50 protein-coding genes and 1 riboswitch (1 of these 51 running past the window's edge) are annotated in these 56,857 nt (G+C 73.5%); of the genes, 31 read left to right on the plus strand and 19 right to left on the minus strand.

The genetic code is table 11. From position 1 onward, the window contains the following. Window positions 1-4: 4 nt before the first annotated feature. Entirely contained in the window at window positions 5-706 is a 702-nt protein-coding gene (locus IE274_RS16705) for a class II aldolase/adducin family protein (RefSeq protein WP_190116577.1), read from the minus strand. A 438-nt stretch (window positions 707-1,144) separates the two neighbouring features. On the opposite strand from IE274_RS16705, the gene IE274_RS16710 reads away from it, so the two are divergent. The 4 genes from IE274_RS16710 to IE274_RS16725 all read left to right on the plus strand — a co-directional run bounded on the left by IE274_RS16710 (window position 1,145) and on the right by IE274_RS16725 (window position 4,520). Beyond that, window positions 1,145-2,431: an inorganic phosphate transporter gene (locus IE274_RS16710; RefSeq protein ID WP_190116578.1), complete on the plus strand. Its 1,287-nt coding sequence runs from the start codon at window positions 1,145-1,147 to the stop codon at window positions 2,429-2,431. A 12-nt stretch (window positions 2,432-2,443) separates the two neighbouring features. Then, a complete protein-coding gene (locus tag IE274_RS16715) occupies window positions 2,444-2,671 on the plus strand; it encodes a hypothetical protein (RefSeq protein WP_190116579.1) in 228 nt (75 codons plus the stop codon). 354 nt (window positions 2,672-3,025) lie between these two features. Further along, window positions 3,026-3,886, plus strand: a complete 861-nt coding sequence (locus tag IE274_RS16720; RefSeq protein ID WP_190116580.1) for a helix-turn-helix domain-containing protein — start codon at window positions 3,026-3,028, stop codon at window positions 3,884-3,886. Window positions 3,887-3,929: 43 nt separating this feature from the next. Then, on the plus strand, window positions 3,930-4,520 hold the full coding sequence (locus tag IE274_RS16725) for a hypothetical protein (protein ID WP_190116581.1): 591 nt from the start codon (window positions 3,930-3,932) through the stop codon (window positions 4,518-4,520). A gap of 257 nt (window positions 4,521-4,777) precedes the next feature. Here IE274_RS16725 and IE274_RS40215 read toward each other — a convergent pair whose 3' ends face one another. Further along, on the minus strand, window positions 4,778-4,987 hold the full coding sequence (locus IE274_RS40215) for a DUF397 domain-containing protein (RefSeq protein ID WP_190116582.1): 210 nt from the start codon (window positions 4,985-4,987) through the stop codon (window positions 4,778-4,780). A 210-nt stretch (window positions 4,988-5,197) separates the two neighbouring features. Continuing rightward, a riboswitch (cobalamin riboswitch) is annotated at window positions 5,198-5,349 on the plus strand. A gap of 122 nt (window positions 5,350-5,471) precedes the next feature. Between IE274_RS40215 and IE274_RS16735 the strand changes: the two genes are divergently transcribed. The 7 genes from IE274_RS16735 (at window position 5,472) to cobI (ending at window position 16,726) form a co-directional block, all read left to right on the plus strand. Beyond that, the gene (locus IE274_RS16735; RefSeq protein WP_190116583.1) at window positions 5,472-6,422 is read left to right on the plus strand and encodes a cobalamin biosynthesis protein; all 951 of its coding nucleotides are present in this window, start codon (window positions 5,472-5,474) and stop codon (window positions 6,420-6,422) included. After that, window positions 6,419-7,927: a cobyric acid synthase gene (locus tag IE274_RS16740; RefSeq protein WP_190116584.1), complete on the plus strand. Its 1,509-nt coding sequence runs from the start codon at window positions 6,419-6,421 to the stop codon at window positions 7,925-7,927. The genes IE274_RS16735 and IE274_RS16740 overlap by 4 nt, the downstream gene beginning before the upstream one ends. After that, window positions 7,924-11,628 carry a cobaltochelatase subunit CobN gene (gene cobN / locus IE274_RS16745; RefSeq protein WP_190116585.1) on the plus strand — a complete coding sequence of 1,235 codons (3,705 nt, stop codon included), beginning with the start codon at window positions 7,924-7,926 and terminating at the stop codon, window positions 11,626-11,628. The genes IE274_RS16740 and cobN overlap by 4 nt, the downstream gene beginning before the upstream one ends. A gap of 127 nt (window positions 11,629-11,755) precedes the next feature. Continuing rightward, a complete protein-coding gene (locus IE274_RS16750) occupies window positions 11,756-13,843 on the plus strand; it encodes a putative cobaltochelatase (RefSeq protein WP_229909599.1) in 2,088 nt (695 codons plus the stop codon). After that, window positions 13,843-14,451 (plus strand): cob(I)yrinic acid a,c-diamide adenosyltransferase, encoded by a 609-nt coding sequence (gene cobO / locus IE274_RS16755; protein WP_190116586.1) that lies wholly within the window; start codon window positions 13,843-13,845, stop codon window positions 14,449-14,451. Before IE274_RS16750 ends, cobO begins: the two co-directional genes overlap by 1 nt. After that, window positions 14,445-15,974, plus strand: a complete 1,530-nt coding sequence (locus tag IE274_RS16760; protein ID WP_190116587.1) for a cobyrinic acid a,c-diamide synthase CobB — start codon at window positions 14,445-14,447, stop codon at window positions 15,972-15,974. Before cobO ends, IE274_RS16760 begins: the two co-directional genes overlap by 7 nt. Further along, the gene (gene cobI, locus IE274_RS16765; protein WP_190116588.1) at window positions 15,971-16,726 is read left to right on the plus strand and encodes a precorrin-2 C(20)-methyltransferase; all 756 of its coding nucleotides are present in this window, start codon (window positions 15,971-15,973) and stop codon (window positions 16,724-16,726) included. Before IE274_RS16760 ends, cobI begins: the two co-directional genes overlap by 4 nt. Before the next feature lie 26 nt (window positions 16,727-16,752). Here cobI and IE274_RS16770 read toward each other — a convergent pair whose 3' ends face one another. Then, window positions 16,753-17,484, minus strand: a complete 732-nt coding sequence (locus tag IE274_RS16770; protein ID WP_190116589.1) for a ZIP family metal transporter — start codon at window positions 17,482-17,484, stop codon at window positions 16,753-16,755. Window positions 17,485-17,651: 167 nt separating this feature from the next. Between IE274_RS16770 and cobM the strand changes: the two genes are divergently transcribed. The 6 genes from cobM to cobC are packed head-to-tail and all read left to right on the plus strand — an operon-like array spanning window position 17,652 to window position 24,269. Beyond that, complete coding sequence (gene cobM / locus IE274_RS16775; protein WP_190116590.1) at window positions 17,652-18,473, plus strand: precorrin-4 C(11)-methyltransferase; 822 nt, start codon at window positions 17,652-17,654, stop codon at window positions 18,471-18,473. Further along, window positions 18,470-19,912, plus strand: coding sequence for a precorrin-6y C5,15-methyltransferase (decarboxylating) subunit CbiE (gene cbiE, locus IE274_RS16780; RefSeq protein WP_190116591.1), 1,443 nt, complete (start codon window positions 18,470-18,472; stop codon window positions 19,910-19,912). Before cobM ends, cbiE begins: the two co-directional genes overlap by 4 nt. Continuing rightward, on the plus strand, window positions 19,909-21,624 hold the full coding sequence (gene cobJ / locus IE274_RS16785; protein WP_190116592.1) for a precorrin-3B C(17)-methyltransferase: 1,716 nt from the start codon (window positions 19,909-19,911) through the stop codon (window positions 21,622-21,624). Before cbiE ends, cobJ begins: the two co-directional genes overlap by 4 nt. 5 nt (window positions 21,625-21,629) lie before the next feature. Beyond that, window positions 21,630-22,250 (plus strand): precorrin-8X methylmutase, encoded by a 621-nt coding sequence (locus IE274_RS16790; protein WP_190116593.1) that lies wholly within the window; start codon window positions 21,630-21,632, stop codon window positions 22,248-22,250. Continuing rightward, window positions 22,247-23,188, plus strand: coding sequence for a sirohydrochlorin chelatase (locus tag IE274_RS16795; protein WP_190116594.1), 942 nt, complete (start codon window positions 22,247-22,249; stop codon window positions 23,186-23,188). The genes IE274_RS16790 and IE274_RS16795 overlap by 4 nt, the downstream gene beginning before the upstream one ends. Further along, the gene (cobC, locus tag IE274_RS16800) at window positions 23,172-24,269 is read left to right on the plus strand and encodes an Rv2231c family histidinol phosphate aminotransferase CobC (protein ID WP_190116595.1); all 1,098 of its coding nucleotides are present in this window, start codon (window positions 23,172-23,174) and stop codon (window positions 24,267-24,269) included. Before IE274_RS16795 ends, cobC begins: the two co-directional genes overlap by 17 nt. Before the next feature lie 193 nt (window positions 24,270-24,462). On the opposite strand, the gene IE274_RS16805 is transcribed toward cobC, so the two are convergent. Further along, complete coding sequence (locus IE274_RS16805) at window positions 24,463-25,404, minus strand: SCO1860 family LAETG-anchored protein (protein WP_229909600.1); 942 nt, start codon at window positions 25,402-25,404, stop codon at window positions 24,463-24,465. 348 nt (window positions 25,405-25,752) lie between these two features. Between IE274_RS16805 and IE274_RS16810 the strand changes: the two genes are divergently transcribed. Continuing rightward, window positions 25,753-27,225: an arylsulfatase gene (locus tag IE274_RS16810; RefSeq protein WP_190116597.1), complete on the plus strand. Its 1,473-nt coding sequence runs from the start codon at window positions 25,753-25,755 to the stop codon at window positions 27,223-27,225. A 99-nt stretch (window positions 27,226-27,324) separates the two neighbouring features. Here the strand turns inward: IE274_RS16810 and IE274_RS16815 are convergent, their stop codons facing one another. Continuing rightward, on the minus strand, window positions 27,325-28,413 hold the full coding sequence (locus tag IE274_RS16815) for an amidohydrolase family protein (protein ID WP_190116598.1): 1,089 nt from the start codon (window positions 28,411-28,413) through the stop codon (window positions 27,325-27,327). A 143-nt stretch (window positions 28,414-28,556) separates the two neighbouring features. On the opposite strand from IE274_RS16815, the gene IE274_RS16820 reads away from it, so the two are divergent. The 5 genes from IE274_RS16820 to thpD all read left to right on the plus strand — a co-directional run bounded on the left by IE274_RS16820 (window position 28,557) and on the right by thpD (window position 33,511). Further along, entirely contained in the window at window positions 28,557-29,657 is a 1,101-nt protein-coding gene (locus IE274_RS16820) for a pyridoxal-phosphate-dependent aminotransferase family protein (RefSeq protein WP_190116599.1), read from the plus strand. Window positions 29,658-30,111: 454 nt separating this feature from the next. After that, window positions 30,112-30,669, plus strand: a complete 558-nt coding sequence (gene ectA / locus IE274_RS16825; RefSeq protein ID WP_190116600.1) for a diaminobutyrate acetyltransferase — start codon at window positions 30,112-30,114, stop codon at window positions 30,667-30,669. A 108-nt stretch (window positions 30,670-30,777) separates the two neighbouring features. Then, complete coding sequence (ectB, locus tag IE274_RS16830) at window positions 30,778-32,049, plus strand: diaminobutyrate--2-oxoglutarate transaminase (RefSeq protein WP_190116601.1); 1,272 nt, start codon at window positions 30,778-30,780, stop codon at window positions 32,047-32,049. Window positions 32,050-32,145: 96 nt separating this feature from the next. Next, window positions 32,146-32,547: an ectoine synthase gene (locus IE274_RS16835; RefSeq protein WP_190116602.1), complete on the plus strand. Its 402-nt coding sequence runs from the start codon at window positions 32,146-32,148 to the stop codon at window positions 32,545-32,547. Window positions 32,548-32,611: 64 nt separating this feature from the next. Continuing rightward, a complete protein-coding gene (thpD, locus tag IE274_RS16840) occupies window positions 32,612-33,511 on the plus strand; it encodes an ectoine hydroxylase (protein ID WP_190116603.1) in 900 nt (299 codons plus the stop codon). Between the two features lie 99 nt (window positions 33,512-33,610). On the opposite strand, the gene IE274_RS16845 is transcribed toward thpD, so the two are convergent. Next, window positions 33,611-34,681: an alkene reductase gene (locus IE274_RS16845; RefSeq protein WP_190116604.1), complete on the minus strand. Its 1,071-nt coding sequence runs from the start codon at window positions 34,679-34,681 to the stop codon at window positions 33,611-33,613. 165 nt (window positions 34,682-34,846) lie between these two features. Here IE274_RS16845 and IE274_RS16850 point away from each other — a divergent pair, with 165 nt between their 5' ends. Further along, entirely contained in the window at window positions 34,847-35,386 is a 540-nt protein-coding gene (locus IE274_RS16850) for a MarR family winged helix-turn-helix transcriptional regulator (RefSeq protein ID WP_190116605.1), read from the plus strand. Between the two features lie 68 nt (window positions 35,387-35,454). Here IE274_RS16850 and IE274_RS16855 read toward each other — a convergent pair whose 3' ends face one another. The 3 genes from IE274_RS16855 to IE274_RS16865 all read right to left on the minus strand — a co-directional run bounded on the left by IE274_RS16855 (window position 35,455) and on the right by IE274_RS16865 (window position 37,911). Next, window positions 35,455-36,594, minus strand: a complete 1,140-nt coding sequence (locus IE274_RS16855) for an aminotransferase class V-fold PLP-dependent enzyme (protein WP_229909601.1) — start codon at window positions 36,592-36,594, stop codon at window positions 35,455-35,457. Window positions 36,595-36,706: 112 nt separating this feature from the next. Further along, window positions 36,707-37,438, minus strand: coding sequence for a DsbA family oxidoreductase (locus IE274_RS16860; protein WP_190116607.1), 732 nt, complete (start codon window positions 37,436-37,438; stop codon window positions 36,707-36,709). A gap of 89 nt (window positions 37,439-37,527) precedes the next feature. Next, window positions 37,528-37,911, minus strand: a complete 384-nt coding sequence (locus IE274_RS16865) for a winged helix-turn-helix transcriptional regulator (RefSeq protein ID WP_190116608.1) — start codon at window positions 37,909-37,911, stop codon at window positions 37,528-37,530. A gap of 62 nt (window positions 37,912-37,973) precedes the next feature. On the opposite strand from IE274_RS16865, the gene IE274_RS16870 reads away from it, so the two are divergent. Next, the gene (locus IE274_RS16870; RefSeq protein ID WP_190116609.1) at window positions 37,974-39,122 is read left to right on the plus strand and encodes a Gfo/Idh/MocA family protein; all 1,149 of its coding nucleotides are present in this window, start codon (window positions 37,974-37,976) and stop codon (window positions 39,120-39,122) included. Between the two features lie 18 nt (window positions 39,123-39,140). Here IE274_RS16870 and IE274_RS16875 read toward each other — a convergent pair whose 3' ends face one another. Beyond that, the gene (locus IE274_RS16875) at window positions 39,141-39,767 is read right to left on the minus strand and encodes a DUF1349 domain-containing protein (protein WP_190116610.1); all 627 of its coding nucleotides are present in this window, start codon (window positions 39,765-39,767) and stop codon (window positions 39,141-39,143) included. A 4-nt stretch (window positions 39,768-39,771) separates the two neighbouring features. Beyond that, window positions 39,772-41,313, minus strand: a complete 1,542-nt coding sequence (locus IE274_RS16880; protein WP_190116611.1) for an aldehyde dehydrogenase (NADP(+)) — start codon at window positions 41,311-41,313, stop codon at window positions 39,772-39,774. A gap of 185 nt (window positions 41,314-41,498) precedes the next feature. Here IE274_RS16880 and IE274_RS16885 point away from each other — a divergent pair, with 185 nt between their 5' ends. From IE274_RS16885 to IE274_RS16905, 5 genes are all read left to right on the plus strand, one after another. Further along, on the plus strand, window positions 41,499-42,272 hold the full coding sequence (locus IE274_RS16885; RefSeq protein WP_190116612.1) for an IclR family transcriptional regulator: 774 nt from the start codon (window positions 41,499-41,501) through the stop codon (window positions 42,270-42,272). 284 nt (window positions 42,273-42,556) lie between these two features. Continuing rightward, window positions 42,557-44,095 (plus strand): hypothetical protein, encoded by a 1,539-nt coding sequence (locus tag IE274_RS40220; RefSeq protein WP_307822090.1) that lies wholly within the window; start codon window positions 42,557-42,559, stop codon window positions 44,093-44,095. Further along, the gene (locus tag IE274_RS16895) at window positions 44,092-45,435 is read left to right on the plus strand and encodes a sensor histidine kinase (RefSeq protein ID WP_307822089.1); all 1,344 of its coding nucleotides are present in this window, start codon (window positions 44,092-44,094) and stop codon (window positions 45,433-45,435) included. The genes IE274_RS40220 and IE274_RS16895 overlap by 4 nt, the downstream gene beginning before the upstream one ends. Window positions 45,436-45,499: 64 nt before the next feature. Next, window positions 45,500-46,165 carry a response regulator transcription factor gene (locus tag IE274_RS16900; protein ID WP_190116613.1) on the plus strand — a complete coding sequence of 222 codons (666 nt, stop codon included), beginning with the start codon at window positions 45,500-45,502 and terminating at the stop codon, window positions 46,163-46,165. A gap of 93 nt (window positions 46,166-46,258) precedes the next feature. Beyond that, a complete protein-coding gene (locus tag IE274_RS16905; RefSeq protein WP_190116614.1) occupies window positions 46,259-47,704 on the plus strand; it encodes a peptidoglycan D,D-transpeptidase FtsI family protein in 1,446 nt (481 codons plus the stop codon). A gap of 57 nt (window positions 47,705-47,761) precedes the next feature. Here IE274_RS16905 and IE274_RS16910 read toward each other — a convergent pair whose 3' ends face one another. The 6 genes from IE274_RS16910 to IE274_RS16935 all read right to left on the minus strand — a co-directional run bounded on the left by IE274_RS16910 (window position 47,762) and on the right by IE274_RS16935 (window position 53,359). After that, on the minus strand, window positions 47,762-48,520 hold the full coding sequence (locus tag IE274_RS16910; RefSeq protein WP_190116615.1) for a hypothetical protein: 759 nt from the start codon (window positions 48,518-48,520) through the stop codon (window positions 47,762-47,764). Next, window positions 48,517-48,855, minus strand: a complete 339-nt coding sequence (locus tag IE274_RS16915; protein ID WP_190116616.1) for a PadR family transcriptional regulator — start codon at window positions 48,853-48,855, stop codon at window positions 48,517-48,519. The genes IE274_RS16910 and IE274_RS16915 overlap by 4 nt, the downstream gene beginning before the upstream one ends. Then, a complete protein-coding gene (locus tag IE274_RS16920) occupies window positions 48,852-49,652 on the minus strand; it encodes a CPBP family glutamic-type intramembrane protease (protein WP_190116617.1) in 801 nt (266 codons plus the stop codon). Before IE274_RS16920 ends, IE274_RS16915 begins: the two co-directional genes overlap by 4 nt. A gap of 72 nt (window positions 49,653-49,724) precedes the next feature. After that, a complete protein-coding gene (araD, locus tag IE274_RS16925) occupies window positions 49,725-51,509 on the minus strand; it encodes an L-arabinonate dehydratase (protein ID WP_233102956.1) in 1,785 nt (594 codons plus the stop codon). Window positions 51,510-51,574: 65 nt separating this feature from the next. Next, the gene (locus tag IE274_RS16930) at window positions 51,575-52,585 is read right to left on the minus strand and encodes a dihydrodipicolinate synthase family protein (protein WP_190116618.1); all 1,011 of its coding nucleotides are present in this window, start codon (window positions 52,583-52,585) and stop codon (window positions 51,575-51,577) included. 171 nt (window positions 52,586-52,756) lie between these two features. After that, on the minus strand, window positions 52,757-53,359 hold the full coding sequence (locus IE274_RS16935) for a TIGR03086 family metal-binding protein (protein ID WP_190116619.1): 603 nt from the start codon (window positions 53,357-53,359) through the stop codon (window positions 52,757-52,759). Between the two features lie 174 nt (window positions 53,360-53,533). Between IE274_RS16935 and IE274_RS16940 the strand changes: the two genes are divergently transcribed. Next, window positions 53,534-54,742, plus strand: coding sequence for an MFS transporter (locus tag IE274_RS16940; protein WP_190116620.1), 1,209 nt, complete (start codon window positions 53,534-53,536; stop codon window positions 54,740-54,742). On the opposite strand, the gene IE274_RS16945 is transcribed toward IE274_RS16940, so the two are convergent. Next, window positions 54,717-56,069: a S28 family serine protease gene (locus IE274_RS16945; RefSeq protein ID WP_190116621.1), complete on the minus strand. Its 1,353-nt coding sequence runs from the start codon at window positions 56,067-56,069 to the stop codon at window positions 54,717-54,719. The genes IE274_RS16940 and IE274_RS16945 overlap by 26 nt on opposite strands. Before the next feature lie 102 nt (window positions 56,070-56,171). Beyond that, window positions 56,172-56,857, minus strand: partial view of a hypothetical protein gene (locus tag IE274_RS16950; protein WP_190116622.1) — the 3' portion only. Its footprint extends 481 nt past the window's final position; only the last 686 of its 1,167 coding nucleotides appear in the window; the start codon falls outside the window, past its right edge; the stop codon is at window positions 56,172-56,174.

The raw sequence follows: 56,857 nt of genomic DNA on the forward strand, positions 1-56,857 counted from the left end.
CCCCTCAGCCCGTACTCTCCCCGGCCCGCCGCTGCCCGTACCCCTGCAACTTCCGCCCCGCCTCGCTGACCCGGTCCGGGGACAGGATGCTCGGCGTGTGCCCCGGCACCGAGGTCGCGGTGAGCCACAGGCGGCACATCCACTCCAGTTGGGCGGTGCGGTCGAAGGCCTGGGAGAGGGAGTCCCCGTAGGCGACCGTGCCGTGGTTCTGGAGGAGGCAGGCCGTGCGGTCGCGCAGGGCGTGGAGCATGTGCTCGGCCAACTCGTCGGTGCCGTACAGGGCGTAGGGGGCGACCCGGACGGGGCCGCCGAGGGCGCCGGTCATGTAGTGGATGGGCGGGAGTTCCGGGACGAGGGTGGAGACGGCGGTGGCGTGCACGGCGTGGGTGTGGACGACGGCACCGGCGCCGGTGGCGCGGTAGATCGCCAGGTGCATGGGCAGCTCGCTGGTGGGGCCGAGGGCGCCGAAGCGCCGCTCGCCGTCCAGGCCGACGCCGAGGACGTCCGCGGGCGTCAGCTCGTCGTACGGGACGCCGCTCGGGGTGACCAGGACGGTGTCGCCGACCCGCACGGAGACGTTGCCGGAGGTGCCGACGACCAGGCCGTCCGTCACGGTCCTGCGGGCGGTCGCGACCAGCTCGTCCCAGGCCCGCGCGACCGCCTCGCGCCCCGGGCCCACCGTGGTGTCGTGCCGCTGCTCAGTCATGCGGTGATCCTCCCAGAGGGCCCGGCCGAGGGGGCCCGGAAGCCGCGGAGTCGAGGCGTCTACGCGCGCCATGGAATGGAATGGGGGGAGTCCGTGGAGCCTTGGAACACGGCACCGCCACACGCCTGGAGGTTTGAGACCTTCGGGCCGGGTGCCGGAGCCGATGGCGCGGCCGGGTGATCAGGATCTCTTCTACGGGCCGACAGCCCAGCTCAACGGTTCGAACAGGGGTCACCCGAAAGGGCCACGGACGGCCTAATTCCGGGCCCGCGAAGGGCCCTCGCCATCACCTTGCCGCCCGACCGGGTGTATGCCGGAAGGACGCGGAGGGACAGCGACCCGGATCGAGTCACCATGCGGCCCAGCCCAGTTCACTTTCCGTTCATCCAGGTTGCCTACGTTCCACGAGCCACTGACGTCCAACAGAAGCCTGGGTAAATGGAACACATCACGCTTCTCCTCGGGATCGTGATCGTTACCGCTCTCGTGTTCGATTTCACGAACGGTTTCCACGACACAGCCAACGCGATGGCGACCACCATCTCGACCGGCGCTCTCAAGCCCAAGACGGCGGTGGCCATGTCCGCCGTGCTGAACCTCGTCGGAGCGTTCCTCTCCGTCGAAGTCGCCAAGACGATCTCCGGCGGCATCATCAATGAAGGCGGCCTGAAGACCGAAGTGATCTTCGCGGCCCTGGTGGGCGCGATCCTCTGGAACCTGCTGACCTGGCTGCTCGGCCTGCCGTCCAGTTCCTCCCACGCCCTGTTCGGCGGCCTGATCGGCGCCGCCGTGATGTCGATGGGCTGGTCGTCGGTGAACGGCGGCACGGTCGTCACGAAGGTGCTGCTCCCCGCGGTCGCCGCCCCGCTCGTCGCGGGCATCGCGGCGACGCTCGCCACCCGGCTGACGTACAAGATCAGCAGCCGTACGGACGAGAAGGCGACCTCGAAGGGCTACCGCGCCGGGCAGATCGCCTCGGCCGGGCTCGTCTCGCTCGCCCACGGCACGAACGACGCGCAGAAGACGATGGGCATCATCACGCTGGCGCTGATCACCGGCGGCGTGCTGAACCCGGGCGCCAACCCCCCGATGTGGGTCATCGTCTCGGCCGGACTCGCCATCGCGATGGGCACGTACCTGGGCGGCTGGCGCATCATCCGCACCATGGGCAAGGGCCTCACCGAGCTGGCGCCGCCGCAGGGCTTCGCGGCGCAGACGTCGGCGGCGACCGCGATCCTCGCCTCCTCGCACATCGGCTTCTCGCTCTCCACCACCCAGGTCTGCTCCGGCGCCGTGATGGGCGCGGGCCTCGGCCGCAAGGGCGGCGTGGTCCGCTGGTCCACGGCGACGCGGATGTTCGTGGCATGGGGCCTGACCCTGCCGGCCGCGGGCCTGGTCGGCGCGGGCGCCGAACTCCTCACCAAGCAGGGCACCTGGGGCATCGCCACCACGGCCGCGCTCCTGATCGGCGGCTCCGCCGTCATCTGGTCGCTGTCGCGCCGCCAGCCGGTCGACCACACGAACGTGACGGCGGACGAGATCGGCACGACCGGGACCGCCGAGCCCGCGGGCGTCGTGACCACCGCCATCGCCGCCGTCACCCCGCCCCCGGCGGGCCCGGTGGCCGCGAGCACGGCGACTCCTTCGGCCCCCACGACCACCACGACGGGTGACGTAGCGCCCGCCCCCTCCGTGGCGGACTCCGCCCGGCCCGCCACGGTGTAAGGAAGCAGCAGCATGAAGATCGACTGGGCAGCTCTCGGCTCCGTCTTCGGAGTCAGCCTCGTGGTGACCGTCGCCCTCGTGGGCCTGTTCACCCTCGGCATCGTCGGCCTCTCCAAGCAGGAGCAGGCGCGGACCGCCGGGGGCGGCACGGCCGCGATACCGGCACGCGTGGGGGCGTACGCCTGCTTCGCGCTCTGCGCCGCGGCGGTCGCGTACGGGATCTATCTGATCGTCGTCTGACCGCACGGGTGCCGCGCGGCGCCCCGTCCACAGAGCCCTGCGGGGCGGCCGAACCGGCCGCCCCGCAGGGCTTTTCGGCGTTCCGGCGCCTGGCCGGAAGGCCCGCGGGCGGCGCGGGAGGCACGCGCTATCGATCATCCACGATCAGGCCACGCAGCGACTCGCTCACGTTCGATTAGACATGTGGCATACTGGGTAGCAGCACTCTGCTAGGGTCGGGCGCACATATGTCAGACAGAGCGGCTGCGCTGCGCTGCACGGCGGAGGGCCAGCCTGCGTTAGGCATACCTTCGTATCGCTGCCCTTCGTACGGCTTCATGGCGAGCTGACTCCTGGTCGTAGTGAAGGAGCATCATGCCCAGCGAACTGGACCCGAGCCTGAACCGCCGTAAGCTCCGCATCGCCCTGCGCAAGGCCCGTGAGGATGCCCGACAGACCCAGGGCGAAGCGGCGAACGAACTCGAATGGTCGCTGTCGAAGCTGAACCGCATCGAGAAGGGCACGGTCAGTGTCTCGGTGACGGACCTGCGGGCGCTGCTGCGTCAGTACGGCGTGGACGACGAGGAGCAGGTGACCGAACTCGTCAACGCCGCGCGGGGCTCGAAGGGCCAGTCGTGGTGGACGCAGTGGTCGGACGTCGCCAACCCCCGGTTCTCCGAATACCTGGGGTTCGAGGCGGCGGCGGTCTCGCTGCGCACTTACCAGCCCATCGTCGTCCCCGGCCTGCTGCACACCGAGGAGTACGCCGACGCCCTGGCCGCCCCCGAGGTCAGCGACACGAACACGCGCCGCCGCCTGGTGGAGTTCCGCACCGCGCGCCAGGAGCGGGTCTTCGACCCGGACAACGGGATCGAGACCCTGCACTTCGTCGTGGACGAGGCGGCGCTGCGCCGCCGGATCGGCACCCCGGCGGTGATGCGCGGCCAATTGCAGCGGCTCCTGGAGGTGGCGGAGCACCCGAACGCCACCCTCCAGGTGCTGCCGTTCACCGCCGGGGCGCTGCTGAGCACCCAGACCCCGTTCGCCCTCCTCGGCTTCAAGGACGACGACGACCTGATCTACGTGGAGTTCTCGCAAGCCGTCATCGCGACCCGGGAGAACTACGAGCTGGTCGCCAACTTCCAGGACTGCTTCGAACAGTTGCAGGAGATCGCGTACAGCGGAAGCCAGGCCATCGACCTGATCAGCGAGGTCAGGGAAGGCTTCGCAGGCTGATTCTCGGAGCCGTCCGTTCCGGGACGAGGGGAGGTCTCGCGCCATGTCGGTCGTCATGTTGGCACGGTGGCTGTGGCACCACCTGACGGCCCCGCAAGCCGCCGCCCCGGACGGCTCCCCCGGCTCCCCCGGCGCCCCTGGGGTCCCCGCCCCCGCGGGCGCCGACGGAGCGGGCGATGCGGACCCGCCGCCGGGCCAGGACCCCGCGGCACCCGCCACCCCCACCCACGTCAACGACCTCATCCGGGAAGGGATGAAGGACCCCGAGTTCGCCCGCGAGCTGGACCGGCTCCTCGACCACGAGCACCGGCGCAGCCTGCACTCCCAGGAACTGCAGACGCTCAGCTTCCTCGCCAAGACGGGCTGCGTCTCGCTGTGCCTGGCCGTCGTGGTGGTGGCGATCGCACCCGCCGTGATCATCGGCCGGAGCGTCGTCGCGCACTACGACATCAGCCCCTGGCACTTCGCCGTCGCGCTCACCGGCGTCTGCGGGCTGCTCACCGCCGCCGTGGGCTGGGTCGTACGGGCCCTGCGTCACGGCCGTCGGCAGCGCACCGACGCTACGCCCGAGCCCCGCCCCCCGGCCGACGGGGCGGCCGCGGACGGTCCCGCCCCGCGGGCGGGCGCGGGATGAGCGGCGCCCGGCCCCACACGACCCCGGCGGCGACCGCCACGGCGGCGGACGTCGTCAGCCACACCGCGAGCCGGAGCGGGACGCCCTCGACGAGAAGGGAGGCGAGCGCGCCCGCCAGCGTGGCGGCGCAGCCGCAGACCACGCAGTACGCCACCAGGACCAGCCGCCTGCCGGACGGCGGGGCATGCCTGCTCAGTGGAAGCTGCTTGCTCTCAACCCCCATGGTCTCCAGCCTTCCGTGCGCACGCTGGGACAGGTCACTCCACCCCGACTCTCCCCGAGGCCACCGCCCTCACAAACGCACGCCACGCCGGTGGCGTCACGGCCAGGTGCCCTCCGTGACGGTGGTTGGAGTCACGCACCCACACCCGATCGCCGGGATGGGCCACTTCCACACATTCACCACTCGCCGTGGCGGTGTAACTGCTCTTGAACCATTGCGCTGCCGGTAAGTACGCGTCGGCCACACCGCCCCCTTGCCCAGTGCGCTCGCGAGAGCCGGCGTCGCCCGAGCGGGTCCGCAGGCTGTGCCGCTCTCCGCTGTGCCGCTGTGCCGCTCTCCGCTGTCATGTTCAAGTTTACGAGCGGGTGTTGCTCCCGCCTAGCCGTAAACCGGCCCCCGGAACCGTCCGTGTGGACCTCCGCACACTCTCCCGTCGCAGGTCAACAGCGAGTTGACGGGCGTCGCGGGCCATGGTGGACTGCCGGAGCCATTTACGGCGGCAGGAGAGGAAGCCGGTGCGAATCCGGCGCGGTCCCGCCACTGTCACCGGGTGATCCGAAGCGATCCCCGGGAGCCAGGAACTCTCGCCGCCGGTCTCGTCGAACCAGGGCGCGGAAACCCTGAGTGAGGACATATCGCCATGCGCGGCCGCCCGTTGCCGTCCCCTGTTCCGTCGAGGGCCCCGTCGCGTCCCGGAACCGCCCGCCGCGTGTCGGCGGGCTGAGCCCATGCGTGCCGATCGCGACTTCGCGTACGGCGCCGCCGCCGGACTCCTCGGTGACCTGCTGCTCGGCGATCCTCGCCGGGGGCATCCGGTCGCCGCGTTCGGGCGTGCGGCGGGAGCCGTCGAGCGGGTGCTGTGGCGTGACCACCGGGGGTGGGGGGCGCTGCACGCCCTGGTGTGCGCCGGGGGTGCCGTCGGCGCCGGTGCGCTCGCCTCTTGCGCGGTACGCCGCTCGCGTGCCGCTTCCGTCGGGCTGACCGCCGCCGCCACCTGGGCCGTCGTCGGGGGGACCTCCCTCGGGCGGGAGGCCCGGGCCATCGGGGGCGCGCTCGCCGCGGGGGACGTGGACGTCGCCCGGGAGCGGTTGCCTCATCTGTGCGGGCGGGATCCCGCCGCCCTCGACGCCGACGGGATCGCCCGGGCCGTCGTGGAGTCCGTCGCCGAGAACACGTCCGACGCCGTCGTGGGGGCCCTGGTGTGGGGTGCCGTCGGGGGTGTGCCGGGGCTGCTCGGGTTCCGGGCCGTCAACACGCTCGACGCGATGGTCGGGCACAGGTCCCCGCGCCATCTGCGGTACGGGTGGGCGTCCGCCCGGTTGGACGACGTCCTCGGGTGGCCGGGGGCGCGGCTCACCGCCGCGCTCGCCGTGGCCGCGGGAGGTTCCCCTCGGGGGGCCGTGCGGGCCTGGCGCGGCGACGCCGCGAAGCACCCGAGCCCCAACGCGGGCGTTGTCGAGGCCTCCTTCGCGGGGGCGTTGGGGGTGCGGCTCGGGGGGAGCCTTTCGTACGGGGGACGGGTGGAGCACCGGCCTGTCCTCAACGGTGCGGGGCGGGCCGTCGGCGTGCGGGACATCGAGCGGGCCGTGACGTTGTCCCGGCGGGTGGGGTGGCTTGCTCTGGGAGTCGCGGTTGCCGTGGATGTCGCACGGACCAAGCAGCGGAGGCGGTTCGCGTGAGCGGTGGACTACTGGTCGCCGGGACCACCTCCGACGCCGGGAAGAGCGTGGTGACCGCCGGGATCTGTCGGTGGCTCTCCCGCAAGGGTGTTTCCGTCGCGCCGTTCAAGGCGCAGAACATGTCGCTGAACTCGTTCGTCACGCGGGAAGGGGCCGAGATCGGGCGGGCGCAGGCCATGCAGGCGCAGGCCGCCCGGGTCGAGCCCAGTGCGTTGATGAATCCGGTGCTGCTCAAGCCGGGGAGCGACCGGTCCAGTCAGGTCGTGCTCATGGGGAAGCCCGTGGGCGAGATGAGCGCCCGGGGCTATCACGGGGGGCGGCAGGAGGCGCTGCTCGACACCGTCGTGGGATGCCTGGAAGAGCTTCGGGGCACGTATGACGCCGTGATCTGTGAAGGGGCGGGGAGTCCCGCCGAGATCAACCTCCGGCGTACCGACATCGTGAACATGGGGATCGCGCGGGCCGCCCGCTTCCCGGTCGTCGTGGTCGGGGACATCGACCGCGGCGGCGTCTTCGCCTCCTTCTTCGGGACCGTCGCGCTCCTGAGCCCGGCCGACCAGGAACTGGTCGCGGGCTTCCTCGTCAACAAGTTCCGGGGTGATGTGTCGCTCCTCGAACCCGGGCTCGACATGCTGCGCGACCTCACCGGGCGGCGCACGTTCGGCGTGCTGCCGTTCCGGCACGGGCTCGGCATCGACGAGGAGGACGGGCTGCGGGTCTCGCTGCGCGGGGCGGTGCGGGAGTCCGTCGTGGCGGCGCCGGTGGGCGCGGACGTGCTGCGGGTCGCCGTGTGCGCGGTGCCGCTGATGTCCAACTTCACCGACGTGGACGCGCTGGCCGCCGAACCCGGCGTCGTGGTGCGGTTCGTGGACCGGGCCGAGGAGCTGGTCGACGCGGACCTCGTCGTCGTACCAGGCACGCGCGGGACCGTGCGCGCCCTGCAGTGGCTGCGCGAGCGCGGGCTCGCGGACGCGCTCGCGCGCCGGGCCGCCGAGGGGCGGCCCGTCCTCGGGATCTGCGGCGGCTTCCAGGTGCTCGGCGAGCGCATCGAGGACGACGTCGAGTCGCGGGCCGGCACCGTGGCCGGGCTCGGCCTGCTGCCCGTACGCGTCACGTTCCAGCGCGAGAAGACCCTGGCCCGGCCCGTCGGCGAGGCGCTCGGCGAGCACGTCGAAGGGTACGAGATCCATCACGGCGTCGCCGAGGTACTGGGCGGGGAGCCCTTCTTGGACGGGTGCCGGGCCGGGGCCGTGTGGGGCACCCACTGGCACGGCTCGCTGGAGAGCGACGCGTTCCGGCGCCGCTTCCTCACCGAGGTGGCGCGCGCCGCGGGCCGCCGCTTCGTACCCGCGCCCGACACCAGCTTCGCCGCCCTGCGCGAGGAACAGCTCGACCTCCTCGGCGACCTCATCGAAGAACACGCGGACACCGGCGCGCTGCTGCGCCTGATCGAGACCGGCGCTCCGTCCGGTCTCCCCTTCATCGCACCGGGGGCACCCTCATGACCGTCCTGCTGCTGTCCACCGCCGACACGGATCTGCTCGCGGCCCGCGCCTCCGCGGCGCTCTACCGCATCGCCAACCCGACCCGCGTCGACGTCCGCGAGGAACTGCCCGCGCTCCTCGACGGCGCGGACATCGCCGTCGTACGCCTCCTCGGCGGCAAGCGCGCCTGGGAGGACGGGCTCGCCGCGCTCAAGGCCGCCGGGGTCCCGACCGTGCTGCTCGGCGGCGAGTCCGTGCCGGACGCCGAGCTGATGGCCGACTCGTCGGTGCCCGCCGGTGTCGTCGCGGAAGCGCTGCGCTACCTCGTCGAGGGCGGCCCCGACAACTTCGTGGAGCTGGAGCGGTTCCTGTCGGACACCGTGCTCCTGACCGGCCACGGCTTCGCCGAACCGCGGAAGATGCCCGAGTACGGGGTGCACGGGGAGCGCGCACACGTCGAGGGGCGCCCGACCGTCGGCGTGCTCTTCTACCGCGCTCACCAGCTGTCGGGGAACACCGCGTTCGTGGACACCCTCTGCGACGCCGTCGAGGCCAAGGGCGCCAACGCCCTTCCCGTGTACTGCGGTTCGCTGCGCGGCGCCGACTCCGGCCTGTACGAGATCCTCGGCCACGCCGACGTCCTCGTCGCCACCGTCCTCGCCGCGGGCGGCACCCACGCCTCCGACGCGAGCGCGGGCGGAAAAGACCCAGTGGTGCAAGGCACCTCCGTTGAAGGCGGTGGTGGGAGTCGGGCGGACGAGGAGGCCTGGGACATCGGCGCGCTCGCCGACCTCGACATCCCCGTCCTGCAGGGCCTGTGCCTCACCTCGTCCCGGGCCGCCTGGCTGGAATCCGACGCCGCCCTCTCCCCCATGGACGCCGCCATGCAGGTGGCGATCCCCGAGTTCGACGGCCGCGTCATCACCGTGCCGTTCAGCTTCAAGGAACAGGGCCCCGACGACGTCCCCGTGTACGTCGCCGACCCCGAGCGGGCCGCCCGCGTCGCCGGAATCGCCGTACGGCACGGGCAGTTGAGGCACAAGCCCAACGCCGAGAAGCGGCTCGGCCTGGTCTTCACCGCGTACCCGACCAAGCACAGCCGCGTCGGCAACGCCGTCGGCCTCGACACCCCCGCCTCGGCCGTACGCGTCCTCGACGCCCTGCGGGACGCGGGCTACGGCGTCGAAGGCCACCCCGACAACGGCGACGAGCTGATCCACACCCTCATCAACGCCGGTGGCCACGACGTCGAGTGGCTCACCGAGGAGCAGCTCGCCGCCGCGCCCGCGCGCGTGCCGCTGGCCGACTACCAGGCGTGGTTCGACACCCTCGACCCCGAGCTGCGCGACGGCATGCTGGAGGCCTGGGGCGAGCCGCCGGGCAGCCTGTACGTGGACGGCGATGACATCGTGCTCGCCTCGCTGCAGTTCGGGAACGTCGTCGTGATGATCCAGCCGCCGCGCGGCTTCGGCGAGAACCCCATCGCCATCTACCACGACCCGGACATGCCGCCGTCCCACCACTACATGGCCGCGTACCGCTGGCTCGACAACACTTTCGGCGCCGACGCCATCGTGCACATGGGCAAGCACGGCACCATGGAGTGGCTGCCCGGCAAGGGCCTCGGGCTCAGCGGCGGCTGCGCGCCGGACGCCGTCCTCGGCGACCTGCCGCTCGTCTACCCCTTCATCGTCAACGACCCCGGCGAGGGCACCCAGGCCAAGCGGCGCGGGCACGCCACGGTCGTGGACCACCTGGTGCCGCCGATGGCGCGCGCCGACACCTACGGGGACCTGGCCAAGCTGGAGCAGCTCCTCGACGAGTACGCGCTGGTCAGCGACCTCGACCCGGTCAAGGCCCCGGCCGTGCGGGCGCAGATCTGGACGCTGGTGAAGGCCGCCGAGCTGCACCACGACCTGCACGTCGACGACCAGCCGGACGACGACGCGTTCGACGAGTTCGTGATGCACATCGACGGCTACCTGTGCGAGATCAAGGACGTGCAGATCCGCGACGGTCTGCACATCCTCGGCGGCGGCCCGGTCGGCGAGGCCCGCGTCAACCTCGTCCTCGCGGTCCTGCGGGCCTCCCAGGTGTGGGGCGGCACCGCCAACGCACTGCCGGGCCTGCGGGCCTGCCTCGCCGAGCACTTCGGGCTCGACGAGAAGGAGCTGCTCGGTGAGCCGGGCGCCGCCGTGAAGGTCGCCGACGGCCTGACCGCCCTGGTCGACGGGCCCGCGCGGACCGCCGCCGACGCCATCGACCTCCTTGAGCAGTTGTGCCGGAGGCTCGCCGAGGGCATGGAGGAGCGCGGCTGGGACCTCGGCGCCGTGCGCGGGCTCGTCCGCGACGTCGTCGGCGTCGAACTGCCGCCCGCCGTCGCCGTCCTGGGCTTCGCCTGCGAGGAGGTCGTGCCCCGGCTGGCCCGCACCACCGACGAGATCGGGCACATCCTGCGCGCCCTGCGCGGCGGCTACGTCCCCGCCGGCCCTTCGGGCTCCCCCACGCGCGGCCTGGTCAACGTGCTGCCGACCGGCCGCAACTTCTACTCCGTCGACCCCAAGGCCATCCCGTCCAGGCTGAGTTGGGAGGTCGGCCAGTCCCTCGCGGACTCACTGATCGCGCGCTACCTCGCGGACACGGGCGCGTACCCGAAGTCCGTGGGACTGACCGTGTGGGGCACCTCCGCCATGCGCACGCAGGGCGACGACATCGCCGAGATCCTGGCGCTGCTCGGATGCCGCCCGGTGTGGGACGACGCGTCGCGCCGCGTCACCGGCTTCGAGGTCGTGCCCGTCGCCGAGCTCGGACGGCCCCGCATCGACGTCACCGTCCGCATCTCCGGCTTCTTCCGTGACGCGTTCCCGCACGTCGTGGGCCTCATCGACGACGCCGTCCGCGCCGTCGCCGAGCTGGACGAGGACGCCGCCGACAACTACGTGCGCGCCCACGTCGACGAGGACGCCGCCGAACACGGCGACCGGCGGCGCGCCACCGCCCGCATCTTCGGCTCCAAGCCCGGCGCCTACGGGGCCGGGCTGCTGCCGCTCATCGACGCCCGCAACTGGCGCTCGGACGCCGATCTGGCCGAGGTGTACGCGGTGTGGGGCGGCTACGCGTACGGGCGGGGGCTCGACGGGCGGGCCGCCCGGGGGGACATGGAGACGGCGTTCAAGCGGATCGCCGTCGCGGCGAAGAACGTCGACACGCGCGAGCACGATCTAGTCGACGCCGACGACTACTTCCAGTACCACGGCGGCATGGTCGCCATGGTGCGGCACCTGACCGGCGAGTCGCCCGAGGCGTACGTGGGGGACTCGGCCGTGCCGGACCAGGTGAAGACCCGGACGCTGGGCGAGGAGACCCACCGGGTGTTCCGGGCCCGGGTCGTCAATCCCCGGTGGATGGCCGCGATGCGGCGGCACGGGTACAAGGGGGCCTTCGAGATGGCGGCCACCGTGGACTACCTCTTCGGGTACGACGCGACCGCCGGGGTCGTCGACGACTGGATGTACGAGAAGTTGTCCGCGGAGTACGTGTTCGACCCGGAGAACCGGGCGTTCATGGAGAAGTCCAACCCGTGGGCGCTGCGGGGGATTTCCGAGCGGCTGCTCGAGGCGGCCGAGCGGGGGCTCTGGGCGGAGCCGGACGCGGGGACGCTGGAGCGGCTGCGGGCCACGTACTTGGAGCTTGAGGGGCAGCTTGAGGGGAGTGCGGAGTGAGGGCGCCCGGCTGGGAGCTCCCCAAGCCCGCCCCTTCCCCGAACCTGGGCTCCGCCCCGGACCCCTTCCATCGCGCTTCGCGCTCGTCCTCAAACGCCGGACGGGCTGAAATTCTGGAGGTCGTCGCGTGAGCACCCCCTACCCCTTCACCGCCCTCGTCGGCCAAGACGACCTGCGGCTCGCCCTGTTGCTCAACGCCGTCTCCCCCGCCGTGGGCGGTGTGCTCGTACGCGGTGAGAAGGGCACCGCCAAGTCCACCGCCGTACGTGCCCTTTCCGCGCTGCTGCCCGAGGTGGACGTGGTCGCCGGGTGCCGGTTCTCCTGTGCTCCGGGAGCGCCCGACCCCGCCTGCCCGGACGGGCCGCACGAGGCCGGGGGCGGGGTCGCGCGGGCCGCGCGCATGGTGGAGCTGCCCGTCGGGGCCTCCGAGGACCGGCTCGTGGGGGCGCTCGACATCGAGCGGGCGCTGGCCGAGGGCGTGAAAGCCTTCGAGCCGGGGCTGCTCGCCGACGCGCACCGCGGGATTCTGTACGTCGACGAAGTGAACCTGCTGCACGATCACTTGGTCGACCTGCTGCTCGACGCCGCCGCCATGGGCGCCTCGTACGTGGAGCGGGAGGGCGTGTCCGTGCGGCATGCGGCGCGGTTCCTGCTCGTGGGGACGATGAACCCCGAAGAGGGGGAACTGCGGCCGCAGTTGCTCGACCGGTTCGGGCTGACCGTCGAGGTCGCCGCGTCCCGGGAGCCCGACCAGCGGGTGGAGGTCGTGCGGCGGCGGCTCGCCTACGACGACGACCCGGACTCCTTCGCGGCGCGCTGGGGTGCCGAGGAGGGTGTCGTACGGGCCCGGATCGTCGCCGCGCGTGCGCTGCTGCCGCGGGTGCGGCTCGGGGACGGTGCGCTGCGGCAGATCGCGGCGACCTGCGCGGCCTTCGAGGTGGACGGCATGCGCGCCGACATCGTGATGGCGCGCACCGCGACCGCGCTGGCCGCGTGGGCCGGGCGCGAGGACGTGCTCGCGGAGGACGTGCGGCAGGCCGCGCTGCTCGCGCTGCCGCACCGGCGGCGGCGCAATCCGTTCGACGCGCCGGGCCTCGACGAGGACAAGCTGGACGAGACGCTGGAGGAGTTCGGGGACGACGATCCCGAGCCCGACCCAGACCCCGACGGCGGGGGGCCGGACGGTGGGGGCGGGCAGCCGCCGCAGGACTCCGGGCCCGAGCAGTCCGGGGACGGCGGGACCGCCGCCGAGCCCGAGGCCGCCGACGACGGGCAGCCGCAGGGCGGCGGCGCGGGCGAGCAGCAGGCCGTGCGCGCCGGTGAGCCGTTCCGGACGAAGGTCCTGAGCGTGCCGGGGCTTGGTGAAGGTGCGGCCGGGCGGCGTTCCCGGGCGCGTACCGAGCACGGTCGTACGACGGGTGCGCGGCGGCCCCGCGGGGCCCTCACGAAGCTGCACCTGGCGGCGACCGTGCAGGCCGCGGCGCCCCATCAGCGGGCGCGCGGGCGGTCCGGGCGCGGGCTCGTGGTGCGCCGGGACGATCTGCGGCAGGCCACGCGGGAGGGGCGCGAGGGGAACCTCGTGCTGTTCGTCGTGGACGCGTCCGGGTCGATGGCGGCGCGGCAGCGGATGACGGCCGTGAAGGGCGCGGTGCTCTCGCTGCTGCTCGACGCCTATCAGCGGCGGGACAAGGTGGGGCTCGTGACGTTCCGCGGGACGGGTGCGGAGGTGGCGTTGCCGCCCACGTCGTCCGTGGACGCCGCCGCGGCCCGGCTCGAGACGCTGCCCACCGGCGGGCGTACGCCGCTCGCGGCCGGGCTGCTGCGCGCGCACGAGGTGCTGCGGGTGGAGCGACTTCGGGATCCTGCGCGGCGGCCCCTGGTGGTCGTCGTGACCGACGGGCGGGCCACCGGGGGCGTGGAGCCGGTGGCGCAGGCCGGGCGGGCCGCGCGGCTCTTCGCCGCCGACGGGCAGGCCTCCGTCGTCGTGGACTGCGAGTCGGGGCCGGTGCGGCTCGGGCTCGCGGGGCAGTTGGCCGGGGAGCTGGGCGGGACCGCGGTGACGTTGGACGAGCTGCGGGCCGACTCGATCGCCGGGCTCGTGAAGGATGTTCAGGGCGGCGCGTCGCGAGGCGCGTCCGGTTCGTACGGCGCGGTCGGTGCGGGTGCCGGTCGGGCCACCCGTGCCGCCCGCGGTGTGATGGGGAGGGTCGCCTGATGCCACAGGGACAGCCGAGTGTCGTGCCCGACGACGGGCTCACCACGCGCCAGCGGCGCAACCGGCCGCTGGTCGTCGTCCACACCGGCATCGGCAAGGGCAAGTCCACCGCCGCCTTCGGGCTCGCGCTGCGCGCCTGGAATCAAGGCTGGCCCATCGGGGTGTTCCAGTTCGTGAAGTCCGCGAAGTGGAAGGTCGGCGAGGAGAACGCGCTGCGCGTCCTCGGCGCCAGCGAGCAGGGCGGGTCCGTCGACTGGCACAAGATGGGCGAGGGCTGGTCGTGGATCCAGCGCGCCCCCGCCGCCGGCGAGCAGAGCAACGAGGAGAAGGCCCGCGAGGGCTGGGAGCAGGTCAAGCGGGACCTCGCCGCCGAGACGTACCAGCTGTACGTGCTGGACGAGTTCGCCTACCTCCTGCACTGGGGGTGGATCGACGTCGAGGAGGTCGTCGCCGTGCTGCGCGCGCGGCCCGGGACGCAGCACGTGGTGATCACCGGGCGGTACGCCCCGGAGCAGCTCGTGGAGTACGCCGACCTCGTCACCGACATGTCCAAGGTCAAGCACCCCATGGACGCCGGTCAGAAGGGGCAGCGGGGCATCGAGTGGTAGCACGTCTGGTCGTCGCGGCGCCGTCTTCCGGGAGTGGGAAGACGACGGTCGCGACCGGGCTCATGGCCGCCTTCACGGCGGCCGGGCTCGCCGTGTCCCCGCACAAGGTCGGGCCCGACTACATCGACCCCGGGTACCACTCCCTCGCCACCGGGCGGCCGGGGCGGAACCTGGACGCGTACATGTGCGGGCCGGAGCTCGTCGCTCCGTTGTTCGCGCACGGTGCCGCCGGTTGTGATCTGGCCGTGGTCGAAGGGGTGATGGGGCTGTACGACGGGGCCTCCGGGCACGGGGAGCTGGCGTCCACCGCGCATGTGGCGAAGCTGCTGCGGGCTCCTGTCGTGCTCGTCGTCGACGCCTCGTCGCAGTCGCGGTCCGTGGCCGCGCTGGTGCACGGGTTCGCCTCGTGGGATCCGGAGGTCCGGGTCGGTGGGGTGATCCTCAACAAGGTGGGGTCGGAGCGGCACGAGGAGTTGTTGCGGGAGGCGTTGGACTCGTCCGGGGTGCCGGTGCTCGGCGCCTTGCGGCGGGCTCCGCAGGTGCGGGCGCCCTCTCGGCATCTTGGTCTTGTGCCTGTTGCCGAGCGGCGGGCTGAGGCTTTGGCCTCGGTGGCTGCGTTGGCTTCGCAGGTGCGGGAGGGGTGCGACCTGGAGGCGTTGTTGGCGTTGGCTCGGGGGGCGGCGCCGTTGTCGGGTGCGGCTTGGGATCCCTGCGGGGCCTTCCCCGGTCCCGCCCCTTCCCGGCTGCATCGATGTGCGGCTCCGCCGCGTGGGGGCTCCGCCCCGGACCCCGGGAGTGGGGGTCCCGTGCGGGTGGGACAGTCCGCCGCCGATCGGCCTGCCGCCTCGTCCTCAAACGCCGGCCGGGCTGGGATCAGCACCTCGGACGGACAGGAGCCGTTGGACGAGCCGGACGGTCGGGAACGGCCCGTCGTCGCCATGGCCGGTGGGGCCGCGTTCTCCTTCGCCTACGCGGAGCACGCCGAGTTGCTCGCCGCCGCCGGGGCCGAAGTCGTGACCTTCGATCCCCTGCACGACGAGGAGCTGCCCCCGGGCACCCGGGGGCTCGTCATCGGCGGCGGGTTCCCCGAGGTGTACACGCCGGAGCTGTCCGCCAATGAGCCGTTGCGGAAAGCCGTCGCGGAGCTTGCGGCCAGTGGGGCGCCCGTTGCTGCCGAGTGTGCCGGGTTGCTCTATCTGGCGCGGGAGTTGGACGGGAAGCCGATGTGTGGGGTGCTCGACGCGACGGCGCGGATGTCGGAGCGGTTGACGTTGGGGTATCGCGAGGCCGTCGCCGTGTCGGACAGTGTGCTCGCGGGCGTGGGCACACGGATGCGCGGGCACGAGTTCCACCGCACGGTGGTGGAGCCGGGCGCGGGGGCGGCTCCCGCTTGGGGGCTGCACGCCCCTGAACGGCGCGTCGAGGGTTTCGTACAACAGGGTGTGCACGCGAGTTATCTGCACACGCACTGGGCCGCCGAGCCCGGGATCGCCCGTCGGTTTGTGGAGAGGTGCAAGGCATGAGCGGCAGCAGTGGTGTCAGCGGTGGCAGCAGGCTGGTGGGGGTCGGGGTGGGGCCCGGGGATCCGGAGCTGGTGACCGTCAAGGGTGTGAACGCGCTGCGTGCCGCCGATGTCGTCGTCGTGCCGGTGATGGACACGGGTGAGCGTGGGCGCGCCGAGGCCACGGTGCTGCACTACGTCCCGGAGGAGCGGGTCGTACGGGTCGTGTTCGCGTTGAACGAGCGCACCGACCGGGCGCGGCGCGAGGCGGCCTGGGACGCGGCCGGGGAGCGGGTCGCCGAACTGCTGCGGGAGCGCGGCACGGTGGCGTTCGCGACGATCGGCGACCCCAATGTGTACTCGACGTTCACGTATCTCGCACAGACCGTCGCGGAGTCGGTGCCGGGCGTCGCTGTCGAGACGGTGCCCGGGATCACCGCCATGCAGGATCTTGCCGCGCGCAGCGGGGCCGTCCTCACGGAGGGCACCGAGCCGTTGACGTTGGTGCCGGTGACCGCCGGGGCCGCCGTGCTCAAGGACGCGCTCGCCGGGCCCGGGACCGTGGTGGCGTACAAGTTCGGGCGGCTCGCGCACGAGGTCGCGGCGGCGCTGCGGGAGACGGGGCGGACCGAGGAGGCCGTGTGGGGGTCGGCGCTCGGGCTGCCCGAGGAGTCCATCCGGGGCGCCGCCGAGCTGGGTGACGGGCCGCTGCCGTACCTGTCGACGCTCATCGCGCCCGCACGGCGCGAGGGCGGGCGGGGCGGGAAACTGTGAGCCCGGCCCCGCCCCGGCGGCCGCGGTCACTCGGCGAGGCCCACCACCAGCCAGATGAACGCCGCCCCCGCCACCGTGCACAGCAGCGTCGAACGCGCCGGGTGGTCGTGGTGGGCCTCGGGCAGGATCTCGGCGGCGGCGAGGTAGAGCAGGGCGCCGCCGAAGAAGCCGAGATACCCGCCGAGCAGTTGCTCCGGAATGGTGAAGGCCAGCGTGGTCGCCGCGCCCACGACCGGGGCCACGGCGTCCGCGAACAGCATCGCCACGGCCTTGCGGCGCGCGTTCCCGTACAGCCGGGTGATCGTGTACGTGTTGAAGCCGTCCGCGAAGTCATGCGCGACCACGGCGACCGCCACGGCCGCCCCCATGCCCTGGTCCACCTGGAACGCGGCGCCGATCGCCACCCCGTCCATCACGCTGTGGCCGACCATCGCCGCGGCCGCCGTCAGGCCGACCTGCGGGACCCGTCCTTCGGCGTGCTCGGCGCCGCCGTGCGCGGCTCTGCGCAGCGCCAGCAGCCGCTCCACCACGTGCGCGAACAGGAAGCCCGCGACGGCCAGGAGCAGCGCCGCGGGCACCCCGAAGACCGGGCCGCCGGCCGCCTCCAGGGCCTCGGGCAGCAGATCGAGGCCGACCACGCCGAGCATCAGGCCGCCCGCGAGCCCCAGCACCAGATGGCGCCGGTCGGTGACCCGCCCGGCGGTCCAGCCGCCGACGAGTGTCATCACGAACGCGCCGAGCGCCACGAACACCGCCATGCGCTCTTGCTAGCCGATTGAACCCGCGCGCGCAGCGCGCACCCGCCCTGCGGGCCCCGCGGCCACTCCCCCGGCCCCCCGGCCGAGCCGCTCCCCGCCCTCCCTTCCCCATCTCCTTCGCTTTCGCCCACTCCGCCTGTTTCATTCCGTACGAGAGGAACTCCCCCATGGCCGACGCCGTCCCCACCGGCAAGGTGACCTTCGTCGGCGCCGGGCCCGGCGCCGCTGACCTGCTGACCTTCCGAGCCGCGCGCGCCATCGCGGACGCCGACGTGGTGATCTGGGCCGCCAGCCTCGTGCAGGCCGACGTCCTGGAGCACGCCCGCGACGACGCCGAGATCCTGGACTCGGCGGCGCTGTCCCTGGAGGACGTCGTCGCCGTGTACGAGCGGGCGGCCCGGGACGGCCTGAAGGTCGCGCGGATCCACTCCGGGGACCCGGCGCTGTGGGGCGGTACGCAGGAGCAGTTCGACCGGTGCGTCGCGCTCGGCGTCGAGACGGAGATCGTGCCGGGTGTCTCGTCGTTCTCGGCCGTCGCGGCCCTCGCCGGGCGCGAGCTGACCATCCCCGAGGTCGCCCAGTCCGTGATCCTCACCCGGCTCGGCGGCGGCAAGACGCCGATGCCGCCCGGCGAGGAGGTTCGGGAGTTCGCGCGGCACGGCACGACGATGGCGCTGTTCCTGTCGGCGGCACGCAGCGGCCAGCTCGTGCGGGAGCTCCTGGAAGGCGGCTACCCGACGTCGACGCCCGTCGTCGTCGCGTACCAGGCCACCTGGCCCGAGGAGCTGATCCTCACCTGCACCATCGAGACGCTGGAGGAGACGGTGAAGGAACACCGCCTCTGGAAGCACACCCTGTTCCTGGTCGGCCCCGCCCTCGGCGCCCACGGCACCCGTTCCCACCTGTACCACCCCGGCCACTTCCACGGCTTCCGCAAGGCCGACCCCGAGGCCCGCGCGGCCCTGCGCGCGGAGAGGCCGCGGTCGTGATCACGGTCGTGGGTACGGGGACGGGGGCGCGCTTGGACAAGGCCGCCCGCGCGGCCGTGCGGGACGCCGCCCTCGTCGTGGGCGGCCGCCGCCATCTGGCGGCGGCCGAGGTTCCGGAAGGCGTGGAGCGGGTGGTCCTGGGACCGCTGGCGCCCGCGCTGAAGGCGATCGAGCGGTGTATTTCGATCGGGCGGGACTCTTCGGTCGAGCAGGACGTGTCGGTCGAGCGGCACCTCGCGGCCGACGGCGGTGCGTGCGCAGCCCGTCCGGCGATCGAGGACGGGTCCGGAGGCCGATCGGCGGCCACCACGGCCCCGGCACGGGTGGTCGTCCTCGCCTCCGGAGACCCCGGGTTCTTCGGCATAGTGCGGGCGCTGGCCGACCGGTTCGGCCCGGACGCCCTGGACGTCCGCCCCGGCGTCTCCTCGGCGGCCGCCGCGTTCGCGCGGGCGGGCCTGCCCTGGGACGACGCGGTCGTGGTGAGCGCCCACGGCCGCGACCTCCGTACGGCCGTGAACGCCTGCCGGGCCCACCCGAAAGTGGCCGTCCTCACCGGACCCGGCAGCGGCCCCGCCGAGCTGGGCGCCGAACTGGCCCGCCGCACGGCGACCCGCACACTCGTCGTGGCCACCGCCCTCGGCGACCCGAAGCACGAACGCGTCGAACGCGTCACCCCGGCCGCGGCCGCCGCCCGTGACTGGGGCACCGCGGTCAGCGTCGTGCTGTGCCTCGACGAGGAGCGCGCGGTCCCCACCGCCGCGCGTACCGTCGCGGGTCCGCGGCCCGGGCCCGACCGGTGGGCCCTCGCCGAGGAGGAGTTCGCCCACCGGGACTCGATGATCACCAAGTTCGAGGTGCGGGCGCTCGCGCTCGCCCGGCTCGGGCCGCGCGTGGGCGACCTGGTGTGGGACATCGGCGCGGGCTCCGGCTCCGTCGCGGTGGAGTGCGCGCGGCTCGGCGCGGCCGCCACCGCCGTGGAGAAGACCGCCGACGGCGTCGAGCGCATCCGTGCCAACGCCGCCGCGCACGGGGTCGACGTGCTCGCCGTGCACGGGGCGGCGCCCACCGTGCTCTCCGACCTCGCCGACCCCGACGCCGTGTTCATCGGCGGCGGGGGGCGGGAGCTGCCCGCCATCGTGACCGCGTGCGCGCGGCGGGCCCGGCGGGCCGTCGTCGTTTCGCTGGCCGCGGTCGACCGGGTGCCCGCGGTGCGCGGTGCGTTGCTCGGTGCCGGGTTCGACTGCGACGGGGTGCTGTTGCAGTCCTCGCGGCTCGCGCCGCTGCCGGGTGAGGTCACCCGGCTTGCCGCCACCAATCCGGTGTTCCTGCTGTGGGGTACCCGGGGCGGGTCGGGCGGCGCGTCGTCGGCGTCCGCGTCCGCGTCCGCGTCCACGGTCCCCGAAGCATCAACTTCCTTGAACGAAGGAGCAGTTCAGTGATCGGCCTGATCTCCGCCACGGAGGCCGGCGGGCGTGCGCGCGCACGGCTCGCCGACGCCTGGCCCGCGCGTACGCGGGTGTACGAAGGTCCCGTGCGGGAGGCGTTCGAGCGGGCGTTCCGCGAGTGCGAGCAGGTGGTGTGCTTCCTCGCCACCGGGGCCGTGGTGCGGTTGGCCGCGCCGCTGCTCGCCGGGAAGGGGGTCGACCCCGGGGTCGTGTGCGTCGACGAGGGCGGGCGGTTCGCCGTTGCCCTGCTGGGCGGGCACGCGGGGGGCGCGAACGCGCTGGCGCGGGAGGCCGGGGAGGTGCTCGGGGCCGAGCCGGTGATCACGACCGCCACGGACGCGGTGTCCGTGCCGGGGCTCGACACGCTCGGGTTCCCCGTGGAGGGCGATGTCGCCGGGGTGACCCGGGCCGTGCTGGACGGGGAGGCCGTCGCCCTGGAGGCGGAGCTGTCCTGGCCCCTGCCCGCCCTTCCGTCGAATGTGACGCCGCCGGAGACCGAGGCTGTGCCCAGCCGTGAGCGGGCCACCGTGCGCGTTTCCGATCGCACCCACACCCCCTCGCTCCGCGAGGTCACCCTGCGGCCGCCGTCACTGGTCGTGGGCGTCGGCGCCAGCAAGGGCGCACCCGTCGACGAGGTGCTCGAGCTGGTGCGGGACTCCCTCCAGGGCGCCGGTCTTTCCGCCCTGTGCGTAGGGCAGTTGGCGACCGTCGACGCCAAGCGGGACGAGCCGGGGATCGTCGAGGCGGCCGCGCGGCTCGGGGTGCCGTTGGTGACGTACGGCGCCGCGGAGCTGGCGGGGGTCGACGTGCCGAATCCGTCGGGGGCGCCGCTCGCCGCCGTCGGGACGCCGTCCGTCGCCGAGGCGGCGGCGCTGCACGGCGGGGGTGAACTCGTCGTGCCCAAGCGGAAGTCGGAGCGCGCGGACGGCAGGCCCGCCATGGCCACGTGCGCCGTGGTGCGGCGGCCCGCGCGCGGACGCCTCGCCGTCGTGGGCCTCGGCCCCGGTGCCCGGGACCTGCTCACTCCCCGCGCCCGCGACGAACTGCGGCGGGCCTCCGTGATCGTGGGGCTCGATCAGTACGTGGATCAGATCCGGGATCTGCTGCGGCCGGGGACACGGGTGGTCGAGTCCGGCCTCGGGGCCGAGGAGGAGCGGGCCCGGACCGCTGTCGCCGAGGCCCGCGAGGGGCGGGCCGTGGCGCTGATCGGGTCGGGGGACGCGGGGGTGTACGCGATGGCGTCGCCCGCCCTCGCCGAGGCCGGGGACGACATCGACGTCGTCGGCGTACCGGGAGTGACGGCCGCGCTCGCCGCCGGTGCGCTGCTCGGGGCGCCGCTCGGCCACGACCATGTGTCGATCAGCCTCTCGGACCTGCACACGCCGTGGGAGGTCATCGAGCGCCGGGTGCGCGCGGCGGCCGAGGCGGATCTGGTCGTGACGTTCTACAACCCGCGCAGCCGCGGCCGGGACTGGCAGTTGCCCAAGTCCCTGGCGCTGCTCGCCGAGCACCGCGCGGCGTCGACGCCCGTCGGTGTCGTACGCAACGCCTCGCGCCCCGACGAGAGCGTGCGCCTGACCACGCTGGCCGCGCTCGACCCGGACAGCGTCGACATGATGACCGTCGTGACCGTCGGCAACACCGCGACCCGCGCCATCGCGGGCCGCATGGTGACGCCGCGCGGCTACCGCTGGCAGGGAGTGTGAGCGCCATGGGCCAGGGACCGGCGGCTCGTGTCGTGCATCCCATCGAGCAGGAGTCGTTCCGGCGGCTGCGGTCCCGGCTCGACACCTCGCACTTCGCGCCGCTGACGCGCGCCGTCGTGGAGCGGGTGATCCACTCCGCGGCGGACCTGGACTACGCGGCGGACCTGGTGACGGACGAGGAGTCGCTGGTACGCGGCCACGCCGCCCTGCACGCGGGCGCGCCCGTCGTCGTGGACGTGGAGATGGTCGCGGCCGGGATCACTCGGCGCGAGACGGTGTGCCGTCTGAAGGACGCCAAGTCCGCTGCCGGGCTGACGCGTTCGGCGCACGCGGTGCGGCTCGCGTACGAGCAGGTCGGTCCCGGCGCGCTCTGGGTGATCGGCTGCGCGCCCACCGCCCTGGAGGAACTGTTGCTGCTCGACGCCAGGCCCGCGCTCGTGATCGGCCTGCCGGTCGGCTTCGTGGGCGCCGTCGAGTCCAAGGAGGCGCTCCGCGCGAGCGGGCTTCCCGCCGTCAGCAACGTGTCCGAGAAGGGGGGTTCGGCGGTCGCGTCGGCCGCTCTGAACGCCCTGCTGTACCACCCCCCGGCGCCGGGCGCCGGGATCCGACCCGAGGAGAACAAGTGACCACCCCGCCCGCACTGCTCATCGCCGGCCACGGCACCCGCGACGAGGCAGGCGCCGCCGCCTTCCGCGACTTCGTCGCGGAGCTGGCGCGCCGCAACCCCGAACTGCCGGTCGCGGGCGGCTTCATCGAGCTGTCGCCGCCGCCGCTCGGCGAAGCCGTGACCGAACTCGTCGAGCGGGGCGCGAAACGGTTCGCTGCGGTGCCGCTGATGCTGGTGTCCGCCGGGCACGCCAAGGGCGACATCCCGGCCGCGCTGACCCGCGAGAAGGAGCGGCACCCCGGCATCTCGTACTCCTACGGCCGTCCGCTCGGTCCGCACCCCTCGATCCTGAAGGTCCTGGAGCGGCGGCTCGACGAGGCGCTCGGCGACTCCGTGCGCACGCCGGAGGACCGTGCCGATGTCACCGTGCTCCTGGTGGGGCGCGGCTCGACGGACCCCGACGCCAACTCCGAGGTGTTCAAGGCGGCGCGGCTGCTGTGGGAGGGGCGCGGGTACGCGGGTGTGGAGACCGCGTTCGTGTCGCTCGCGGCGCCGGACGTGCCCTCGGGGCTCGACCGGTGCGTGGCGCTGGGCGCGCGGCGCATCGTGGTCCTGCCGTACTTCCTGTTCACCGGCATCCTGCCGGACCGGGTGCGGCAGCAGACCGACGGCTGGGCGTCCGCGCACCCCGACGTCGAGGTGCGGTCCGCCGATGTGATCGGCCCCGAGGAGGAGTTGGTCGAGCTGGTCATGGAGCGGTACCGGGAGGCCGTGGGCGGGGATCTGCGGATGAACTGCGACACCTGTGTGTACCGGGTGGCGCTGCCGGGCTTCGAGGACAAGGTGGGACTGCCGCAGCAGCCGCACTTCCACCCCGACGACGACGGGCACCATCACCACGGGCACGGCCACGGGCACGGTCACGACCACCACGGAAGCCATGCGCACTCCCACTGAGGCCGGGGTGGCCGACGGCTCGGCGGCGGCCGCTGCGCCGCCCGACGTCGACCTGCGGCACCACGGGGACGTGGAGGTGCGGGGCGAGGGTGCTCTCGTCGACCTCGCCGTCAATGTCCGTGCCGGTACGCCGCCCGCGTGGCTGAAGCAGTGCGTGGCCGCGTCCCTGGACGGCCTCGCCGCCTACCCCGACGGGCGGGCGGCGCGGGCCGCGGTGGCGGCGCGGCACGGGGTTCCGCCGGAGCGGGTGCTGCTCACGGCGGGAGCCGCCGAGGCGTTCGTGCTCCTTGCGCGGGCCTTGCGGGTGCGGCGGCCCGTCGTGGTGCATCCGCAGTTCACCGAGCCGGAGGCCGCGCTGCGGGATGCCGGGCACGCGGTGGGGCGGGTGCTGCTGCGGCCCGAGGACGGGTTCCGGCTCGATCCGGGGCTGGTGCCCGAGGACGCCGACCTCGTCGTGATCGGCAATCCCACGAACCCCACCTCCGTGCTCCACCGCGCCGCGGACATCGTCAGGATCGCCCGGCCGGGGCGGGTCCTCGTCGTGGACGAGGCGTTCATGGACGCCGTGCCGGGCGAGCGGGAGGCCCTCGCCGGGCGCGTCGACGTGCCGGGGCTCGTGGTGCTGCGGAGCCTCACCAAGACGTGGGGGCTCGCCGGGCTGCGCATCGGCTACGTCCTCACCGACCCGGCGGTCGTCGCCGAGCTGTCGCGCGCGCAGCCGCTGTGGCCGGTGTCGTCGCCCGCCCTTGCCGCGGCGGAGGCGTGCGTGTCGCCGCGCGCGCTCGCGGAGGCGGGCCATGTGGCCCACCGGGTGGCCGCCGAGCGGCGGTATCTGGTCGGCGGGCTCGGGGAGTTGCCGGGGGTGTCGGTGGCCGGGCCCGCGGCGGGGCCCTTCGTCCTGGTGCGGGTCGCGGACGGTCTTGTGGTGCGGGAGCGGTTGCGGGAGCGGGGGTTCGCCGTGCGGCGGGGCGATACGTTTCCGGGGCTCGGGGCGGAGTGGCTGCGGGTGGCGGTGCGGGACCGGGGGACGACGGATGCGTTTCTGGGGGCCGTGCGGGGGGTGCTGGCCGTCGGGCCCTGAGGCTTCCCCAACCCCGCCCCTTCCCGAAACCGGGGGCTGCGCCCCCGGACCCCTGCTATCGGCGCTCCGCGCCTCGTCCTCAATCGCCGGACAGGCTATCTCTAGCCCCTCCGGCGTTTGAGGAGCGGGGTCTGGGGCGGAGCCCCAGGATCGGGAAGGGGCGGGACTGGGGAGCCCCCGGCCAGGTTCCGCCCTAGCCGCGGCGGCGGCGCGCCAGCACCAGGGCGCCACCTCCGGCGAGAACCAGGGCGACCGCTCCCCCGGCCACGTACGGGGTGGAGGAACTACCGCCGGTCTCGGCGAGGTTGTCGTCGGGGGCCTCCTTCTTGGCGACCACCGGCTCGGCGGGCTTGCCCTGGGGGGCGGGGCCCGCCTTCTGGGGCTCGGGGAGGGGCTTGGGACCGGGGCCGGGGGTGGTGCAGTGGGCACCGGCCAGCGTGACGGTGCCGTCGACGGCCGCGACGCCGAGCTTCAGGGGGTCCACGGAGACCTTGAGGCGCAGGGCGACCGCGGCGGCCGTACGGGACGTGGTGCGGGTCGAGGACAGGTCGAGGCGGACATCGCCGACGCCGGGGACGGACACCTGGGTGGTGCCCACGGCCTTCACGGCGACGCGCTTGCCGAGCACGGTGACGCCGCCGAGGAGCTTGGAGTCGGCGACGGGCCGCTTGCCGGAGACGCACCGGGCCTTGGACGTCACCTGGTCGACCTCGACGAGGGGCAGCGTCGGCAGGCCGGGCAGGTGCACCTTCGCGCGGGCGATGTTGCTGTAGCCCTCGGCGGTGCCGCCCTTGACGGTGGCCCGCGCGGTCGCGACGTCGGCGCGCAGCACGTTGAAGGGGCGGCCCCCTTCCACGCCGTCCAACGTGGCGGTGAGCGCGGTCTTCTGGGCGCTCGCGGGCGCGGACACCTCGTTGAGGGCGGCGTTCAGCGGGAGGTTCACGGTCTTGTTGAGCAGGGAGACGTTGAGGCCGGTGCGCAGGACCACGGCGTCGGCGCGGCCGCCGCGGTGGTCGTCGGTGGCGTGCGCGGTGCCCGCGGTGGTGAGCGCCGCGGAACTCGCGGCGACGGCGGTGGCGGCGGCGATCGCGGCGATGCGGCGCGCGGGCAGTCTGCGGAAGGTGTTGCTGGTCAAGGTGGTGGAACCCTCACTTGAGTCACGGAAGTACCGACCGCGCACGCCACACGGGGACATCGCGTGCGCGCGGCACCGGGGAAGCCGGAGTGCGCCTGGCGGCGCCCTCCCGACTCCCGGAATCTTTACGCACTGAGAGTGAACAGTCAGCAACGTGGCGTGAGTTCACCCCAAGGAGAGGTTTCCGCCGATGCATTCGAATCCATCGGCACGGACGTTCCCTCTGGCCTCGCGCATCCCGCACGTGCCGGTGACAAGCGTGATCGTCACGTTGACAGCCGGGGCCGAGGCAAAGTTACGTACAACGAGCCGGACCCCGTCGCGTCACTCTCCGTCAACAGGAGCCGCATGCCTCGCAACGTCGTCCTGATCACCGCCGACCAGTGGCGCGGCGACTGCCTGTCCGCCGCCGGGCACCCCGTGGTCCGCACGCCGTACCTGGACCAGCTCGCGGGGCGCGGCGCCCGGTTCGAGAAGGCGTACTCCGCCGTGCCGTCGTGCATCCCGGCCCGCGCCGCCCTGCACACCGGCCTCGCGCAGACCTCGCACCGCCGCACCGGCTACCGGGACGGCGTGCCGTGGGAGTACCCGGTCACGCTGGCCTCGGAGTTCGGGCGGCACGGGTACCAGACGCGGGCCATCGGGAAGCTGCACGCCTTCCCCGAGCGGAATCGCATCGGATTCGACGAAGTGACCCTCCACGACGGGTACTTGCACGCCGCCCGGGACCGGCGCGTCGACCCGCGCTTCCACGACGACTACCTCTCCTGGCTCGAACGGCAGCCCGGCGAGCGGGCCGGGGCGGACTACGCCGACACCGGACTCGACTGCAACAGCGTCGTGGCCCGGCCCTGGGCGCGGGCCGAGCGGCTGCATCCCACCAACTGGGTCGTCACCGAAGCCATCGACTTCCTCTACCGGCGCGACGTCACCTCCCCCTTCCTCCTCCACCTCTCCTTCCACCGGCCCCATCCGCCCTACGATCCGCCCGCCTGGGCCTTCGAGCAGTTCCTGCGGGCGCCCTTCTCCGAACCCGTCGTCGGTGACTGGGCCGACGCCCTCGCCCACTGGCGCGACGACAGCCGCGCCGACGCCAACTACGCCTCGTACGACGCCGAGACCGCCCATCGCGCCCGCGCCGGTTACTACGGTCACATGGCGCACATCGACCAGCAGATCAACCGGTTCCTCACCGCGCTCGCCGAGTTCGGGCTCGGTGACGACACCTGGGTGTGCTTCACCTCCGACCACGGCGAGATGCTCGGCGAGCACCGGTTGTGGCGCAAGGCCTATCCGTACGAGGGGTCGGCCCGGGTGCCGCTGCTGCTCGCCGGGCCGTCCGGTGCGCTGCCCCGTGGCGGGGTGGTGTCCTCCGCGCTCGCCGAACTGCGGGACGTGATGCCGACGTTGCTGGAGTGTGCGGGCCTGCCCGTGCCGGACGGTCTCGACGGCTACAGCCTGCTCCCGGCGGCGCGGGGTGAGCCGCTTCCCTCGCCCCGGCCCTGGCTCCACGGCGAGCACGCTCTCTTCGGGGAGTCCATGCAGTGGCTCACCGACGGGTGCGAGAAGTATGTGTGGTTCTCCGGGTCCGGGCGGGAGCAGCTCTTCGACCTCGTCTCCGACCCCCAGGAGCGCTACGACCTGGACCCGTCCCACCCCGCGTCGGTGGCCCGCTGGCGCACCCGCCTCACCTCCGAGCTGACGGGCCGCCCCGAGGGCTACGTCACGGACGGCGCCCTGCGCCCCGGGCGCGCGCCGTTGGAGGTCCTGCCGGAGGGGCTAGAGAATGTGCCGGTGAGTATCAGCCCGTCCGGCGCTTGAGGACGAGGCGCGAAGCGCCGATCAGCGGGGGTCCGGGGGCGGCAGCCCCCGGGTTCGGGAAGGGGCGGGATTGGGGAGCCCCCGGCAAGGCCCCCGGCCTCAGCCCACCACCCTCCCGTTCACCACCACCGCGGAAGGCGCCGCCAGCACCCGCATATCGGCCCGCGGATCCTCCCCGTACACGACGAGGTCAGCCGGAGCCCCCTCGACGAGCCCGGGCCGCCCCAGCCAGTCCCGCGCACGCCACACGGCGGCGGAAAGCGCGTCGACGGGCGGGATGCCCGCCTTGGTGAGCTCGGCGACCTCCCCGGCGATGAGCCCGTGGGCGAGGGACCCGCCGGCGTCGGTACCGGCGTAGACGGGGACGCCGGCGTCATAGGCGGCGCGGACGGTGTCGTAGCGCCGGGCGTGCAGCCGCCGCATATGGGCGGACCAGCGCGGGAACTTGGCTTCGCCCCCGTCGGCGAGCTGCGGGAAGGTGGCGATGTTGACGAGGGTGGGGACGATGGCGACGCCGCGGGCGGCGAAGAGGGGGATGGTGTCCTCGGTGAGCCCGGTGGCGTGCTCGACGCAGTCGATCCCGGCTTCGACGAGGTCGGGCAGGGAGTCCTCGGCGAAGCAGTGGGCGGTGACGCGGGCGCCGAGCCGGTGGGCTTCGGCGATGGCGGCCTCGACGGCCCCGCGGGGCCAGCAGGCGGTGAGGTCCCCGGCGTCGCGGTCGATCCAGTCGCCGACGAGCTTGACCCAGCCGTCGCCGCGCCGCGCCTCGCGGGCGACGTAGGCGACGAGGTCGTCGGGCTCGATCTCGTGGGCGTAGTTGCGGATGTAGCGGCGGGTACGGGCGATGTGCCGGCCGGCGCGGATGATTTTGGGCAGGTCCTCGCGGTCGTCGATCCAGCGGGTGTCGGAGGGCGAACCCGCGTCGCGCAGGAGGAGGGTGCCCGCGTCGCGGTCGGTGCGGGCCTGCTTCTCGGCGACGTCCGGCGCGACGGGCCCGTGGGCGTCGAGGCCGACGTGGCAGTGGGCGTCGACGAGGCCGGGCAGCGCCCAGCCGCTGACGGTCTCCACGTCCCCGGCGGCGGGCCGCCGGTAGGTCACCCGCCCCCCGACCACCCACAGCTCGTCGCGGACGTCCTCGGGCCCTACGAGCACCCGCCCCTTCACGTGCAGCACCGCGCGTTCGCTCATGGCCGCCAGCTTAGACAGCAGCGTGGGAGGCGACAGGGCTGACTCGGGCGGTGGGTACGCTCGACGGCGAGGGGCGCGGGCCCGGGCCCGCGGCCGCCTCACCGACCGGCCGTAGAGACCCCGTTACCGAAGCGAGCAGCAGCGTGACTCACCCCTTCCTTGACCTGGCGCCGCTGGGCGCCGCGCACTTCGCCGCCATCGAGGACCGGGTGGCCCGGCTCCTGGACACCGAGCAGGACGTCGTGATCATGCAGGGCGAGGCGCTGCTGCCCCTGGAGGGCTGTATCCGGGGCGCCGCCAGGCCCGGCACGAAGGCCCTGAACGTGATCACCGGCCCGTACGGGCAGACGTTCGGGAACTGGCTGCGGGACTGCGGCGCGACGGTCGTGGACCTGGCGGTGCCGTTCCACACGGCGGTGACGGCCGCGCAGGTCGAGGAGGCGTTCGCCGCGCACCCGGACATCGACTTCGTGTCCCTGGTGCACGCGGAGGCGGCGACCGGCAACACCAACCCCGTGGCGGGGATCGGCGAGGTCGTGCGGGCGCACGGCGCGCTGTTCATGCTGGACGCGGTGGCGTCGGTGGCCGCCGAGCCGCTGCTGCCGGACGCGTGGGGCGTGGACCTGTGCGTGATCGGCGCGCAGAAGGCGATGGGCGGTCCGGCGGGGGTTTCGGCGGTGTCGGTGAGCGAGCGCGCCTGGCAGCGCATGGCCGCGAACCCGCAGGCGCCGCGCCGCTCGTACCTCTCCCTCCTGGACTGGAAGGAGCGCTGGATCGACGGCGGCCGCAAGGCGCTCCTGCACGCCCCGGCGCAGTTGGAGATGCTGGCCCTGGAGGCGTGTGTGGAGCGCATCGAGGCGGAGGGCCTGACCGCCCTGATGGGGCGGCACGCGACGGCCGCGACGGCGACGCGCGCGGGCGCCCTGGCGCTCGGCGGGGGTCTGGAGCCGTATGTGTACGAGGCCGGGGACGCCGCGCCGGTCGCGACGACGCTGCGGGCCCCGCGGGGCGTGGACGCCGCCGACCTGGTCGCGCGGGCGCTGGCCGCCGATCCGGTGCTTCCGCTGGTCGCGGGCGGTGGCGCGCTGGCCAAGGAGATGATCCGCGTCAACCACTACGGTCCGGACGCGACGCGCGGCGTCGTGCACGCGTCACTGGCGGCGCTGGGTGCGGCGATGGGCGAGGTCGGGCTCGGCGTGGACCTGGAGGCCGCCCGCCGCGCCGTCACCGACACCTGGGCGTAGGCCTGGTTGAGCGCCGATCGCGCTCCGCGCTCGTCCTCAAGCGCCGGACGGGCTCTTCGAGCCCGCCGCACCATGAACGGGACAGCCCGTCCGGCGTCTGCCGAAATCATGATTCACGCACTGCGATAAAGCGCTCCAGGGCAATTTCCCCGTGCGCTTTCATGAATTCTTTATGAGTGCAGCTTCCCGTATTCTTCTGCCCGCTTTCCGAGGCCCTAAACACAAAGGTTTCGCCAGCACCAACCACCGTAATTCGGGCACGTCTCATCGAGATTACACGGCTGTGACGTACTCCACAGCAAGCCCGTTTTGTCGGAAGTAAATCCGTCGATACCGTCACAAAACCCCAGCGATTCATGCGGGCGCCCGCGCCTGCGTGATAACACACGAGAGCGCCGCGCGTAACCCCTTCCCCCGATGCAATCCCAGAAATTGCTCGGTAAATTCAATCCGCATGACCGCTGCACAAGCCGATCTACCGACCGACCTGCAAGCGAAATTCCTTGAAATGCCCGAGGGCCTGCGGCTCGACACCCCGGAGGTCGCCGACGGCGCCGCCATCTGGCGGATCGCCCGCGACTCGAAGGTCCTCGACCTGAACTCCTCGTACAGCTACCTGCTGTGGTGTCGCGACTTCGCGGCGACGTCCGTCGTGGCCAGGGACACCGGCGGCGAGACCGTCGGCTTCATCACCGGCTACATCCGCCCCGACAAGCCGCGCACCCTGGTGGTCTGGCAGGTGGCCGTCGACCACGCGCAGCGTGGCCGGGGCCTCGCCGGTGCGCTGCTCGACGGCCTGGCCGCGAAGGTCGCGGACCGGCACGGGTTCGACGCCCTGGAGACGACCATCACGCCGGGCAACACCGCATCCGAGCGCCTGTTCACCTCCTTCGCGGAGCGGCACGGGGCGCGCGTCGAGCGGACCGTGCTGTTCGACGCGGCCCTGTTCCCCGGCGACGACGGCGGGCACGAGCCCGAGGTCCTGTACGACATCGCGCCACTCTTCCGCTGACCGGCCGGCAGCCGCGCCCGTGGGCCTGACGCACCGTCACATGCCCCTGGCGCCGTCCCAGTCCACTCAGAACCCCGCACGACCAATCCATCTCCCAGGAGATCCGCTGTGACCATCACCCAGCCCGACCTGAGCGTCTTCGAGACCCTGGAGTCGGAGGTGCGCAGCTACTGCCGCGGTTGGCCCACCGTCTTCGACCGCGCGCAGGGCAGCCGCATGTTCGACGAGGACGGCCATGAGTACCTCGACTTCTTCGCCGGGGCCGGCTCGCTCAACTACGGCCACAACAACCCGGTCCTCAAACGAGCCCTCATCGACTACCTGGAGCGCGACGGCGTCACGCACGGCCTCGACATGTCGACGACGGCCAAGCGCGCGTTCCTGGAGTCGTTCCAGAACCTGATCCTGCGCCCGCGCGACCTGCCGTACAAGGTCATGTTCCCGGGCCCGACGGGCACCAACGCGGTGGAGTCCGCGCTGAAGCTGGCCCGCAAGGTCAAGGGCCGCGAGTCGATCGTGTCCTTCACCAACGCCTTCCACGGCATGTCGCTCGGCTCGCTCGCGGTGACCGGCAACGCCTTCAAGCGGGCGGGCGCGGGCATCCCGCTGGTGCACGGCACGCCGATGCCCTTCGACCACTACCTCGACGACTCGATGCCGGACTTCCTGTGGTTCGAGCGGCTCCTGGAGGACCAGGGCTCGGGCCTGAACAAGCCCGCCGCGGTGATCGTGGAGACCGTGCAGGGCGAGGGCGGCATCAACGTCGCGCGCGCCGAGTGGCTGCGCTCGCTCGCCGACCTGTGCCGCCGCCAGGACATGCTCCTGATCGTCGACGACATCCAGATGGGCTGCGGCCGCACCGGCGCGTTCTTCTCCTTCGAGGAGGCGGGCATCGTGCCGGACATCGTCACGGTGTCCAAGTCCATCAGCGGCTACGGCATGCCGATGGCGCTCACGCTCTTCAAGCCGGAGCTCGACGTGTGGGAGCCGGGCGAGCACAACGGCACCTTCCGCGGCAACAACCCGGCGTTCGTGACGGCCGCCGCCACCCTGGAGACCTACTGGGCCGACGGCTCGGCGATGGAGAAGCAGACCCAGGCCCGCGGCGAGCAGATCGAGCAGGCGCTGGTCGCCATCGCCGACGAGAACGGCGACGCCATCGAGGAGTACCGCGGCCGCGGCATGGTGTGGGGCATCGAGTTCCGTGACAAGGACCGCGCGGGCGCCATCGCCAAGCGCGCCTTCGAACTCGGCCTGCTCATCGAGACGTCCGGCCCGCAGAGCGAGGTCGTCAAGCTGCTCCCGGCCCTGACCATCACGGCCGACGAGCTGGACGAGGGCCTGCGCACGCTCGCCCGCGCGGTCCGCGAGACCGCTTGAGCGGACGCCCGCGCCGCGCCCCCGGCCGCGTACCCACGCGTACCGCACCCGTGACAGCACGCACAGAAACACGCACAGAAGAGGAACTGACTGACCGTGATCGTCCGCTCGTTCAAGGACATTGAAGGCACCGACCGGCACGTCAAGGCCGCGTCGGGCACCTGGGAGAGCAAGCGCATCGTGCTCGCCAAGGAGCGCGTCGGCTTCTCGTTGCACGAGACCGTGCTCTACGCCGGTACGGAGACGAGCATGTGGTACGCCAACCACATCGAGGCCGTCGTCTGCACCGAGGGCGTGGCCGAGCTGACCAACGACGAGACCGGCGAGACCTTCACCATCACGCCGGGCACGATGTACCTGCTCGACGGGCACGAGAAGCACACGATGCGCATCAAGGAGGACTTCCGCTGCCTGTGCGTGTTCAATCCGCCGGTGACGGGCCGCGAGGACCACGACGAGAACGGCGTGTACCCGCTGCTCACCGAGCCGGAGGCGTGATCCGCCGCTGACGGAAGAGACATCCCGGACAGGGCCGTACGTGAGAGGAGAGGCAGGCAACACCATGACCACCGCACCCGGACGAACCGCCGACCTGTACCCGACCCGAGGCACCGACGAGGTCCTCATCGAGCGCAAGGACCCCGTGGTGTGGTCCGCGCCGGGTACGCCGGGGCCCTTCACCGGCGAGGACCTGGCGGGGTTCGAACGCGACGGCTTCCGGGCCATCGAGCAACTGCTCACGCCCGAGGAAGTCGTGGAGTACCACGCCGAGTTGGAGCGGCTGGTCCACGACCCGGCGATGCGCGCGAGCGAGCGCTCCATCGTCGAGCCGCGCTCCCAGGAGATCCGGTCGATCTTCGAGGTGCACAAGATCAGTGAGATCTTCGGCCGCCTCGCCGCCGACCCGCGGGTGGTGGGCCGCGCCCGCCAGATCCTCGGCTCCGACGTGTACGTCCACCAGTCCCGGATCAACGTCAAGCCGGGCTTCGGGGCGTCGGGCTTCTACTGGCACTCGGACTTCGAGACCTGGCACGCCGAGGACGGCCTCGCGAACATGCGGACCGTGTCGGTGTCGATCGCGCTCACGAAGAACCACGACACCAACGGCGGGCTCATGATCATGCCCGGCTCGCACCGGACGTTCCTCGGCTGCGCGGGCGCGACGCCGAAGGACAACTACAAGAAGTCGCTGCAGATGCAGGACGCGGGCACGCCGTCCGACGAGGCGCTGACCAAGCTCGCCGGGGAGTACGGCATCCGCCTGTTCACCGGCGAGGCGGGCTCGGCGACCTGGTTCGACTGCAACGCCATGCACGGCTCCGGCGACAACATCACGCCCTACCCGCGCTCGAACGTCTTCCTCGTCTTCAACAGCGTGGAGAACGCGGCGGTCGAGCCGTTCGCGGCGCCGGTGCGGCGGCCCGAGTACATCGGGGCCAGGGACTTCACACCGGTGGGGTGACGTCCTGACGCGCTGAGCCGCACGGCCGACGGCGGTGGCCCGGCACCTTCTCCGGTGCCGGGCCACCGCCGTCGCCGTTTCCGCTCGCGGGATACCGGGTCACGCAGACCGCAGCGCCGGGTAGTCCGTGTAGCCCTTGGCGTCGCCGCCGTAGAACGTGGACTGGTCCGGCGTGTTGTACGGACCGCGGGTCTTCAGACGGGCCGGGAGGTCCGGGTTGGCGAGGAACAGGGAGCCGAAGGAGACCAGGTCGGCGGTGCCTTCCTCGATCAGGGCCAGGTCGTCGTGACCGGTGGGACCCTCGGTCGCGGGGTTGAGGATGAACGTGCCGCTGAACTCCTTGCGCAGCGCCTGCGTCAGCTCGCGGATCTCACCGACCTCCATGATGTGCAGATAGGCGAGGCCGAGGGCGTTCAGCTCCGCCACCAGGGCGAGGTAGGCCTCCCCCGGGTCGGGCTCGTGGATGCCGTTGAAGGGGTTGCCGGGCGAGAGGCGGATACCCGTGCGGTCGGCGCCGATCTCGGCGGCGACGGCCCTGGCGACCTCGACGGCGAAGCGGATGCGCTTCGCCGGGGAGCCGCCCCACTCGTCGGTGCGCTGGTTGGAGCCCGGCGCGAGGAACTGGTGGATCAGATAGCCGTTGGCGCCGTGCAGCTCGACGCCGTCGAAGCCCGCCTCGATGGCGTTGCGGGCCGCCGCCACGAACTCGCCGATGGTGGCGCGCACCTCGTCGCCGGTCAGCTCGCGGGGCGTGATGTAGTCCTTCGGTCCCTCGTGGGTGTAGACCTGCCCCTCGGCGGCGATCGGGGACGGGCCGACGTTCACCAGTCCATCGGGCAGCAGCGAGGGGTGGCCGATGCGGCCCGCGTGCATGAGCTGGGCGAAGATCAGGCCGCCCGCGGCGTGCACGGCGTCGGTGACCTTGCGCCAGCCCGCGATCTGCTCGGCGCTGTGCAGGCCCGGGGTGTCCGGGTAGCCCTGGCCCACGGCGGAGGGCTGCACGCCCTCCGTGATGACCAGGCCGGCGCTGGCGCGCTGGGCGTAGTACTCGACGACGAGGTCGGTGGGGACGCCGCCCGCGCCCGCCCGGCTGCGGGTCATCGGCGCCAGGGCGATGCGGTTGGTGAGGGACACGCCGTGCAGGTCGATGGGGTCGAATGCGGTGGTCATCACAGCTCCAGGGCGTACGAAGGTTGGTCGGCCAAGTAATTCAACCGCGAGCCACTGTAGCGCATTCCTTGGCCGACCAAGTTAATCTCTGGAGGGAACCAGGACGACACTGGTGGAGGATGGCGACGGCGGACAGCGCCGGACCGGCGAAGGGCAGGAGCTGCGATGAAGGCCGACACAGGGACGGCGGGGGCCGCGCAGGCCGACCCCGCGTGTATCGAGCGGCTGCCGCTGGCCGCCCAGGACGGGCCGGCCAGCATGGTGATCAGCCGGGTGGCCCGGCTGCACCGGATCGCGGCGGGCAAGCTCCTGAAGGGGCTCGGCCTCTACCCCGGCCAGGAATTCGTGATGATGCACCTGTGGGACACGGGCCCGGTGCGCCAGTCCGACCTGATCAAGGTCGTCGACCTCGACCCGTCGACGGTCACCAAGATGCTGCAGCGCCTGGAACAGGCCGGGCACGTACGGCGGCGGCCCGACCCGGACGACCGCCGGGCCGTGCTCGTCGAGGCGACCGATTCGAGCTGCGGGCTGCTCACCGAAGTGCGGCGCGCCTGGGGCGAGTTGGAGGACCACACCCTCGCCGGTCTGGACCCGGACGAGCGGACGGAGCTGGCCCGGCTGCTCACCCGGGTCGAGACCAACCTCTGCGTGGAGACGGCGGACTGCCCGGAGGAGGCGCGGCGGGAGGCGCTGCGCGGGTAGGGCAGCGGGTCCGGGGCAGGGCGGCCTCAGCCCGCCCCGGTCCCGGCCCTCCGGCCCGCCCCGGCTCCTCAGCTCTCGCCGAGAGCCTCCAGGAGCCGGTCCACGTCGGCCTCCGTGTTGTACAGGTGGAAGGCCGCCCGCAGTTGGCCCGCGCGGTCCGACACCTCGATGCCCGCCGCGCTCAACTCCGCCTGGCGGAAACCCAGTCCGGGCACCGACACGATGGGCGACCCGGGCGCGGCCACCGGCTCGTGGCCGAGCGCCGCGAGACCGGCGCGGAAGCGGTCCGCGAGCGCCAGGTCATGGGCGCGGATCGCGGCCACCCCCAGCTCCTCGATCACGGCCAGGGAGTGCCGGGCGCCCGCGTACGCGAACAGGCTCGGACTCTCGTCGAACCGCCGTGCGGAGCGGGCTAGTTCGGTGATCGGGCCGTAGCAGCTGTCCCAGGGACGCTCGCCCGCGACCCAGCCCGCGAAGAGCGGGGGCACACCGCCGAAGGCCGCGGGCGCGCCGGGGTCCTCCGGGCCGTCGGGGACCACGAAGAACGCGACGCCCCGCGGACAGGTGAGCCACTTGAAGGCCACCGACGACAGGAAGTCCACGTCGGCGATGTGCTCGACGAGGTCCAGCCAGCCCGTCGCCTGCGAGGCGTCCAGGTAGAGGCGGGCGCCGTGCCCGCGGGTCGCGGCGCGCAGCGCGGGCAGGTCGACGATCCGGCCGTCCGCCGACTGGGCCGCGGACACCGCGACCAGGGCGGTGCCCGGGCGCACGGACTCCGCGATCCGCTCCAGCGGCACGGTACGGACCTTCAGGTCGCCGCGTACGTGGAAGGGGTTCACCGTCGAGCTGAAGTCGCCCTCGGCGGTGAGGACTTCGGCGCCCGCCGGCAGCGAGGCGGCGACCAGACCGCTGTACACGGCGACGGACGCGCCCACCGCGACCCGGCTCGGCGCCACTCCGACCAGGCGGGCGAAGGCGGCGCGGGCCGCCTCCACGTCCGCGAACATGTCGGCGGGGCGGCCCTCCGCCACCGACAGGGTCGCCTCGTGCATGGCGCGGACGGCGCGGCCCGGCAGCAGGCCGGTGCTCGCGCTGTTCAGGTAGGTGGTCCTGGCGGTGAACTCGGTACGTACGAGCGCTTCGAACGCGGCGGAGGTCGAGGCGGAGGTCGGGACGGTCTGGACGGGGCCCTGGCCGGAAGTCTCCATGAGGTCACTGTGCCGCCTCGGCCGGGCCCGGTCCATTGCGGATGCCTGACCCGTACCGCTTAGCGATGCTTACCCGTGGGCCCTGACCAGGGCTTCCGCCGTCCGGCGCAGATCAGTCGCGGGGCGGGACCGCGCAGCCGTCGGGGCCGCAGGCGTCGCCGTCGGCGCCTTCCTCCGCGAGCACCGTCAGCGGTGAGCGCGCGCCCCACGCCTGCTCCAGGGCCTGCGTGAAGACCTCGGCGGGCTGGGCGCCGGAGACGCCGAACTTCCGGTCGAGCACGAAGAACGGCACGCCGTTCGCGCCCAGCTCGGCGGCCTCGCGCTCGTCCGCGCGGACCGCGTCGGCGTACGCGTCGGGGTCGGCGAGGACCCCGCGGGCCGCCGCCGCGTCGAGGCCCGCGTCCGCCGCGAGGGCGATCAGGCGCTCGTCGTCGTCGAAGACCGAGCGCTCCTCGGCGAAGTTGGCGGTGTAGAACGCGCCGATGAGGCGGTCCTGGGCGGCCTGGCCACCCTGCTCCTTGGCGAAGTGCAGCAGGCGGTGCATGTCGAAGGTGTTGCCGTGGTCGCGGCCCTCGGTGCGGTACGCGAGACCCTCGGCCGCCGCGTTGTCGCCGAGGCGGCGCTCGGCGTCCTTCGCCTGGTCCTCCGTCATGCCGTACTTCTGCGCCAGCATCGGGATCACGGCCGCCGTGTCGCCCTTCGGGCGGTTCGGGTCCAGCTCGAAGGAGCGGTGGATCACCTCTACGGCGTCCTGGTGCGGGAAGGCCTTCAGGGCCTTCTCGAAGCGGGCCTTGCCCACGTAGCACCAGGGGCAGGCGATGTCGCTCCAGATCTCGACGCGCATGTGGTTCTTCCTCGGGTCGTACGAAACGGAGACGTCCTCCGCGTCTGTGCAACCCGGGGCCGGAGTGTTCCATTCCCACCCGGCGGCGGTCACCCCGGGCGGGGGCCGAAGCGGTGGGTGTTGGTGCGGATCCAGGTGCGCAGGTGGGCCAGGGGTTCCAGGGCGCCCCTGCCGAGGGGGGTCAGCTCGTACTCCACCCGGGGCGGGACCTCCGCGAAGACCGTGCGGCGCACCAGGCCGTACTCCTCCAGGCGCCGCAGCGTCCGCGTGAGGACCTTCGGGCTCACGCCCTCAAGGCGGGAGCGGAGTTCGCCGAACCGCCGGGGGCCGTCCTCCAGGGCGGTGATCGCAAGGCCCGCCCACTTGTTGGCGAGCAGTTCGAAGATCTCCCGGCCGGGGCACAGCAGCCCGTAGATGTCGTGCCGGTGCCCCGCGGCCTCCGTGGGCGGCGTAAAGCGGCTCTGAGCTGTCATGGTTTCCAGAATATAGTTGGGGCCCTTGTGGGTGATCGGGGGCCGGGTCGTACGTTCCGGGCATGATCGAGAACGCACAGAACGCACAGAGCACAGAGAGCGCGGCGAACGGCCCTGTCGGCGTCGGTATCGTCGGGCTCTCCGCCCGCTCCGGGTGGGCCCCGCTCTCCCACCTCCCCGCCCTCACCCGCCTCCCCGGCTACGACCTGCGCGCCCTGGCCGCCTCCACCCCGGAGTCGGCCCGCGCCGCGGGCGAGAAGTACGGGATCGGCCGCGCGCACGGCTCCGCCGCCGAGCTGGCCGCGGACCCGGCCGTGGACCTGGTCGTCGTGAGCGTCCGCGTGCCCCGGCACCGGGAGGTGATCCTGGCGGCGCTGGCGGCCGGGAAGCACGTCCTGTCGGAGTGGCCGCTGGGCAACGGCGTCACGGAGGCCGGGGAACTGGCTGCGGTGGCGGCCCGCGCCGGGGTGCGGACCTTCACCGGGCTCCAGGCGCGTGCGGCGCCCGCCGTGCGGTATCTGCGCGACCTCGTCGCCGACGGCTTCGTCGGTGACGTGCTGTCCACGAGCCTCGTCGCGTCGGGCCGCCGCTGGGGGCCCACCTTCGATCCGGGCGGCGCCCATCTCCTGGACCGGGGGAACGGCGGCACGATGCTCACCATCCCCTTCGGTCACACCGTGGACTCGCTGGCCATGGTGCTCGGCGAGTTCGCTGAGGTGTCGGCCACGACGGCGACCCGGCGGCCGGTGGTGCGGGAGGAGGGCAGCGGGCGCGCCGCCGCGATGACCGTCGCGGACCAGGTCGCGGTCAGCGGGCGGCTCGCCTCCGGCGCCGTCGCGTCCGTGCACTTCCGGGGCGGGCTCTCGCGGGGCACCGACTTCCACTGGGAGATCAACGGCACGGAGGGCGACCTGGTCGTGAACGGTGACCACGGCCATCTGCAGCAGGCGCGGCTGACGGTGCGCGGCGCCCGGGGCGCGGAGACGGTGGTGGCCGAACTACCCGTCCCCGGGCGGTACTTCGACGTCCCCGAGCTGGACGACCTGCGTGCGGAGCCCGCGTACAACGTGGGGGTCCAGTACGCCCGCATCCTGCGCGACCTGCGCGAAGGCACCCGTACTGTCCCGGACTTCGCGCACGCCGCCAGGCGTCAGCGGCTGCTCGACGCCGTCGAGCGGGCCGCCGCGACCGGGACACGCGTCAGGCTCTGACGACGGGACCGGCCCGGCTCAGGAGCCGTCGCGCAGGCCCTTGGGCCAGTTCGGGCGGAACTCGATCTCCTCGAACGTCACCACGCACCCCTCCCCCTGCGGCGACTGCGCGAGGAAGCCGACGAGCGCGGCGGCGGCCGCCTGCTCGTCGCCGAGCTGGAAGATGCGGACGAACGTCCAGTGCCGCCCGTCCGTCGAGGCGTGGAAGGCGAACGCCGTGCCCGTGCGGCTGATCCGCAGCCAGACGCTGGAGCCGTCCACGACGAAGGCGTTGGCGTCGTCCGAGCGGCCTCGGGTGACCACCGTGCAGATGGTGGGACGGTCCGGGGAGCGCTCGAAGCAGAGCTTGGCCCACTCGCGCTCCCCCACGTGCAGATAGAGCACGCCCGCGTCGAAGGCGGCGGCGAAGCCGACCGTGACGCGGGCGATGAGCTGGAAGTCCCCCTCGGGCGCGCCGAGCAGCCGCGGCGCGTCGGACGCCGGGTCGAGCGCCTCGCCGGTGGGCGGCACGAAGCGGTCCTGGCGGGGTCCTGCCCAGCCGGTGAGGGCGCCGCTCTCGTAACTCCAGTCGCCCTCGGGGCCGTACGGCCGCAGCGGGAAAGGGAGTTCGGGCAGGGTGAGGCTTCCGGTCTCCTTGGCGTTCATGCCGTCAGTGTTCCAGGCGCCCGTCGTAGCGGCGCGGCAGACCGAGGGGATTGGCGTCGTGGAGTTCGGGCGGCAGGAGCGCCTCGGGGGTGTTCTGGTACGCGACGGGGCGCAGCCAGCGCTCGATGGCGGTGCCGCCGACGGACGTCGAGGTGCTGGTGGTGGCGGGGTAGGGGCCGCCGTGCTGCTGGGCGGGGGCCACGGCCACGCCGGTGGGCCAGCCGTCGACGAGGACCCGCCCGGCGAGCGGGGTCAGTTCGGCCAGGAGCCGGGCGCCGCGGCCCCCGGCCGCCGGGTCCCCCGCGGCTTCGTCGGCCGACAGGTGCACGGTCGCGGTGAGGTTGCCGGGGAGCCGGGCGAGCACCGCCGTGATCTCGGCCTCGTCCGTGTACCGGGCGACGACGGTGACCGGGCCGAAGCACTCTTCGAGGAGCAGGTCGTGGGCGCCCTCGGCGGCGAGGCGGGCGGCCGGGACCGTGAGGAATCCCGCGGTGACGGTGTGCTCGTCGGCGGCGCCGGGCGCCACCGGGGCGCTCACGTCGGGCAGTTGGGCGCGCTCGACGACCCCGGCGACGAAGTTGTCGCGCATGCGGTGGTCGAGGAGCACTCCGGCGGCGGTGGCGCCGACGGCCTCCGTCAGGGACTTCAGGAGGCGGTCGCCGGCCGCGCCCTCGGGGGCGAGGACCAGGCCCGGCTTCACGCAGAACTGGCCGACGCCGAGGGTCATGGAGCCCGCGAGGCCGGTGCCGATCTGCTCGCCGCGTTCGGCGGCGGCGGCCTCGGTGACGACGACCGGGTTGAGGGAGCCGAGTTCGCCGTGGAAGGGGATCGGCACGGGGCGTGCGGCCGCCGCGTCGAACAGGGCGCGGCCGCCGCGTACCGAACCGGTGAAGCCCGCCGCCGCGACCAGCGGGTGCCGGACCAGGTCGACGCCCGCCTCGAAGCCGTGCACCAGGCCGACGACGGCCTCGGGCAGGTCGTGGCGCACGGCGGCGGCACGCAGGACGGCGGCGACGCGCTCGGAGGTGTCGGGGTGGTCGGGGTGCGCCTTGACGACGACGGGGCAGCCCGCGGCCAGGGCGCTCGCGGTGTCGCCGCCGGGCACGGAGAAGGCGAAGGGGAAGTTGGAGGCGGCGTAGACGGCGACGACGCCGAGCGGGATCTTGTAGCGGCGCAGGTCGGGGACGGGCGGGGTGGCGGCGCTGTCGGGGTGGTCGATGACGACGCCGAGGTAGGCGCCCTCGTCGACGAGGTCCGCGAAGGCCCGCAACTGGTAGCGGGTGCGGGCCAGTTCACCGGTCAGGCGGGCGGCGCCGAGGGCCGTCTCGGCGTCCGCGGTCGCGACCAGGTCGTCCTGCGCGGCGTCCAGGAGGTCCGCCGCGGTGCGCAGGAAGGCCGCGCGGACGGTGCGGTCGGCCAGCGCGGCGCGGGCCGCGTGCGCGGCCGCGACGGCGTGGTCGACGTCCTGTGCGGTGGCCTCGGCGGCGACCTGTGCGCGCCGCTTCCCGGTTCGGGGGTCCACACTCCAGACTGGTGCTGCTGCCACCGCGGGTTCCTCCAGGATTGCCGTGCGGGCCCGGTGTCCGCGGCTCGGGGGTCACAAGCCGCTCACCGCGCGTCGGATCTGCTGCCACTCACCAACGGCGTTCGATATGCTGAACACCGTCCCTGATGATGAATCGTCGGGGACAGTGGAGACTATTTCCTGTCGGACGTGAGGGGTCAAGGGCGATGTCGGCTGGGGAGACGGGCGGGGGCGCGCAGGTCAAGTCCGCGGTGCGGACGGTGGAGTTGCTGGAGTTCTTCGCGGGGCGGCCCGGGATGCACGCCCTCGCCGACGTCCAGGAGGCCGTCGGATACCCGAAGTCCAGCCTCTACATGCTGCTTCGCACCCTCGTCGAGCTGGGCTGGATCGAGACGGACGCGACCGGTACGCGGTACGGGATCGGGGTGCGGGCGCTCCTCGTCGGCACGTCGTACATCGACGGCGACGAGGTCGTGGCCGCGGCCCGGCCGACGCTGGACCGGCTCTCGGACGACACCACGGAGACCATCCACCTCGCCCGTCTCGACGGGACGAACGTGGTGTACCTGGCCACCCGCCAGTCCCAGCACTACCTGCGCCCCTTCACGCGCGTGGGCCGCCGCCTGCCCGCCCACTCCACCTCGCTCGGCAAGGCGCTGCTCGCCACCCACACCGACGAGCAGGTGCGCAAGATGCTCCCCGAGACGCTGCCGTCGCTGACCGAGCACACGATCACCGACCGCGAGAAGCTCATCGAGGAGCTGCACGCGGTACGCGAACAGGGCTTCGCCGTGGACCGCGAGGAGAACACCCTCGGCCTGCGCTGCTTCGGCGTGGCCATCCCCTACCGCACCCCCGCCCGCGACGCCATCAGCTGCTCGGTCCCGGTGGCCCGCCTCACGCCCGCGCACGAACAGATGGTGAAGGACGCGCTGTTCGACGCCCGGGACCGGTTGACGTTGGCCACTCGGCGACTCTGAGGTTCCGAGGGCTGCCTCCAGGGGGTCTGGCCCCGCGGGGGTGGCCTCAGCGGGGCTGACCCCGGCAGGGCTGACCCCGGCGGAGCTGGCCTCAGCCCTTCGGTCCGAGAGCCGGGCGCGGAGCCCTCAGCCCCCGCCCGCCCCGGCCGCACGGCTCCCCACCCCCGCCGCGCGGCTCCCCGCCCCCCCCTCCGCACGGGCCGGTCCCCCCTCCCCCGTGCGGCGGAGGCGGTTCACCGGCAGGCAGGAGGTGGTGCCCGGGATGGCGGCGGGAGCGTGGAGGCATGAGCCAGACATCCGCTCCCCTCCCCGTGCCCGCCCCGGCCACCGGCCGCGCCGCACGCCGCTCCCCCGGCAGGCTCCGGCTGCTGCTGCGTACCGTCGCCGTGGCCGCCTGCCTCCCCTACCTCTCCCTGAAGCTCGCCTGGATCTCCGGGAGCCACATCGGCATCCCGGACGGCAGCTCCCTCCTCGACCACCGCGGCGTGATGGCCGTCGCCAACAGCGTCACCGTCCTCATGGACGGCGCCGTCATCGCCCTCGCGCTGCTCCTGACCCGGCCCTGGGGGCGCCGCGTACCGGCCTGGCTGCTCGGCCTGCCCATGTGGGCCGCGACCGGGCTGCTGCTGCCGATCATGGGCGGGTTCCCGGCGCAGCTCGCCGTGCGGGCGCTCGGCGGCTCGGTGAACAGCGCCGAGGAGTCCGGCCGCGAGCCGTTCCTCGACGAGTGGGTGTTCGGGGTGGTGTACGGCGGGTTCATCGTCCAAGGGCTCAGCCTGGGGCTGCTGTTCGTGCTGTACGCCCGGGAACGGTGGGGACACCTGTGGCGGGGCCGCGTGGGGGACCTGCCGAAGGTGCACGCGGGCGGGCGCGCACTGCGGGTGTGGGCGGTGACGGCGGCGGTGCTCGCGCTGTTCCCGGCGGGGCTGCGGCTGCTGTGGGCGGGCGGTTCGACGTTCGGCCTCGCGGACGCGATCGCCACGGACCGCACGACCGACTTCCACGTCCTGCAGGTCCTCGAACTCGGCTACCTGACGGCGGCCGTGGCGGGCGCCCTGGTCCTCGCGTTCCGGCGGCTGCCCGCCCTGCCCGTGAAGGTGCCGCTCGCGCTCGCCTGGGCCGGGTCCGGCGCGGTGGCGTGCTGGGGCGCGTGGCTGTTCGCCGCGTCGTTCGCGGGCACGGCGGACGTGAGCGAGCGCCCCACGCCCGTGATGCTCCTGGCCTACGCTGTGCAGATGATCATCGGAACGCTCGTGGCCGCGACGGGGGCGCGCTTCCTGAAAGAGCGGGCCGACTCCCGCACCGAGGGCGGGCGCGGCGCCGGGGGCACGGGCCGCGCGGACGGCGGGGACCGCACGGACGGCTCGGGGATCGGGGCGAGCACGGGCCGGGCAGACGGCGCAGGCCGCACGAACGCCGGAGTCCCGGCGGACCGCACGAGCCGCACCGCGGGCACGGACCAGGCAGCTGACTCGGGCCTGGCGGCCCTGGCGGACGGCGCGGACTCGGCCGGATCCTCGCGGCGTTCGGCGCCCGGCGGTTCGCAGCGGTCGGCGTACGACAGCTCACGGCAGGCGGTACCCGACGGCGCACAGCGCTCGGCGCGCGAGGGTTCACGGCAGGCGACACCCGAAGGCCCGCAGCCAGCGACACCCGCCACCTCACGACAGGCGGCACCCAACACCTCACGGCCAGCGACACCTGACAACCCGCAGCCGTCGACACCCGCCAGCCCACCGCAAGCGGCACCCAACACCTCACGGTCAGCGGCACCCGGCGGCCCGCAGCCCGCTGTGCCCCGCAGCCCACGGCAGTCCGCGTGAGACGGTTCGTGGCGGTTCTCGTCGGGCGGCGGGCGCGGCGGCGATGGATTCATCTGATCCTCGGCGGCGCGGTCGCCATGCCGTATGTGTTCGTCGGATCGACGATGGCCGGGCCGTTGCTCGGCGAGAGCATGATCTTCGGTTCGTTCACCTCGCAGCTCGTGTCGTTCGGGTTCGGGCTGCCGCTCGCCGCGATCACCGCGCTGTTCCCGCTGACCCGCCCCATGTCGGTGGCGGCGGTGCGGGCGCTGTGCGCGGTGCCGGACGAGTCGCTGGCCGACGGGCCGCCGCGGTCGCGGGCCGCGCGGGGACGCACCGTCGCCTGGTTCACGCTGCACCTCGGCTTCGGCGGGGTCATCAGCGGGATGACGCTGGGCCTGGTGCCGTTCGGCGGGTTCCTGCTCCTGCTCCCGCTGTCCGTGGGCCTCAGCGGCTCCTGGCTCGGCCTGCCCGCGTACCTCCAGGAACCCTGGACGATGGTGCTCGCGCCGGTCGCGGGTGCCGCGTCGCTCACCGCGCTCGCGGGCTGCGCGGCGGGCGCGGGCGCCCTCCTCGCGCGCTGGGCCCCGGTACTGCTCGGCCCCACGCCCGCCGACCGCCTCGCCGACGCCGAGCGGCGCGCCGCCGACCTGGCCGTGCGCAACCGCCTCGCCCGCGAGCTGCACGACTCCGTGGGCCACGCGCTGAGCGCCGTCACGCTGCAGGCGAGCGCGGCCCGCAAACTCCTCGACCGGGACCCGGAGTTCGTCCGCGAGGCCCTGGCCGCCATCGAGGAGACCACCCGGCGCACCGTCGGCGAACTGGACGCCGTCCTCGGCGTGCTGCGCGAGGGCGGCGAGCGCGGCTCCACCGCACCGGCGCCGACGCTCGGCGGCGACCTCGCCGGGCTCCTGGACCGCACCCGGGCGGGCGGCCTGCGCGTGGACGCGGACATCGACGCGGAGATCCTCGGCACGTCGGAGTCCGGGTACGCGGAGGCGCTGCCGCCGATGGTGTCCCGCGAGGGCTACCGCATCGTCCAGGAGGCACTCAGCAACGCCCTCAAGCACGCCGGGGCGGACACCGTCGTCACGCTCCGCGTCGCCCTCGACGGGGACGGCCTGGAGATCGTCGCCGAGAACCCGCTCCCCGACGCCGCCAGGTCCGGGGCCGGGGCCGAGCCCACCCGCGCGGGCGGCGGCCACGGCCTGAGCGGCATCGCCGACCGGGCCCGCCTCCTCGGCGGCACGGCGCACGCCGGACCGGTCGACGGCCCGCCGGATTCCGCCGCCCCGGCCGACAGCGCCACCGCCACGACGTGGAGACTCCACGTACGCCTACCCCTGAAGGGGCACGCATGACCCGCACGCCCGGCACGACCCGCACGCCCAGAACGCCCAGCACGACCCGCACGAAGGGACACCCATGACCGACCCCGCCGCCCCGCTGCGCGTCGTCCTCGCCGACGACGAGCGCATGGTGCGCACCGCGCTGCGCGCCATCCTCGCCGCCGAACCCGACCTGGAGATCGTCGGCGAGGCGGCGACCGGCGCCGAGGCGGTGTCCGTCGTGCGCGAGCTGAAGCCCGACGTCGTCCTCATGGACGTACGCATGCCGGAGATCGACGGCATCCGCGCCACCGAGCAGATCCTCCAGACGATGGCCGCGCCCCCGCGCATCGTCGTGGTCACGACCTTCGAGAACGACTCGTACGTGTACGAGGCGCTGCGCGCCGGAGCGTCCGGCTTCCTGCTCAAGCGGGCCGAGGCGGAGGCGCTGGTGCAGGCGGTGCGGCTGGTGGCGCGCAGCGACTCGCTGCTGTTCCCGGCGGCCGTACGGGCACTCGCCGCCGAGCACGCGCGCGCGCAGACCGCGCAGGCGCCCTGGGTGGCACGGCTCACCGCGCGCGAGAGCGAGGTCCTGCGGCACATGGCGGGCGGCCTGACCAACGCGGAGATCGCCGAGCGGATGCAGGTCGGCCCGGCGACGGTGAAGACGCATGTGGCGGCGGTGCTCGCGAAGACGGGGGCGCGGGACCGTACGCAGGCGGTGATCGCGGCGTACGAGGCCGGGTTCATGAAGAGCGGCTGAGCGGGCCGAGCGGCTTTCTGAGAAACCTGAGAAAAGCGGCACATTCCCCCTGGACGGGAACGAACCGGCGCCGGACGCTCGTCCTCCAGTGGGATGAACAAGACGATCAGGCACACCTCGGTCTTCACGCTGCTCCTGGTACTCGCCCTCCTCGTGCGGGCCACCTGGGTGCAGTTCCACGACTCGAAGGCGCTCGCGGACGAGAAGCTGAACCGGCGCAACGCGATCGAGCAGTACGCGAACCCGCTGGGCGACATCATCGTGGCCGGGAACGCCGTCACCGGCTCGCAGCGCACGAAGGGCGGTGACCTGGCGTACAAACGCACCTACAAGGACGGTCCGCTGTACTCCGCCGTCACCGGCTACAGCTCGCAGGTGTACGGCGCCACGCAGCTGGAGGGCATCTACAAGGACCTCCTCGACGGCACCGACAACCGCCTCAAGAACCCCCTCGACACGCTCACCGACAAGCGTGCCGACCCCGGTGACGTCCTCACGACCATCGACCCGGCCGTGCAGAAGGCCGCGTACCGGGCCCTCGGCGACAAGAAGGGCGCGGCCGTCGCCGTCGACCCCAGGACCGGGAAGATCCTCGGCATGGTCTCCACGCCGTCGTACGACCCGTCGAAGATCAGCGGCTCCACCGACGGCGACGCGTGGAAGGCGCTCACCACCGACGAGGACAAGCCGATGGTGAACCGCGCGCTGCGCCAGCCGCTGCCGCCCGGCTCGACCTTCAAGCTGGTCGTCGCGGCGGCCGCGCTGGAGAGCGGGCTCTACGGGTCGGTCGACGCGAAGACCACCAGCCCCAACCCGTACACGCTGCCCGGGACGCGGACCGTCCTCAAGAACGAGAGCTCCTCCGCGCCCTGCGAGGACGCGACCATCCGTACCGCGCTGCGGTACTCCTGCAACAACGTCTTCGCCAAGATGGCCGTCGACCTCGGGCAGGACAAGGTCAGGGCCCAGGCCGAGAAGTTCGGCTTCAACGCCGACAAGCTGGATGTGCCCGTGCGGGCGGCGAAGAGCGCGTACCCCTCCGGGATGGACAAGGCGCAGACCGCGCTCACCGGGATCGGACAGTTCGACGTCACCGCCACGCCGCTGCAGATGGCGCTCGTGTCCGCCGCGATCTCCAACGGCGGGGAGCTGGCGTCTGCGCACATGGTGTCGAAGGTGACCGACGCGGACGGCAATGTGCTGCGGGACTACGGGGACGGGGGCTCTTCGCGGGTGATGAGTCCAGGCACCGCCGAGGGGTTGCAGTCCGCCATGCGGACGGTCGTCGAGGAGGGGACCGGGACCAACGCGAAGATCGACGGGGCTGTGGTCGGGGGGAAGACCGGGACGGCTCAGCACGGTGAGAACAACTCCAAGACGCCGTACGCCTGGTTCACGTCCTACGCCAAGGGCGGTGGCGGCAAGGAGGTCGCTGTCGCTGTGATCGTCGAGTCGTCCGACGCCGCGCGGTCGGAAGTCAGCGGCAACGGCCTTGCGGCGCCGATCGCCGCCGCGATGATGAAGGCGGCCCTGCGCTAGCCGTCCGGGGCTGTGCCCGGCGCTTCGTGCCGGGCACAGCCCCGGGCGACGGTTCGCTCACGGACGGCGGCTTCGCCACCGGCGCCACGCCAGGAACCCCGCCACCGGCACCGCCGCTCCGGCCAGGAGGCCCGCGACGTAGCCCAGACCGGAGGTCGCGTCTCCGTCCCGGAGGGCCACGGTGACGCCGGACGCGGCGAGGGCGGCCGCCAGCAGACCCAGCAGCGCGTAGAAGCGGCGGCTGAAGAAGTTCCAGCGGGAGGGCACCGACGGCACCGTCGACAGTTCCGCCGCCGGGCCGAGGCTCGCCGCCCGGGGGCGTTTGAACCAGGCGTAGACCACCCAGTCGCCGCAGGCCTCCCAGCCCTCGGGGGCCAGCCGCTCGTCCAGGCCTTCGCGCCCCCGTGAGACCAGCTCGCGGCGGTACTCCCACCGCTGGGGGCGGTCGAGGTCGCGGTGGCAGACGAAGCGGCCGAGGGCGTCGACACGGCGCATCTCCCAGCCCTCGTCGCCGAAGCGGCCGAGGAGTTCCTCGTCGACGAAGGTGTCGGCGGTCCATCGCCACACCTCGACCCGGGAGTCCCCGTCGGGACCGGGCGGGTCCGCACGCCCGGCCCCCTCCGGCGCCAGCTCCCGCGCGAACTCCTCGACCGGCCCGAACTCCTCCTCCGCCACGCCCCCGCACTCCGCGAGGTGCGCCGCGAGGTCCGCGACGGTCACCCGGACGTGCTCGGCGGGCAGCCCCAGCTCCCGCAGCCGCGCGCCGAGGTCGTCCAGGTACCCCGCAGCCGTGTCGGCCGTCTCCACCGAGTTCATCGCACCCCCGCCTTCGCCAGCACCGCACGGACCGAGCCGTCGAACGCCAGCCACAACTCGCCCTGTTCGGCCAGGACTTCGCGTCCGGCGGCGGTGAGCGAGTAGTAGCGCCTGCCGGGCCCCTTCGCCGTGGCCCGGAACTCCGCCACGACCAGGCCCGCCTCCTCCAGGCGGTTCAGAACGGGGTACAGGGTGCCGCCCTTGATCTGGCCGAAGCCCGCCGCGCCGAGTTGCTTGGCGATGTCGTAGCCGTAGCTCTCGCCGTCGGTGAGGGAGGCGAGGACCAGCAGGTCGAGTACGCCCTTGAACCAGCTCGCGCGCCGGTCCGCGGTCATGCCGTGCCGCCCTGGGCCCGCGGGAGTTCGGGAGCGGGGATCAGCAGGTCGCGCACGCTGATCATCGCGTGTACGGCGATGGGCAGGAGGAGGCTGCCGGTGGCCAGGTACAGGCCGGTGAGCAGGGTGCCGAAGAGGGCGAGGACGAGGACGCCGGTGCCGCCCTGGTACCAGCCCGCGAGGGCGTACACGGCGAGCGAGAGGGCCGCCGCCAGGTAGAGGTCGAGGCCGAGGGCGCCGACGCCGAAGGCGATGAGCAGGCCGCGGTAGAGCAGTTCCGCGCAGATGCCGTCGGTCACCGCGGCGGCCATCGCGAGCCGCCGCTCGGTGCCGGTGCGCGGCAGCATCGCCTCGATGGCGGCGCGGCCCGGGATGTGTCTGCCCTCCTTGGCCAGCTCCCGGAAGGACCGCCCGGACGCGACGGCGATCACGGCGAAGAGCAGGACCACCGGAAAGAAGAACAGGGGGTCTCCCGGCAGCGCGACGCCCAGGTCCGCCGCCGTGACGCCCGGCGAGAGCAGCAGGGCCGTCACGGTCAGCGCGGCGAAGGCCCACCAGAGCGTGACGGTGAGGGTGAAGTAGCGGACGAGCGCGCGGGGTTCGGAGGCGCGGCGGCGCGCGAGGGAGGCGTACATCCGGCGGCCGAGCCACGGCTCGACCAGCAGGAGATAGGCGCCGAGCGCGGCCGCCACGACCGTGGCGGCGGCGGAGAACTCCGGTGCGAAGTCCGCCGGGAGACCCGACGAGAAGCCGGCCGCGAGGTGCGGTGCGAAGTCCGTCGCGAGGTGTGGTGACATGGCCGTGCGCCCCCTGGTCTTGTGAACTACCTAGACCGTAGAGCGACCTAGTTAGGAATGCAACCTAGGCAGCTATCCCGGGTAGGGGTCGGGGACGGCTCCCGGCCGGGCCAGGAAGTCGAAGTCGCAGCCGGTGTCGGCCTGGGTGACGTGGGCGGCGTACAGGGCGCCGTAGCCGCGTTCGTAGCGGGCCGGAGGTGGGGTCCAGTCGGCGCGGCGGCGTGCCAACTCCTCGTCGGGGACGTTGAGTCGGAGGGTACGGGCGGGCACGTCGAGGGTGATGGTGTCGCCGCTGCGGACCAGGGCGAGCGGGCCGCCGAGGTGGGACTCGGGGGCGATGTGCAGCACGCAGGTGCCGTACGAGGTGCCGCTCATCCGGGCGTCGGAGATCCGCACCATGTCGCGCACGCCCTGCTTCAGGAGGTGCGCGGGGATCGGCAGCATGCCGTACTCGGGCATGCCGGGACCGCCCAGGGGGCCGCTGCCGCGCAGCACCAGGACGTGGTCGGCGGTGATGCCGAGGGCCGGGTCGTCGATGGTGCGCCGCAGCGTGCGGTAGTCGTCGAAGACCACGGCCGGGCCGGTGTGCCGGAGCAGGCGGGGCTCGGCGGCGATGTGCTTGATGACGGCGCCGTCGGGGCAGAGGTTGCCGCGCAGGACGGCGACGCCGCCCTCGTCGGCCACGGGGTTGTCGCGGGTGCGGATGACGTCGTCGTGGTGGACGCGGGCGGGTTTGAGCTGGTCGCGCAGGGTGTCGTGGGCCACGGTGGGGCGGTCCAGGTGCAGCAGGTCGGGGATGCGGGTGAGGAACCCGGGCAGTCCGCCCGCGAAGTGGAAGTCCTCCATGAGGTACGTCGAGCCGCCCGGCCGCACGTTGGCGAGCACCGGCACCCGCCGCGCCGTGCGGTCGAAGTCGTCCAGGGTGAGGCGGACCCCGGCGCGGGCGGCCATGGCGATGAGGTGGATGACGGCGTTCGTGGAGCCGCCGAGGCCGAGGACCGTCGTCACCGCGTCCTGGAAGGCGTCGGGGGTGAGCAGGTGCGACAACACCCGTCCCCGGCGGACGAGTTCGACGACGCGCAGGCCCGACGCGGCGGCCATGCGGTCGTGCGCGGAGTCGACGGCCGGTATCGACGAGGCGCCGGGCAGGGTCACGCCGAGGGCTTCGGCGGCCGCGGTGAGCGTGGCCGCGGTGCCCATCGTCATGCAGTGGCCCGGGGAGCGCGCGAGGCCGCTCTCCAGCTCGGCCAGCTCGCAGTCGCCGATCAGTCCGGCCCGCCGCTCGTCCCAGTACTTCCACATGTCCGTGCCGGAGCCGAGGGCCTCGCCCCGCCAGCGGCCCGGCAGCATCGGCCCGGCGGGCACGAAGACGGTGGGCAGGTCGACGGACGCGGCGCCCATCAGGAGCGCGGGCGTCGACTTGTCGCAGCCGCCGAGCAGCACCGCGCCGTCCACGGGGTAGGAGCGAAGCAGTTCCTCGGTCTCCATGGAGAGGAGGTTGCGGTAGAGCATGGGCGTGGGCTTCTGGAACGTCTCGCTGAGCGTCGAGACCGGGAACTCCAGCGGGAAGCCGCCCGCCTGCCACACCCCGCGCTTCACCGCCTGGGCGCGCTCGCGCAGGTGGACGTGGCAGGGGTTGATGTCCGACCAGGTGTTGAGGATCGCCACGACCGGCTTGCCCAGGTGCTCCTCGGGGAGGTAGCCGAGCTGCCGGGTGCGGGCGCGGTGCGAGAAGGACCGCAGCCCGGCGGAGACGCCGGACCCGTACCACTGGTGGCTGCGCAGGCCGGGCGGGGAAGGGCTGTGCGCGGGGTCCGGCCCGGGTGCGGCACCGAGCCCGCCCCCGGCCGCCGCCATGCCCCCGGCCTCCGCCATACCTTCGGCCGCCGCCATGCCCCCGGCCTCCGGACCGCCGCCGCCCGTCACCGCCCCCACCCCGCCACGATCCCCGCGACCTCCGCGCGCACCGGCTCCGGCAGCACGCTGCTCGGCGGGCGTACGTCGCGTCGGCACAGGCCGAGTACCGCGAGCGCCTCCTTCACCACCGACACGTTGTCCGCCGAGCCGTCGGCGGCCCGCAGCTCCTCGAAGCGGCGGACCCGCTCCCAGACCGCCATCGCCGTGCCGTGGTCCCCCTCCCGCAGCGCCCCGAGCATCGCGAGCGAGAGCAGCGGCGCGACATTGACCAGGCCCGAGGTGAAGCCGGTCGCCCCGGCCGAGAAGTACGCGGGCGCGTACGGCTCCGCGAGGCCCGCCACCCACACGAACCGCTCGGCCCCCGCGTCCCGCGCGAACGCGGCGAACCGGGCGGCGTCCGGCACCGCGTACTTCACGCCGGTCACGTTCGGGCAGGCGTCGGCCAGCTCGGCGAGCCGGGCCCCCGGCAGCCGCACGTCCCGGACGTACGGCACGACGCCGAGGTCGGGCACGGCCTCCGCGATGGCCCGGTGGTAGGCGACCCAGCCCGCGCCGGACACGTACGGGTGCGCGGGCTGGTGCACCATCACCAGTCGGGCGCCCGCGTCGGCGGCGTGCCGGGCGTCGGCCGTCGCGGTCGCCAGGTCGTGGCCGACGCCGACGACGACGGCGGCCCGCTCCCCCGCCTCGGCCACGGTCAGCTCGGTGACGGCGCGCCGCTCCTCGGGGCTCAGGGCGTAGAACTCGCCGGTGTTGCCGTTCGGCGTGAGCGTGCGCACGCCCATGTCGAGCAGGCGGCGCAGCAGGGCGCGGTGCGCCGCGCGGTCGAGGGAGCCGTCCTCGGCGAAGGGGGTCACGGGGATGGCCACGACGTCGGCGAGGGCGGTGCGGCAGTGGTCCAAGGGGTCCGCGGGGACCCCGGAGCCGCAGGGGGGCGCCGCCGCACCTGAAGCCTTCGCGCCCGAAGCCGCCCCCGCTCCTGACGTCGTCGAGGTTCCTGAGGTCGCTGAAGTCATGGGTGCGCGCCTCTCGCGTATCGCGTCTCATATATGACGCATGAAGTACGACGCGATGAAGCTAGGCGCGCCGCGCGGGCCGCGTCAACGGCTGTGCGGCGACCAGTCGTTGGACCTTCCAGTCACCCCCTGTCACCCCCGGGTGCCCCCTGCCGCTCCTGCCGCTCCCGGTCAGGACCGCCAGGACGGGTCGCGTCCGCTGAGGGCCACCACTTGGTCCAGGAGCGGCGCCCCGTCGGCGACCGGCAGCGGCGGGCCGAAGAGGGTGCCGCGCGCGTCGGGCGACTCCGCGGCGGTGGCGGACACCATGGCGTAGGAGACGGCGAGGCTCGCCTCGTCGGGGGCGTACTCCTGGCCGGTGGCGCGTGCCAGGTCCCAGCCGTGCAGGACGAGTTCGTTCATGGCGACCGTGCCCGCGATGTCGCCGGGCAGGTCGACGCCGCCCGCGCGGGTGTCGCCGGTCCAGGCCGCCGGGTCCCGCCACACCTCGGTGAGCAGGGCGAGCTGCCCCGGCAGGGCTTCGCGCCAGCCCTCGGCGAGGTCCGGCAGGGTGCTGCCGGGATTGGTGTCCGTGGTCGGCCCGAGCCGTTTGCGGCCGGCGTCGGCGAAGGCGAGGGTGAGGCCGACGAGGTGGCCGAGGAGGTGGCGCACCGCGTAGTCGGGGCAGGGCGTGGCGCCGTCGAGCTGGTCGTCCTTGACGGCTTCGGCGAGGCGCGCCACGAGCCGTGTCTGCGGGCCGAAGTCCGGCAGCAGGGCCTCGGTGTCGTCCGGCATGGGGTTCTCCTTCGTAGGCGTACGAGGTACGGGGTGCGTGGTCCAGGGGCCCGCGCCCGGGGCCGGGTAGGGCCCTCTCCCTATGCGACTCCCGCGGCGGCCGGAACTCATCGCCGCCGCGTAGGGCATCCGCCCGATGCCTGGCGCGCGGCCTCAGAGCCAGCATCGGGACGCATGACAACGACGATCGGACGTGTCCTGCGGGACCGCAACGCGGGGCTGTGTCTGGGGGCGGTCGTGGTCTCCGGGTTCGGGAGTTCCGCGCTGACGCTGGTGGCGGGCATCTGGGTGAAGGAGCTGACCGGCTCCGACGGCCTTGCGGCCCTGTGCACCCTCGCCCTGTGGGCCCCGCTGCTCCTCGGCCCGCTGCTCGGCACCCTCGCCGACCGCACCCGGCGGCGGCCCCTGCTCGTCGCCGTGAACGTGGGCCTCGGGGTGCTGCTGCTGTCCTTGCTGCGGGTGGACGGGGCGGCGGAGCTGTGGCTGCTCTTCGCCGTCCTCGTGGTGTACGGGGCCTGCGGCGTCGTCACCGACGCGGCGGAGGCCGCGCTGGTCGCGGGGGCCGTCGCCAAGGATCTGCTCGGGGACCTGAACGGGCTGCGGATGTCCGCGAACGAGGGCATGAAGCTGCTCGCGCCGCTGGCCGGGGCCGGTGTCTTCGCCGCCTGGGGCGGTCCGCGGGTCGCGCTGCTCGACGCCGTCACGTTCGTCCTGGCCGGTGGGATGTTCGCGCTGCTCCGGGTGTCGGAGGTCCGCCCGGCGCGGGACCCCGAGGGCTGGCGGGCGGGCGCCGCGCGGGGCGCCCGGCTGCTGTGGGGCACCGCGCGGCTGCGGCCGCTGGTCGTCGCGGGCGGCCTGACCATGCTGTCGGCGGGCGTCAGCGGCGCGCTGGTCTACGCGATCGTCGACGCGCTGGGCCGCTCCCCCGCGTACACGAGCACGCTGTACGTCGCGCAGGGCGCCGGTTCCGTCGCCGCCGGGATCGCCTCGGGCGCCCTGCTGCGGCGCGTGGGCGAGCGGCGGTTCGCGGGCGGCGGGATCGCGTTGACCGCCCTTTCGGCGGTGCTGCTCGCGCAGCCGTGGGACGCGCTGGTGCTCGCGGGCGGCCTCGTGAACGGCGTGGGCCTGCCGTGCGTGCTCGTGGCCGCGCTCACGGCCGTGCAGCGCGAGGCGCCGCCGGAGCTGCTGGGGCGGGTGGCCGCCACCGCGAGCACGCTGATGTTCGCGCCCACGGCGGCGGGCATCGCGCTGGGCGCGGCGCTCGTCGAACTCGTCGACCACCGGCTGCCGTTGTACGCCGTCGCGGGGGCGCGGCTGCTGATCGCCGCGCCCCTGCTCCGGTCCGTGGCCGGAGGTGCTACTGCACGTCGGCCCAGCGCTTGATGGTGGCGACGGCCCGCGACTGCTGCGGCTCGGGCAGCTTCGCGATGCTCGCGCCGTGGTTGGCGCCCGGCACCTCGTACAGGTACGAGTCGCGCTTGCTCGGCCTGAACCGCTCCGCGCTCCACGGGTCGTTCTCGCCGTAGACGAACATGATCCGCTGACCGCGGCTCCGCACCCAGCGGTCGACGTCGGCGATGGTGCTGTTGTTGTACGAGCCGCGCATGGCGGGCGGCAGCACCGAGTTCGGCTGGTAGATGTCCGGGTAGTGGCGCACGCCCTTGAGGTGCTTGAACTTCAGGTCGGCCCAGCCGAGTTGGGTGGCGGCCTGGCGGTAGTAGGGGCCGGTGGTGTTGGTGCCGAGCTCGGCGTCGTGGTAGACGCTCAGGCCGTGCTTCTTCGACCAGTCGTACAGCTCGTCGTCGCCGGCCTTCTTGGCGTCGGGCACGGTCGGGCAGTCGGCGGCGGTGCCGGACTGCCAGAAGTTCCACACCTGGTCCAGGACGGCGAACTCGTACGCCCGGTCGGTGCTGCCGAGCGTCTCGTGGAAGGTCTGGCCGTTCGCCTTGGCGTCCGCCTCGAACTTGGGCAGGAGCGCGTCGCGGCGCACCAGCATCTCGCGCTGCACGGCGTTCAGGGCGGTGCGGCACTCCTTGGTGCCGACGGTCTTGAAGAAGCGCTCGTAGGTGCTGTCGTCCCGGTTGTTCGCGTCGTTCGGCGCGACGAAGGCGACGACGGCGTCGAGGTCGTCGGGGTAGAAGCGCTCGTGGTACGTGGCCGTCATGCCGCCCTTGCTGGCACCCGTGCCGAGCCACTTGCCCCGCTCGATGGTGCGCAGGGCCTTGGTGATGCGGTGCTCGTCGGCCGCCTCCTGCTGGACGGTCATCTTGGACCAGTCCTTGCCCGCGGCGCCCGCCGGGCGGGACTGCTCGAAGTAGCGGTGCTCCAGGCTGACCTGGTTGGCGTCGATCAGCTTGGTGAGGGCGGTGGTGCCGGAGGCGAGGGTGTAGCCGCCGGTGTAGAGGACGGTCGGCTTGTCGGTGGCCTTGTGCCACAGGGTCAGGCGCTGGGTGAAGGTCCCGGAGGTGCCGGGGCGGTGGTGGTCGACGGGCTGCCGGTACGTCAGGGAGTAGAAGGGGTGGCCCTCTTTGTCCGTGACGGAGACGACCGTCATGCCCGGGATGTTCTCCAGCTGTTCGCGGATGTCGGCCGTGCCGGTGGGGCGCGGGCCGGTCTGCCCGGTCTGCGCCGCCGCGGGCGCGGTGGTCGCGAGCACCGCCGCGCCCGCCGTGAGGCCGCACACCAGCGCGGATATCCCCTTGTTGCGCACCTTGTCTCCTCGTCCGGTGATGAGTCGCGCCGCGCGGAGAGCGGGTGGGTTCACCCTGTTCTCACCTGATCGCGGCGTGCAGTGCGCGGATCGTAGCCGTTGTCAGTGGATCTGCGACAGGGCCGTCCCGATCAGGGCGAGGTCGTCGTCCGAGGCCAAACCCGCGTGGTAGAGCCGCAGTTCAGTGGCGCCGAGCCGGGCCGCTTCGCGGGCGTCGGCGGCGAGCGTCGCGGGGCTGCCGCCCATGCCCGCCACCACCGTGAGGTTGGCGGCGACGACGGTGTCCGCCCCGGCGTGCGCGGCGAACGGCACGAGCGGGTCGGGGCCGGACGCACAGGGCACGACCACGCCGTCGGCGACGGACAGGATGTGCCGCGGGTCCACGCCGGCGTTCGCTCCGCAGTGGTACGCCACCGGGTCGGCGTGCAGCAGCACTTCGAAGCCGTCGGGAGCCGCGCCGCGCACCGCGCCGACCGCCGCCTCCTGGAGCACGCGGGCGCACCCCTCCCGCCAGGCCCGGGTGCCCGCCGCCGCCTCGGCCCCGAGGAGCTTCTCCACGCCCGCCCAGCCGGGGTCGGTGGCCGCGCCCCGCCACACCGGCTCCAGGGCGAGGCGGACGGCGGCGGCGAGTTCGTCGGGGTCGTGGCCGTGCCCGGCGTACCCGGCGCGGCAGCCCCCGCAGAAGCACAGCGACATCAGGTACTGCCCGGCCTCGCCGAGGCCCACGCCCGCGATCTTGTCGTGGGCGTGCAGGTGGGCGAGGCCGTACCAGCCGCACGACTCCAGTT

The organism is Streptomyces flavofungini (assembly GCF_014650815.1).
Taxonomy (GTDB): Bacteria; Actinomycetota; Actinomycetes; order Streptomycetales; family Streptomycetaceae; genus Streptomyces; species Streptomyces flavofungini.

Coding starts and splice junctions, on each gene's coding strand:
- IE274_RS16705 (WP_190116577.1), bottom strand. CDS start 706: ATGACTGAGCAGCGGCACGACACCACGGTGGGCCCGGGGCGCGAGGCG.
- IE274_RS16710 (WP_190116578.1), top strand. CDS start 1,145: ATGGAACACATCACGCTTCTCCTCGGGATCGTGATCGTTACCGCTCTC.
- IE274_RS16715 (WP_190116579.1), top strand. CDS start 2,444: ATGAAGATCGACTGGGCAGCTCTCGGCTCCGTCTTCGGAGTCAGCCTC.
- IE274_RS16720 (WP_190116580.1), top strand. CDS start 3,026: ATGCCCAGCGAACTGGACCCGAGCCTGAACCGCCGTAAGCTCCGCATC.
- IE274_RS16725 (WP_190116581.1), top strand. CDS start 3,930: ATGTCGGTCGTCATGTTGGCACGGTGGCTGTGGCACCACCTGACGGCC.
- IE274_RS16735 (WP_190116583.1), top strand. CDS start 5,472: ATGCGTGCCGATCGCGACTTCGCGTACGGCGCCGCCGCCGGACTCCTC.
- cobN (WP_190116585.1), top strand. CDS start 7,924: ATGACCGTCCTGCTGCTGTCCACCGCCGACACGGATCTGCTCGCGGCC.
- cobO (WP_190116586.1), top strand. CDS start 13,843: ATGCCACAGGGACAGCCGAGTGTCGTGCCCGACGACGGGCTCACCACG.
- cobI (WP_190116588.1), top strand. CDS start 15,971: ATGAGCGGCAGCAGTGGTGTCAGCGGTGGCAGCAGGCTGGTGGGGGTC.
- IE274_RS16770 (WP_190116589.1), bottom strand. CDS start 17,484: ATGGCGGTGTTCGTGGCGCTCGGCGCGTTCGTGATGACACTCGTCGGC.
- cobM (WP_190116590.1), top strand. CDS start 17,652: ATGGCCGACGCCGTCCCCACCGGCAAGGTGACCTTCGTCGGCGCCGGG.
- IE274_RS16790 (WP_190116593.1), top strand. CDS start 21,630: ATGGGCCAGGGACCGGCGGCTCGTGTCGTGCATCCCATCGAGCAGGAG.
- cobC (WP_190116595.1), top strand. CDS start 23,172: ATGCGCACTCCCACTGAGGCCGGGGTGGCCGACGGCTCGGCGGCGGCC.
- IE274_RS16810 (WP_190116597.1), top strand. CDS start 25,753: ATGCCTCGCAACGTCGTCCTGATCACCGCCGACCAGTGGCGCGGCGAC.
- IE274_RS16815 (WP_190116598.1), bottom strand. CDS start 28,413: ATGAGCGAACGCGCGGTGCTGCACGTGAAGGGGCGGGTGCTCGTAGGG.
- ectA (WP_190116600.1), top strand. CDS start 30,112: ATGACCGCTGCACAAGCCGATCTACCGACCGACCTGCAAGCGAAATTC.
- thpD (WP_190116603.1), top strand. CDS start 32,612: ATGACCACCGCACCCGGACGAACCGCCGACCTGTACCCGACCCGAGGC.
- IE274_RS16845 (WP_190116604.1), bottom strand. CDS start 34,681: ATGACCACCGCATTCGACCCCATCGACCTGCACGGCGTGTCCCTCACC.
- IE274_RS16850 (WP_190116605.1), top strand. CDS start 34,847: ATGAAGGCCGACACAGGGACGGCGGGGGCCGCGCAGGCCGACCCCGCG.
- IE274_RS16855 (WP_229909601.1), bottom strand. CDS start 36,594: ATGGAGACTTCCGGCCAGGGCCCCGTCCAGACCGTCCCGACCTCCGCC.
- IE274_RS16860 (WP_190116607.1), bottom strand. CDS start 37,438: ATGCGCGTCGAGATCTGGAGCGACATCGCCTGCCCCTGGTGCTACGTG.
- IE274_RS16865 (WP_190116608.1), bottom strand. CDS start 37,911: ATGACAGCTCAGAGCCGCTTTACGCCGCCCACGGAGGCCGCGGGGCAC.
- IE274_RS16870 (WP_190116609.1), top strand. CDS start 37,974: ATGATCGAGAACGCACAGAACGCACAGAGCACAGAGAGCGCGGCGAAC.
- IE274_RS16875 (WP_190116610.1), bottom strand. CDS start 39,767: ATGAACGCCAAGGAGACCGGAAGCCTCACCCTGCCCGAACTCCCTTTC.
- IE274_RS16885 (WP_190116612.1), top strand. CDS start 41,499: ATGTCGGCTGGGGAGACGGGCGGGGGCGCGCAGGTCAAGTCCGCGGTG.
- IE274_RS40220 (WP_307822090.1), top strand. CDS start 42,557: ATGAGCCAGACATCCGCTCCCCTCCCCGTGCCCGCCCCGGCCACCGGC.
- IE274_RS16900 (WP_190116613.1), top strand. CDS start 45,500: ATGACCGACCCCGCCGCCCCGCTGCGCGTCGTCCTCGCCGACGACGAG.
- IE274_RS16905 (WP_190116614.1), top strand. CDS start 46,259: ATGAACAAGACGATCAGGCACACCTCGGTCTTCACGCTGCTCCTGGTA.
- IE274_RS16910 (WP_190116615.1), bottom strand. CDS start 48,520: ATGAACTCGGTGGAGACGGCCGACACGGCTGCGGGGTACCTGGACGAC.
- IE274_RS16915 (WP_190116616.1), bottom strand. CDS start 48,855: ATGACCGCGGACCGGCGCGCGAGCTGGTTCAAGGGCGTACTCGACCTG.
- IE274_RS16920 (WP_190116617.1), bottom strand. CDS start 49,652: ATGTCACCACACCTCGCGACGGACTTCGCACCGCACCTCGCGGCCGGC.
- araD (WP_233102956.1), bottom strand. CDS start 51,509: ATGGCGGCGGCCGGGGGCGGGCTCGGTGCCGCACCCGGGCCGGACCCC.
- IE274_RS16930 (WP_190116618.1), bottom strand. CDS start 52,585: ATGACTTCAGCGACCTCAGGAACCTCGACGACGTCAGGAGCGGGGGCG.
- IE274_RS16935 (WP_190116619.1), bottom strand. CDS start 53,359: ATGCCGGACGACACCGAGGCCCTGCTGCCGGACTTCGGCCCGCAGACA.
- IE274_RS16940 (WP_190116620.1), top strand. CDS start 53,534: ATGACAACGACGATCGGACGTGTCCTGCGGGACCGCAACGCGGGGCTG.